Source organism: Ignavibacteriales bacterium (assembly GCA_026390795.1).
Taxonomy (GTDB): Bacteria; Bacteroidota; Ignavibacteria; order Ignavibacteriales; family Melioribacteraceae; genus Fen-1258.
Genome location: JAPLFG010000003.1, coordinates 115,343 through 173,013, shown reverse-complemented (window position 1 = coordinate 173,013; position 57,671 = coordinate 115,343). Strand labels below are relative to the sequence as shown.

General features: G+C 36.8%; 37 protein-coding genes and 1 riboswitch (2 of these 38 running past the window's edge). Of the genes, 35 read left to right on the top strand and 2 right to left on the bottom strand.

Annotation, left to right across the window (positions count from 1 at the left end; all coding sequences use genetic code 11):
* From NTX65_04230 to NTX65_04160, 15 genes are all read left to right on the top strand, one after another.
* Positions 1-340 carry the 3' portion of a GntR family transcriptional regulator gene (locus NTX65_04230; GenBank protein MCX6168524.1) on the top strand. 425 nt of this gene lie to the left of the window's left edge, so 340 of the gene's 765 nt are visible here — the last part of the coding sequence; its start codon lies beyond the left edge, outside the window; it ends in the stop codon at positions 338-340.
* Between the two features lies 1 nt (position 341).
* Entirely contained in the window at positions 342-875 is a 534-nt protein-coding gene (locus NTX65_04225; GenBank protein MCX6168523.1) for an ECF transporter S component, read from the top strand.
* 1 nt (position 876) lies between these two features.
* Positions 877-1,698 carry a hypothetical protein gene (locus NTX65_04220; protein ID MCX6168522.1) on the top strand — a complete coding sequence of 274 codons (822 nt, stop codon included), beginning with the start codon at positions 877-879 and terminating at the stop codon, positions 1,696-1,698.
* Positions 1,695-3,452, top strand: coding sequence for an energy-coupling factor transporter ATPase (locus NTX65_04215; protein MCX6168521.1), 1,758 nt, complete (start codon positions 1,695-1,697; stop codon positions 3,450-3,452). The genes NTX65_04220 and NTX65_04215 overlap by 4 nt, the downstream gene beginning before the upstream one ends.
* Positions 3,442-4,251 (top strand): energy-coupling factor transporter transmembrane component T, encoded by an 810-nt coding sequence (locus NTX65_04210; protein MCX6168520.1) that lies wholly within the window; start codon positions 3,442-3,444, stop codon positions 4,249-4,251. The genes NTX65_04215 and NTX65_04210 overlap by 11 nt, the downstream gene beginning before the upstream one ends.
* Positions 4,251-5,285, top strand: a complete 1,035-nt coding sequence (locus NTX65_04205) for an ADP-ribosylglycohydrolase family protein (protein MCX6168519.1) — start codon at positions 4,251-4,253, stop codon at positions 5,283-5,285. Before NTX65_04210 ends, NTX65_04205 begins: the two co-directional genes overlap by 1 nt.
* A gap of 33 nt (positions 5,286-5,318) precedes the next feature.
* Positions 5,319-6,986: a CehA/McbA family metallohydrolase gene (locus NTX65_04200; protein MCX6168518.1), complete on the top strand. Its 1,668-nt coding sequence runs from the start codon at positions 5,319-5,321 to the stop codon at positions 6,984-6,986.
* Positions 6,987-7,008: 22 nt separating this feature from the next.
* A complete protein-coding gene (locus tag NTX65_04195) occupies positions 7,009-8,889 on the top strand; it encodes a TonB-dependent receptor (protein MCX6168517.1) in 1,881 nt (626 codons plus the stop codon).
* A 108-nt stretch (positions 8,890-8,997) separates the two neighbouring features.
* Positions 8,998-11,211 carry a TonB-dependent receptor gene (locus NTX65_04190; protein MCX6168516.1) on the top strand — a complete coding sequence of 738 codons (2,214 nt, stop codon included), beginning with the start codon at positions 8,998-9,000 and terminating at the stop codon, positions 11,209-11,211.
* Positions 11,212-11,244: 33 nt separating this feature from the next.
* Positions 11,245-12,450: an adenosylhomocysteinase gene (locus NTX65_04185; protein MCX6168515.1), complete on the top strand. Its 1,206-nt coding sequence runs from the start codon at positions 11,245-11,247 to the stop codon at positions 12,448-12,450.
* An 18-nt stretch (positions 12,451-12,468) separates the two neighbouring features.
* Positions 12,469-13,779 carry a hypothetical protein gene (locus tag NTX65_04180; GenBank protein ID MCX6168514.1) on the top strand — a complete coding sequence of 437 codons (1,311 nt, stop codon included), beginning with the start codon at positions 12,469-12,471 and terminating at the stop codon, positions 13,777-13,779.
* Between the two features lie 4 nt (positions 13,780-13,783).
* Positions 13,784-14,809, top strand: coding sequence for an adenosine deaminase (gene add / locus NTX65_04175; protein MCX6168513.1), 1,026 nt, complete (start codon positions 13,784-13,786; stop codon positions 14,807-14,809).
* A gap of 95 nt (positions 14,810-14,904) precedes the next feature.
* Positions 14,905-15,103, top strand: a riboswitch (cobalamin riboswitch).
* Positions 15,104-15,215: 112 nt separating this feature from the next.
* Entirely contained in the window at positions 15,216-16,397 is a 1,182-nt protein-coding gene (locus tag NTX65_04170) for an ABC transporter substrate-binding protein (GenBank protein MCX6168512.1), read from the top strand.
* The gene (locus tag NTX65_04165) at positions 16,397-17,449 is read left to right on the top strand and encodes an iron ABC transporter permease (GenBank protein MCX6168511.1); all 1,053 of its coding nucleotides are present in this window, start codon (positions 16,397-16,399) and stop codon (positions 17,447-17,449) included. The genes NTX65_04170 and NTX65_04165 overlap by 1 nt, the downstream gene beginning before the upstream one ends.
* 1 nt (position 17,450) lies before the next feature.
* A complete protein-coding gene (locus NTX65_04160; protein ID MCX6168510.1) occupies positions 17,451-18,467 on the top strand; it encodes an ABC transporter ATP-binding protein in 1,017 nt (338 codons plus the stop codon).
* A gap of 608 nt (positions 18,468-19,075) precedes the next feature.
* Here the strand turns inward: NTX65_04160 and NTX65_04155 are convergent.
* Complete coding sequence (locus NTX65_04155) at positions 19,076-19,918, bottom strand: glycoside hydrolase family 16 protein (GenBank protein ID MCX6168509.1); 843 nt, start codon at positions 19,916-19,918, stop codon at positions 19,076-19,078.
* Between the two features lie 208 nt (positions 19,919-20,126).
* On the opposite strand from NTX65_04155, the gene NTX65_04150 reads away from it, so the two are divergent.
* The 20 genes from NTX65_04150 to NTX65_04055 all read left to right on the top strand — a co-directional run bounded on the left by NTX65_04150 (position 20,127) and on the right by NTX65_04055 (position 56,586).
* Positions 20,127-21,965 (top strand): peptidylprolyl isomerase, encoded by a 1,839-nt coding sequence (locus NTX65_04150; protein MCX6168508.1) that lies wholly within the window; start codon positions 20,127-20,129, stop codon positions 21,963-21,965.
* 10 nt (positions 21,966-21,975) lie between these two features.
* Positions 21,976-23,304: an extracellular solute-binding protein gene (locus NTX65_04145; GenBank protein MCX6168507.1), complete on the top strand. Its 1,329-nt coding sequence runs from the start codon at positions 21,976-21,978 to the stop codon at positions 23,302-23,304.
* A 7-nt stretch (positions 23,305-23,311) separates the two neighbouring features.
* On the top strand, positions 23,312-24,787 hold the full coding sequence (locus NTX65_04140) for an ATP-binding protein (GenBank protein MCX6168506.1): 1,476 nt from the start codon (positions 23,312-23,314) through the stop codon (positions 24,785-24,787).
* 21 nt (positions 24,788-24,808) lie between these two features.
* Positions 24,809-26,266, top strand: coding sequence for a sigma-54 dependent transcriptional regulator (locus NTX65_04135; GenBank protein MCX6168505.1), 1,458 nt, complete (start codon positions 24,809-24,811; stop codon positions 26,264-26,266).
* Between the two features lie 211 nt (positions 26,267-26,477).
* Positions 26,478-28,847 (top strand): T9SS type A sorting domain-containing protein, encoded by a 2,370-nt coding sequence (locus tag NTX65_04130; protein MCX6168504.1) that lies wholly within the window; start codon positions 26,478-26,480, stop codon positions 28,845-28,847.
* Positions 28,848-28,894: 47 nt separating this feature from the next.
* On the top strand, positions 28,895-30,196 hold the full coding sequence (locus NTX65_04125) for a glycosyl hydrolase (protein ID MCX6168503.1): 1,302 nt from the start codon (positions 28,895-28,897) through the stop codon (positions 30,194-30,196).
* A 127-nt stretch (positions 30,197-30,323) separates the two neighbouring features.
* Positions 30,324-31,946 carry a sodium/solute symporter gene (locus NTX65_04120; GenBank protein MCX6168502.1) on the top strand — a complete coding sequence of 541 codons (1,623 nt, stop codon included), beginning with the start codon at positions 30,324-30,326 and terminating at the stop codon, positions 31,944-31,946.
* Positions 31,947-32,014: 68 nt separating this feature from the next.
* A complete protein-coding gene (locus tag NTX65_04115; GenBank protein ID MCX6168501.1) occupies positions 32,015-34,672 on the top strand; it encodes a T9SS type A sorting domain-containing protein in 2,658 nt (885 codons plus the stop codon).
* Between the two features lie 94 nt (positions 34,673-34,766).
* On the top strand, positions 34,767-37,460 hold the full coding sequence (locus tag NTX65_04110) for a TonB-dependent receptor (GenBank protein MCX6168500.1): 2,694 nt from the start codon (positions 34,767-34,769) through the stop codon (positions 37,458-37,460).
* A 39-nt stretch (positions 37,461-37,499) separates the two neighbouring features.
* Positions 37,500-40,556: a hypothetical protein gene (locus tag NTX65_04105; protein ID MCX6168499.1), complete on the top strand. Its 3,057-nt coding sequence runs from the start codon at positions 37,500-37,502 to the stop codon at positions 40,554-40,556.
* Positions 40,557-40,570: 14 nt separating this feature from the next.
* Positions 40,571-41,620 (top strand): PorV/PorQ family protein, encoded by a 1,050-nt coding sequence (locus NTX65_04100; GenBank protein MCX6168498.1) that lies wholly within the window; start codon positions 40,571-40,573, stop codon positions 41,618-41,620.
* 184 nt (positions 41,621-41,804) lie between these two features.
* Positions 41,805-43,640 carry a family 16 glycosylhydrolase gene (locus tag NTX65_04095; GenBank protein ID MCX6168497.1) on the top strand — a complete coding sequence of 612 codons (1,836 nt, stop codon included), beginning with the start codon at positions 41,805-41,807 and terminating at the stop codon, positions 43,638-43,640.
* 28 nt (positions 43,641-43,668) lie between these two features.
* Positions 43,669-44,988, top strand: coding sequence for a sugar MFS transporter (locus NTX65_04090; GenBank protein MCX6168496.1), 1,320 nt, complete (start codon positions 43,669-43,671; stop codon positions 44,986-44,988).
* A gap of 2 nt (positions 44,989-44,990) precedes the next feature.
* On the top strand, positions 44,991-45,956 hold the full coding sequence (locus tag NTX65_04085) for an ROK family protein (protein ID MCX6168495.1): 966 nt from the start codon (positions 44,991-44,993) through the stop codon (positions 45,954-45,956).
* A gap of 59 nt (positions 45,957-46,015) precedes the next feature.
* Complete coding sequence (locus NTX65_04080; protein ID MCX6168494.1) at positions 46,016-47,827, top strand: glycoside hydrolase family 3 protein; 1,812 nt, start codon at positions 46,016-46,018, stop codon at positions 47,825-47,827.
* A gap of 78 nt (positions 47,828-47,905) precedes the next feature.
* Positions 47,906-50,113, top strand: a complete 2,208-nt coding sequence (locus tag NTX65_04075; protein MCX6168493.1) for a glycoside hydrolase family 3 C-terminal domain-containing protein — start codon at positions 47,906-47,908, stop codon at positions 50,111-50,113.
* Between the two features lie 11 nt (positions 50,114-50,124).
* A complete protein-coding gene (locus tag NTX65_04070; GenBank protein MCX6168492.1) occupies positions 50,125-50,886 on the top strand; it encodes a prolyl oligopeptidase family serine peptidase in 762 nt (253 codons plus the stop codon).
* Positions 50,829-52,127 carry a cellulase family glycosylhydrolase gene (locus NTX65_04065; protein MCX6168491.1) on the top strand — a complete coding sequence of 433 codons (1,299 nt, stop codon included), beginning with the start codon at positions 50,829-50,831 and terminating at the stop codon, positions 52,125-52,127. The genes NTX65_04070 and NTX65_04065 overlap by 58 nt, the downstream gene beginning before the upstream one ends.
* A gap of 32 nt (positions 52,128-52,159) precedes the next feature.
* Positions 52,160-54,649 (top strand): glycoside hydrolase family 3 C-terminal domain-containing protein, encoded by a 2,490-nt coding sequence (locus NTX65_04060; GenBank protein MCX6168490.1) that lies wholly within the window; start codon positions 52,160-52,162, stop codon positions 54,647-54,649.
* Positions 54,650-54,660: 11 nt separating this feature from the next.
* The gene (locus tag NTX65_04055; protein ID MCX6168489.1) at positions 54,661-56,586 is read left to right on the top strand and encodes a CotH kinase family protein; all 1,926 of its coding nucleotides are present in this window, start codon (positions 54,661-54,663) and stop codon (positions 56,584-56,586) included.
* Positions 56,587-56,633: 47 nt separating this feature from the next.
* Here the strand turns inward: NTX65_04055 and NTX65_04050 are convergent, their stop codons facing one another.
* On the bottom strand, positions 56,634-57,671 hold the 3' end of the coding sequence (locus tag NTX65_04050; GenBank protein ID MCX6168488.1) for a glycoside hydrolase family 3 C-terminal domain-containing protein. The gene runs 2,133 nt beyond the window's last position; 1,038 of the gene's 3,171 nt are visible here — the last part of the coding sequence; its start codon lies beyond the right edge, outside the window; it ends in the stop codon at positions 56,634-56,636.

Sequence of the window (57,671 nt, the reverse complement as noted above, 5' to 3'; positions counted from 1 at the left end):
TGCATTGCAAACATCTTATATACCGCAATTTTTTTGTCCGAAACTTCTGAAATTTGATTTATCTCAAAATTCTTTATTTGATATACTAAATGAACATTATAAAGTAACATTTGATTATTTCACAGAAAAATTGGCGTGTGTAAAAGCTGATCAATATGAAGCCGAGTTACTGAAAATTAAGAAAGGAACCCCAATATTTCTTTTAACTAGAAAAACTTTTACGAAAAACGACGAGATAATTGAAGTCGCCAGATCATTCATGCCCGGCGATCGATGTGAATTTTATTTCAAACACGGTGAAGAAGTTCGGATTGAACTTAATAACGTAGCAAAAGGGTAAAATGACAATATTAACCCCAATTCCTGAAGAAGAAATAAGTATTAATGAGAAGAAATCATTTTGGTCTTCGAAACGTATTGCAAGGATGGCAATCTTTATTGCAATGAGTGCAGTCGGTGCGATGGTAAAAGTTCCAAGTCCAACCGGAACGGTTGCCCTTGATGCGGCATTCGCATTTTTCTCCGCCATAGCTTTCGGGTGGAGAGAAGGGGCAATAGTTGCCGCACTTGGACATTTACTTACAGCGCTAACTACAGGTTTTCCACTAGGTTTTCCGATGCATTTATTTATTGCTGTACAAATGGCTGCATGGGTATCAATTTTTGCTGTAGTTTCAAAAAAGATTCATATATGGTTCGGCGCTTTCATTGGTGTAATTCTTAACGGACCCGTTTCTTCGTTACTTGTAATTCCAATTGGCGGAATTGGATTGACGGCTGCTCTAATACTACCGTTAACAATCGGTGCAATCATTAATGTATTTATAGCTGTAACGGCTTATATGATAATCAATAAAAGCAAGATGGTGGCGTAAGATGATCGAAGAAATAATTTTGAATAAATACATTCAATTGAAGGGGAAAAAAGCAGGAGATGGATTTGAAGTACGCCAGGTGCGGGATTTAGTAATTACTGAATTTACAGATGATTTCTGGATGATTGTAGCTTGTGATTCTGACGGCGGCATCGGACCAAAAAAACTTGATACTGTTTATTCTTCCGGTTATGACTTAGGTCGTTTAGGTGCCCGTGTTCCGATTATGGAAATTCTAGCTTCGGGTGCCGTTCCGATTTTAGTTGTAGATGTACTTTCAGTTGAAATGGAACCAACGGGAAAAGAAATAATCCGCGGCGTGAAAGATGAAGCAATTGACGCCGGGATGAACAGTAATATTATTATCACAGGTAGTACGGAGGATAACGTTGCAACAATTCAAACAGGAATGGGTGTTGTAATCATTGGATTGATTCAGAAGAAAGATTTTAGACCCGGCAACAGTATTGCGGGAGATTCTGTTGTCTGCATTGGTATTCCAAAATCCGCACCGGAATTTAAAGTAGTCTTTTCTGATTCTGAAATAGCTGACCCGCGTACTATTAATGAACTTGGTAAGTTAGATTTTATACATGATATACTCCCCGTCGGGTCAAAAGGAATCTCACATGAATTTGCAGAGCTGGCTAAGAGTGCGAATCTTTTTCCTAATTACAATCAGAATCTGAATGTTGATGTTTCTAAATCCGGGGGACCTTCAACTTGCTGCTTGGTTTCATTGCCTAAAAATATGATTGATGTTTTAAGAGAGAAAATTGAGAAGCCAATGTTTACAATTGGAGAATTAAGGAACCGAATATGATGAAAGCATCGCTTGATAGAGGTTCTATTCTTGTTGATATAGAAAGATATCGATATGAAGATGGTATTTCAGATACACTAAGTAAACTGAATTTTAAAGTTTCTAAAGGCGAGTTTGTCGGTCTGATGGGAAGAACCGGCGCTGGTAAAACTACTACATTGATGCTTTTAAATGGATTGATCCCTCATTTCTTTGATGGGGTTTTTGATGGAGAAGTAATTTCAAATACGATGAATACGGCAAGATACCGTGTGCAAACACTAGCGAGATTTATAGGGTTAGTAATGCAGGACCCGGAAACACAAATATTCGGAATCACAGTTGAAAAAGATGTCGCATTCGGTCCGTCAAATCTTGCTTATGGAAAAGAAAAAATTTTAGAGCTCGTTGGAAAATCATTGAAAGCTGTTGGACTACAAGGGTACGAAAACAGATTAACAACAGAACTTTCTGGCGGAGAGAAACAGCGATTAACAATTGCGGGAGTTCTTGCAATGGAGCCGGAAATACTAATTCTTGATGAACCGACTTCTGAACTAGATCCGGCGGGAAAAGTTGAAATATATAAACTGTTATCAGACCTTCGAAATGACCAACACGTTACAATACTCATTTCCGGACATGATTCTGAAGAAATGCTTCAATACACAGATAGAATTTTAGTTCTAGATAACGGATCAATTGTTTGGGAAGGCAAACCGGAAAATCTCTTTTGCAATTTCGAATTAACCGGAAAATTTGGAATTCATTCACCCGAAGCTGCCGAAATCTTCTATAAACTTAACAATGATAAAACGTTCTCGAATAATTCTATAGTTACAAATAACAAACAATTTGTTGAACATTTTTTTGAGAAATACAATTTCAACTTCGATCAAAATAAAAATATTCAAAAAGTTAAAAAGGATATTACTGTTAATTCAGTGATTGAGGCACGTGACATCTCCTTCTCATATAAGAAAGGGCAGTTGTCATTGCACAAAATAAACGTAAAGATAAATAAGGGAGAGTTTGTTGCGCTGATTGGCAAGAACGGTGCGGGAAAAACAACTTTTTCTAAACACCTTAACGGCTTGCTAAGACCAGATAGCGGACAAATCTTGATTAACGGTAGAGATATCAAGGCGATCTCGACTGCAGAGTTGAGTAAAGAAGTCGGATATGTTTTTCAAAATCCAGATCATCAAATATTTGCGGCGAATATTTGGGAAGAAATTGATTACGGTCTGAAAAATTTATTTTTGACTGAAGACGAAAGGAACAAAAGAATTCATGCGGCTTTGGAATTTGTTGGATTAGAAAAATTTAAAGATCGCCATCCGTTTACTCTTGGTAAAGGTGAAAGACAAAAATTGGCAGTTGCCACAATCCTTGCCATGGAGCCCGGAATTTTGGTAATTGATGAACCGACTACCGGTCAGGATTGGGACGGTACAAAAAGAATGATGGAGATGCTCGAAAAGCTTCATCATAGAGGTCATACAATTTTGGCGATAACACACAATATGCGGTTGGCTGCAGAATACGCAGACCGTGTAATTGTTTTTTCTGCAGGGAAAATTGTTCTTGACGGAACACCGAAAGAAGTTTTTTATCAAGAAGAAATTCTTAATTCTGTTTCAATTACGCCGCCCGATAGTGTATTAATCGGCAGTAAACTTCGTCAATTTGGTTTAAATGGTTTTCCTGTAACAGTTAACGAATTACAAAACGAATTGTCAGCAAGTATTAACGGAAAGGTAAATGTTAATTGAATATTATCCATCGGGAAGTTACATCCATAAATTAGATGTGCGAACGAAATCATTAGGTTTCTTAGCTCTCACTTTAATTTCCTTCAGTTTCTATTCACCTATTATAAATTTTTTATTGGTTCTATTATCTTGGTACATTCTTTATGTAATGAAGACACCTCTTTCAAGAGTTAAACAAATCTTGAAACCACTCATCCCAATTTTCGTAATCATGTTAGTTATCACAGGGTTTACTTATCCATCGGCAAATTTTCATTCCGATCAGAATAGGAAAATTCTTTTTACACTTTTACCCGGCGGCTCTGTACCTTTCTCAATCGGCGGATTATTGTATGGACTGACTCTCGTATTAAGAATTTTTGTGATGATTCTCGCTTCTACAATATTCACTTTCAGCACTTCAATTGAAGATATTCTGCAACTCCTCAAAAAGATAAAAGTACCGCATCAATTAGCTTTCGTGATTGCAACTGGAATTAGATTTATTCCTACAATGCAGAAAAAATCTGAAATGATACAAGAAGCCCAGAGAGCTAGAGGCGCAGAAATTGGCAAAGGTGGAATTGTAAAAAGTATTAAATCATACATACCCGTTCTTATTCCAATGATAGTTGATTCGTTGCGTATGTCGGATAACCTGGCAATCGCAATGTTAAACAGAGGATTTGGTGCAATGAAAACCACTACAGATCTTCATGAAATAAGAATGAACGGGCAAGACTATCTTATCTGCATCGGATTGATTTTACTAATTTTTGCCGCTCTTTGGGCAAGATCACTAAATATAGGAGCTTTATAATGAAAGAGTTTTTGTTAGATAAAGAAGTTATATACAAAAAAACACTCGGCTCATTGCTTGGTGTTGCCTACGGCGACGCATTCGGTATGCCCACTTCTTTGTGGAATCCGGAGATGATCCATAAATATTTTCCAGAAGGAGTTAATGAATTACTACCGGCTCCAAAGGGTCACGTAATTCATGATGGAATGTTGGCTGGACAAGTAACCGATGATACGCAACAGACATTGCTTCTTGCAGATCTGTTCATTGAAGAGAAAAAATTTTCCAGGCATGGTGTTGCAAAAAAATTACTTGATTGGGCTAAAAGTTTAAACGCATTTGAAACATTGATACTCGGACCAAGTTCTTTAAAAGCATTAAAGATGATTGATAGTGGTGTACCAGTTGAAGAAACCGGTCTAATGGGAGATACTAACGGCGCCGCAATGAAAATAGCGCCGGTAGGAATTGTGCACCCAGGAAATTATGATGCTGTAATAAGTGATGTTGCCGAAATCTGCATTCCTACTCACAATACAAATATCGCAATTGCCGGAGCTTCGGCAATTGCATGTGCAGTCGCTGCGGGAATGGCTGGGAAAGATATTAATGGATTAATAGATGCAGCTATGTATGGTGCAGAGCAAGGAATGAAATTAGGAAGACAATGGTATGGGGCTTCCATTATTAAGAGAACTGAATTAGCACTTAAAATTGTCCGTTCCGGGAAATCTGAAATTGAGATCTGGCAGGATTTATATGATTACGTAGGTGCCGGTGTCGCAATGTCTGAATCCGTTCCAACTGCGCTGGCATTGGTTGTTTATTATAGCGGTAATCCGTTGAAGACGGCATACGCTTCCGCTAACATGGGCGGCGACTGCGATACTGTAGGCGCAATTGCAGGAGGAGTAGCTGGCGCATTTTCCGGGTCGGATCTATTTCCAAATGAAATTAAAGATCAACTAAGCAGAGTAAATAATATCGATTTCGAAAAATACTCGGAAAGGTTGACAGAAATAATCGTAAGTGAAAAAGAGCAATTAGCTTAATCAAATAAAACTGTAAACAAGGAGAGAGATTGTATGATCGCGATAAAGACCAGACTTAGCATTGTTTTATTGTTTACAATTATTTTTACCATTATTTCAGCTTCTGATTTATTCCCTCAAAAAAAAGAAATACTAATTCCTAAAACCTCTCAACAAATTATTTATGGTAGGATTACAGATAAAAATGGCAAACCGTTAATTGCACAGGTACAGGCATGGCGTTATCCTTTGACAAATATAGTTATGCAGTTCGGAGATAAAAAAATCGAAGGAAGAACCGACAATTTAATTCAAATGAAATATTCTTCTGCAGACGGATATTATTCCATAAAGGTTCCAGCCGATACAATTCTACTTATCATTACTAAAGGTCCTGAATGGAATTTAGTAAAGGAGAAATTCGTAATTAAAGAAAAAGAGTTTAACGGAATCGAATATAATGCTTCTCTAAAAAAATTATACGACTTAAGCAAACTCGGATGGTTCGCAGGGGATACTCATCATCATAGTATTTATAGCGATGGGCACCAGGATCCATCGGAAATTGCACAGGCAATGAAGAGTGTCGGGTTATCATGGGGAATGCTTACTGATCATAATTCCGATACAGGGACAAAAGAATGGCTAGCAAATAAAACGAAAGAATTTATTCCAATATCAGGTTGTGAAATCTCGACAGAAGCTTCTGTTACCTCAATTGAAAACGGTTATGGGCATCTCAACCAGACTTTTATTGATAAGATGAACGCACAAAATATTTCTAATCCAAATATTTGGGCGCGAGCAATTTTTGACGATAGCAAAGATGTTCAGAATATGATTGACCTAACTCATCAGCAAAATGGATTGATCGCGGTTAATCATCCATTTCAAGCATGGGATTGGGCTGGCAGATACAAATCTTGGGGCAAAATAAAAAACTTAGATGCAATTGAGGTCTGGAACGGTGAACCGCCTCATTCATATACATATAACGACTGGGATACTGCACATACGAATATCAACACAATGGCAGTGCATGCGTGGTTCTCATACTTAAATGAAGGAAATAAAATTTCTGGAATTGCGGGTTCAGATTGCCATGATGTAACCGGTGTGACTTCTTATCCCAAAGGAGAACATTATTGGACGATTACGACTGGTAATCCAAGAACATATGCTTACTGTGGAAAACTATCCGAAGCAAATATTAAATCCGCAATTAAAAATGGAAATTTATTTCTTACTTCCAATTTTGGACCGCTTCTTTTATTTAAAGTAAACGGAAAATACCCAGGTGAGGTTATCAAAATTAGCAGTGATGGGAAAATCAAGCTCAACATTGACGTACTAGCAAATCAGAATCTGTTGAAATCGGAAGAAGGTTTAAGAATCATTTTTAACGGAAAAATTATTAAGAAATTTACTACAGATTCTTTGTACACATTCCGTGATAGTACGACAATTATTTTAGACAAGGACGGTTGGATAGTAGCCGAAGCATTCGGGCAATGGCCTATGTATTCTATTACAAACCCAATTTTTATAGATATACCACCATACGGAGATTTTATAAAGACAAAATGGGTAGATCCTATTGAAGCAACAAAGTGGAATCAATTTAGACAAAAATCTAAAATTGATCTTTTAAACGGTCCGACAAGCTGGAAAGACACTAAGGATTCAGCTATTAATATAAAAACTAAACAACAACACCACTAAACCAATGACAGGAGGTTGTACCATGAAAAGTAAGAAACTATTTCTAACTTTCTTAATAATGGCTTTTGTTTTTTGTGGATTAATATTTCCGCAAGAAACAAAAGAAGAAAGTAAGACAAACAAAGAAGTCGTCTCTGCGCAATCATTATCTAAAGAAACAAATGCAGAAGATATGGGCGAAGCACTTAAAACTATTCCCGGCGTCTATATCCGTTCCGGGCAAATTAATATTAGAGATGCAACTTCTAACAAGATTCTAATTTTAATTGACGGACAAAGAATGAACAACGCTCAAAGCGGCGGATATGATGTTACTACTATCCCGATCGATGCTATTGAGACAGTTGAAGTTTTGAGAGGAGGAAATTCAGCGCGTTATGGTTCCGATGCTATTGGCGGTGTAGTCAATTTCATTACCAAGAAAGCTAAAGAAGAATCTCATATGGACCTTGGATTAAGGGCCACTTTTGGCTCATTTAATTCACAGTTCTATAATGTTTATACTTCTAATTCGCTGAATAATTTTAATTATTATTTATCGTACAAACGTAGACAGAGTGATGGTGATTTCAAGTACACTGATTTCTATGGTTTAGAAAAAACGAGACAAAATAATTATTCCAAGGGAGACGACGGACTTTTAAAACTCGGTTACAAACTTGAAGACAATTCAAATCTTCTTTTTACCGGTCAACTTGGTCAATCTGAAACAGGGGTACCGGGTAGTGTAAAGGGATTGAAAAATTTCGCAAGTACAACTCCGAGAGCGGTTTCCTCGACTGATAATTCTTATTTTAATCTTAATTACAATACAAAAGAGATTTTCGGAAAAGCTGATCTAAATGCAAACAGTTATTATCAATATTCCAGAATCAAGTATGACGATCCCGATACATACGGCGGACCAACACATAGTGATTCAAAAGTAAATGCGTATGGATTGGAATTAACTCAAAATAATCCTTTGAGTGATTTAATTAATCTCACTTACGGTTATTCTTACCGTCATGATAACGCAAATAGTACATCGATTGGCGACAAAAATCGTAATACCCACGGTGCGCATCTTTCTGCAAATGTCGGTTTTAAAAATGTAGAATTTTATTTCAAAAATATTTCTATTATACCTGCACTTCGTTATGATGCCCCTTCGGATTTTGATAAAGTAATTAGCCCAAAAGTTAGTTTCATGTTAGCTAGTACAGACGAGTACGGTTTAAATATTGCCGCACACTGGAGTAAATCATACAGAGCCCCAACTTTTAATGATTTGTGGTGGCCGGAAGATGCTTATACTGTCGGAAATCCAAATGTAAAACCGGAAGACGGAACAACAATTGAATTGGGTTACGGTATTACTCTACCATTCATCAATACACAGATAAGAATGAATTATTTCAATAGCGACATTACAAATCAAATTATCTGGGCTCCAAGATTATCTGATGGTAAATGGACTCCTTCAAATGTTGATAAATCACTTACAAGTGGTCTTGAGTCTTATATAGGCGTGAAATTCTTTGACAGCAAATTTAAAGTTGAAGTTAACCATACCTATATGGATGCACGCGATAAAAGCGGTAAAGCAAACGACGGAAAATTACTTTTCTACCGTCCATACCATAAAGTAGATCTAAACACTGCACTTGCTATTGATATCTTTGAATTTAATATCAATTATCAGTTCCTAAGCAAACGTTTTGTAGACGCGGCTAACACGGCATCTTTACCCGATGTTAGTAGATGGAATCTGAATTTATCTGTTAATCCGAAATTATTTGATATGAAGTGGACGGCAAGGTTAGACTTTAACAATATATTTAATAAAGATTACCGTTTGAACGATGGTTATCCATTGCCGGGCAGAGAAGTAAGAATGACTATTGGATTAAGTCTACTTTAATTCATTCTTATTGATTGAAATAAACAGCAAGCAATGCACGGATGAAATATTCTGTGCATTGCTGAGTTGTAATTTACGTTTCAAAATGAAAAAAAAGATGAGGAAAAAATGAAAGCCTCAGTAATAAAAATTGTAATATTATTTTTATCCATTCTTGTTTGTAATCAGTCACTTGCGCAGAATAAAAATTCAATTTCCGGGACCGTTAAAGATGAGAAGACCGGCGAAGAATTGCTAGGAGCAAATGTTTATTTGAAAGGAACACATATCGGCAGTTCCGCAAATGAATACGGTATCTACTCAATAGCACAAGTTCCAACCGGTAAATTTACTTTGGTATGCAGTATGTTGAATTATGTCAAACAAGAACGCGAAATAACAGTTGGTGATAATGCGAATCTTAAAATCGATTTTTTACTGAAGAATGATGAAATGACTTTTTCCGAAGTTGTAGTGACAGCTACACGTAACGAGGCGCTTGTAACTTCTATTTCCGTTGCAACAGAAGTGTTAACAACTGCGAAACTTGCCGAGTCGAATGCTAAAAATGTAGGAGAAGCTCTTTCATCTATCGGAGGATCGCTGATTAAATCTTACGGAGCTTTAGGTTCACTTCAATCAATCTCGTTGCGGGGTTCAACCGATTCTCAAGTTTTAGTTCTTGTAGACGGTCAACGTTTGAACAATGCTCAGCAAGCTTCCGTAGATATGAGTACGATCCCGATCGATTTAATTGATAGAATTGAAGTTGTTAAAGGCGGTCATGCAGCACTTTATGGAAGTGATGCCGTAGGTGGTGTAATTAATATCATTACAAAATCAATGGCGAAAAAAAATCTTCTCAGCTACAACGCAAATGGCACATTCGGTACATACAACACCCGTGTTTATAATGCCTCGGTTGGTCAAGGAATTGGAAATTTCGATTACTTTGCTTCTTATAATAGAACTCAATCCGATGGTAATTTTGAATACACAAATCTGAAAGGGATTAAAACAAATCTTGTTAATGCGGATACAAAATCAGATAACATTTTTTTGAAAACCGGTTACACATTCTTTGATCATTCCCGTTTATCGGCATTTCATAAATATCGGGAATCTGATAACGGTTCACCAGGTACAACTGATTACCCGAATTTAACAGCAAGAAGTAAAATTGTAAACAATCATTCGAGTATCACTTACGAAGGATTAACTTTTGGTCCGGTTGCATTTACTCTAAATACCTACATGATGAGAAATGAATACCGTTATATAAATCCGGAAGCCTGGGGAGGGCAAGAGGAAAGCATTTACAACAGCAACGCACTCGGTGCGTTAATTCAAGTATTTACAGATCTGAACGAATTCGGTTTGCTTTCTTACGGTTATGAATTTAGGCAAGATGATCTTCAAAGCAAAAGATTAGTTGCAGAGAATGAGGTACCGTTCATTGGAAATCATCTTCGTAATGTACATAGCTTTTATTTTCAAAACGATTGGAAATATAGTTTAGATCAAGCCTGGAATTTAATAATTGTACCCGCTGTACGTCTGGATAATTATCCGGAAGCCGGCATCGGATCTCAGTTATCTCCTAAAGTCGGAATTACGTTAAGTCATAATGAAGAATGGCGTGGATCAATCAGAGGAAATATTGGCAGAGTATTCAGAGCACCAACTTATAATGATCTTTACTGGCCGGAAGATTCCTGGACTGTTGGTAATCCAAACTTAAAACCGGAGAAAGGTATTACATACGATTTTGGATTTATTGCACAATTTGTTTCTGCAGGTAGCTGGAGTATTGAAGCAACTTATTTTGCAAGTAAACTTGAGGATTTAATTTTGTGGGCTTCTACAACCGCTAAATGGACTCCGACAAATGTTGCAAACGCCAGCATTACCGGTCTGGAATCGAAAGTTACATGGCGGGGATTTGAAAATCTTATAAAAATTCAAGCATCGTATACAAATATGAGCGCTAAGGATGATAGTAAAAATCTTTCAACTTCCGGAAAATATTTAATCTATCGACCGAAAGATAAATTTGATCTCTTGCTCAATCTGAATTATGGAATCGCTTCATTAAATATTTTCTACGATTTTGTAGGAAAACGGTTTCACGATGCGGCTAACAAAATTGAAATGGACAGTTATAGTTTGATCAACGCCAATATTGGTGTCACCCCAAATCTTTTCGGAGTCAATGTTAATTTAAGGTTGGAAGCAAACAATCTTGGAGATAAGGAATTGCAATTTACTAAAGGATCACCTGTACCGGGAAGAGAAATCAGATTTTCAATTGGTATTGGCGGATCTATTACCAGCTTAAATTAAAATTTACTTTTTCTTGAACTTAGGAAATATGTTATGGAAAACGATTTTATTGTCAGAGATATTAACTTAGCTCCAAAAGGACAAATGCAAATTGATTGGGTTTCCAACTTTATGCCTGTACTGGATGGTCTATATGAGAAGTTAAAAACAACCGGGGTATTTAAAAATAAAAAAATTGCACTCTGCATTCACTTGGAAGCAAAGACTGCCTATCTCGCGTTAATAATTAAAAAGCTTGGTGCCGAAGTTTGGGTAACAAGCAGCAACTCGCTTTCGGCAAAGGATGAAGTGGCAGCGGCTCTTGCAAAAAATGGTATTCATGTCTATGCAAAACACGCAGCTACTTCTGAGGAATATTGGTCATTTCTCGAATCGATCTTGAAAAATAAAATGGATGTAACGGTTGATGACGGTGGCGACATTTGCGAGTATTTGCATGAGCATCCGGAATATGCTGAAAATATCAGAGGTATCTGTGAAGAAACAACAACAGGTGTAAACCGACTTAAAGAATTAGAAAAAGCAGGCAAACTAAAATATCCGGCAATTGCTATAAACGATGCAAAATCCAAACACCTTTTTGATAATCGTTTCGGTACCGGTCAATCAACCTGGACAGCAATCACACATTTGACCAACATGAATGTTGCGGGAAAAATAGTTGTGGTTGCGGGATATGGATGGGTTGGTAAAGGAGTTGCTGAACGTGCCGATGGAATGGGTGCTGAAGTAATCGTGACTGAGATTGATCCTTGGAAAGCACTTGAGGCAAGAATGGATGGTCACCGTGTTATGATGATGGCTGATGCGGCTCCTCTTGGAGATTTTTTTGTAACTACAACCGGATTCAGCAGTATCATCCGGATGGAACATATTTTGAAAATGAAAAATGGTGCATTCCTATCCAACGCTGGCCATTTCGATTTTGAAATAGATATTCCGGCGTTAAAAAAATCTGCGGTATCACACTCTGTTGTACGAGATGAAGTTGAAGAATATGCTCTTGATAACGGGAAGAAAGTTTACGTTCTCGCAAGAGGAGGAATTATTAATATCGCAGGAGGATTGGGACATCCGGCAGATATTATGGATATGTCATTCTCCGTTCAACTTGGTTGTTTAAATTATTTTCTTTCATCAGGTAAACTTGAACCGAAATTATATAAGGTCCCGGATGAAATTGACCGTATGGTTACTGAAGAAAAATTGAAAGCAGAAGGAATCACCATAGACAAATAATCAATAAGAGGTTTCGTTATGGATTTTTCGCGAGTAATAAGTGTATTAGCAATACCTGTTCTTATGATAATCGCATGGTCAATTTCTACGAATAGAAAAGTTGTTAACTGGCGCGTGATTATTTGGGGGCTCGCAATAGAAATGTGTTTTGCGGTTTTTATTTTTGTTCTTCCGGTAGGCGCACAAGTATTTCTTGTCGTCAATGATGTTGTCAATAGCGTCCTTGACAGCGCCACTTATGGAACGCGGTTTGTCTTTGGAAGACTTGCTTTGGGACCCGGAACAACCGCACCAAACGGGGACACATCGCTTGGTTTTATCTTTGCGTTTCAAGGATTACCGGCAATTATTTTTTTCGCGGCCTTAGTTGGTATTCTTTACTATACCGGTATCATGGGCGGAATTGTGAAAATATTCTCTAGGATTTTTTCAAAGCTAATGCGAATCAGCGGTGCGGAATCTCTTTGTGCCTCATCTTCAGTATTTGTCGGTGTTGAAGCCGGACTTATTATTAAACCATACATAAGCAAAATGACCCGTTCTGAATTAAATACAATACTCACTGCCGGTATGTCAACAATCGCATCAAGTATGCTTGCCGTATATATTATGACTTTAAAAGGATCTTTTCCAACTATTGCAGGACATCTTGTATCAGCTTCTATAATGAACATTCCGGCAGCGATTATAATGTCCAAACTTCTTTGTCCTGAAACTGAAATACCCGAGACGATTGGACAAAATGTAAAATTAAATTACAAAAAAGAGAATAGTTTATTTGAGGCAATTATTACAAATGCAAATTCCGGTGTGAAGTTGATTGTTGGAATCGGAACTCTACTGCTTGCGGTTCTTGGTTTAATGGCATTAACAGATAAAATTTTTGTTTTATTTGGAACACAAGCAAATAATTTATTTTCCATCAACATAGATTGGACATTAAAGGGACTTCTCGGTTATCTGTTTTATCCCTTCACACTTTTGATTGGTATTCCGTTTGGCGATGCTGTTCAAGCAGCAAAAATTATTGGTGAACGATTAATCTTAACTGAAGTGACGGCATTTCAGGATCTTGCACTAAATCTTGCATCTTCTGCCCCGTTGTCGCCTCGTTCTGCAGTTATGGTTACTTATGCTCTTACAGGTTTTGCTCATATCGCTTCTGTTGCAATCTATGTTGGTGGTTATATCGCGTTAGCACCGGAAAGAATGAAAGAGATGACATCATTAGGATTGCGTGCATTGTTCGGCGCAACTCTTGCGTGTCTATTAACGGCTTGCTTTGCCGGACTTTTCTTTTCTAACAATACAATATTATTAGGGCATTAGTTCTATGGGTGGTCAAATAATTCCCGAAGTGATTCGGAAAATGCCGAAAGTGGAAATTCATCTTCATCTTGAAGGTGCGTTCACTTTTGAATTTCTCTTTGGATTAATACAAAAATACGGCGGCGACAAGGAGATTAAAAATCTTCAAGATCTACGCAATAAATTTGTCTTCAAAGATTTTGCGCATTTTATCGAAACATGGTTTTGGAAAAACAAATATTTCAAGACTGCGGAAGATTTTGAAGAATCGACATATCAAACAATAAAAAACCTTTCTCATCAGAATGTAATTTATGCTGAAGTATTTTTCTCGCCCTGGGATTTTGCATCAAGCGGATTAAAACTCGAAGCTATAGCAGAAGCTACTATCTCTGGAATAAAAAGAGCGGAGAAAGATTTTCCAATTAAATGCAACTTAATCGCGGATATTGTTCGTGATCACGGTGCAGAAACTTCCTTACAAAGATTGAATCAAATTACTCCATTCCTAGGAAAGGGAATAGTTGGGATTGGATTGGGAGGAAATGAAAAAGCATTTCCCCCAATCCTTTTTAAGGATGTATTCCTGGAAGCGAAAAATAGAGGATTTAGAACAACTGTTCACGCAGGAGAAGCAGCTGGACCAGAATCTATATGGTCTGCTCTACTGGATCTAAAGGCGGAGAGGATTGGTCACGGTGTACGTGCTGAAGAAGATCCAAAGTTAATAGACTATATTATTGAGAACCAGGTTCCGCTAGAAATGTGTATCACTAGCAATCTCCAGACAAAAGTAGTTCCTTCATTGAAAGATCATCCGTTCGATGCGCTCTTTCGGAGCGGGGCAAAAGTTACACTGAACTCGGATGATCCGCCGATGTTCGGTGCAGATATTACCGACGAATTATTTCTTCTTTATAATAAATTAAATTATTCACTCGAGGATTTATTACTTCTAACGAAAAATGCTGTTGAAGTAAGTTTTCTTTCAAATTCAGAAAAGCAAAAATACTATCTCGCAATTGATGATTATTCAGCAACTCTGAAGTGAGGTTTGATTTCTCTCTTCTTGACTGATCCCGCAATCAATCATTTAATTTTTTCGATTCATGAAAAAGACTTGTGCGAAAACTGATATAGATTTATATTACAAACACAAATAATGGCCGTCAATTACATTTCTTGTAATTGAGTTAAAAGGGAATAAGGTGAAAATCCTTAACAGTACCCGCTGCTGTTAGCTTCAATAATAATGTTTACCAACCTTGGTCAATGTTCCGTATGGAATGTGAAGACTGGTAAAAGGAAGCGAGTCAGAAGACCTGCCATTATTTATTAATTCAATGCTTTCGGGTAAAAAGCTAAGGATGGTTTATGTGCCTGAATTTCTAACTTAAATCCTTCTTAATTCTTTACTCAGTTTGTTCGCATTATTTTAAAAAGTGAGTCCAAAGAAAATGATTCCATTCAAACTAATTAGACCTGTAATTCTTTTGTGCGTTCTTTGTTTTTGCGCTTCATGTACAGATAAAAAAAATTCCGACGATGCCACAAAGACAAAGTCCAATTCAAGAAGCATTTACAAAAATCAACTGAAGATTGAATACTCCAAAAGCTTTGATATCGAATATCTGGACAGTGCAAAAGTCATAACTGTGTTTACGCATGAATCCTCCCGTAAAGAATCTTTCCAATATCTTCTTGTTCCGAAAAAAGTTTCAATACCTAAAGGTTATGAAAACGCACAAGTGATAAGGACACCTATCAATTCGGCAATTGTTTTGACATCAATCTATGTCGGATTTCTGGATAAAATAAATTCAATAGATAACATCGTTGCCGTTGATAATTCAAAATATATTTATTCATCCCATGCTAGAGATTTGATTGATCGCGGAAAAATAACCGAAGTGGGTGATTCATACGAACTGAATATTGAAAAAGTTTTCAATCTTAAACCGGATTTGGTATTCACATACGGAATCGGCAATCCTTTTATTGACGGCAATCCGAAATTAATTCAGAATGGAATCCATATTGCATCAGCAACATTTCATCTGGAGAATTCTCCTCTCGCCAGGGCTGAGTGGATAAAATTTGTCGCAGCATTTTTCGATAAAGAAAAAGAAGCGAATGAAGTATTTAACGGCATCGCGGATCACTATAACAAATTAACGGAATTAACAAAAAATATATCTTTTAGACCGACGGTATTTACGGAAGCAATTTTTGGCGGCGTTTGGTACGAACCCGGGGGAAATAGTTATATGTCCAAACTTCTAAATGATGCCGGAGCTGAATATCTGTGGAAGGACAATAAATCATCCGGTAGTTTAAGACTGAATTATGAACAAGTATTTGAAGAAGCTCACGATGCCGATTTTTGGGTGAATGTTCTTTTTTGGACAAAGTTAAGTGACGCATTAAAAAATGATTCGCGCAATTCAATGTTCAAATCTTATAGGAATAAAAATATTTACAACAATAATGCATCATTAAATAAATTTGGTTTTTATGAATATTGGGAAACAGGCATTTTAAATTGTGATCTTGTCTTGAGTGATCTAATCAAAATATTTCATCCGGAACTTTTACCCGAGTATAAATTAAAATATTATAAAAAACTCTTGGATAATTAATGACCCTGCTGAGTAGAAATAAAATCACGTTCACATTTTTCTTGTTATTGCTGGGGATTTTTTTCTTCTTCGATATTCTATTAGGTTCGGTAAGAATTCCAATTATGGACGCATTTAATATTATAACCGGTTCCTCTTCAAGGAATTCAACGTGGGCAACAATTATAACAGCATTTAGAATTCCCAAAGCAATCACTGCCGTTTTAGCAGGAAGCGCTTTGTCGGTAAGCGGATTATTGATGCAAACATTTTTTAGAAACCCGCTGGCGGATCCATTTGTTCTCGGAATTAGTTCCGGCGCAAGTCTTGGAGTTGCGTTGGTGATTTTAACTGCTAATTTCTTGGGCTTAAATCTTTTTTTCTTGAGTAATATTTTTAACAAACTTAGTACTACTGTTGCCGCCGGAATTGGTGCATCGGTTATTTTGGTGTTAATTACATTTATTTCAAAAAAAATAAGCAGCAATATAACTTTGCTAATTTTCGGTTTAATGCTCGGATACATAATTGGTGCTTTTGAGAGCATTCTAAAATATTTTAGTTCGCCGGAAGCTCTGCAAGGATTTGTAATATGGGGAATGGGAAATTTTGGGAATGTAATTTGGAGTGATCTATTAATATTAATCCCTACCATTCTATTCGGTTTAACTATAGCTTTTCTTTTATCAAAATCGCTGAATCTTTTTTTACTTGGTGAAAATTATGCTGTTAGCATGGGGATGAATTTAAAAGTAATAAGATTATTGATAATAGTAATTGTTGGAATTCTTGGCGGAGTTATTACGGCATTTTGCGGTCCCATCGCTTTTATCGGAATAGCAGTCCCTCATATGACAAGAAAAATGATGAATGAATATGATCATAAAATTCTTATTCCCGCTGTAGCGTTGGTTGGCAGCAGTCTTGCGCTTTTTTGTGATATAATTTCGCAATTGATTTGGAATGATCAAACTATTCCGATCAACATTGTAACTTCTCTTGTTGGTGCACCGGTCGTGATGTGGATTATTCTTCAACAGCGAAAAATTAAACACACAATTGCAATGGATTAAAATGCCAGAACCGAATCCAATATTATTTACTAAAAATTTAGCTGTTGGATATAAAGTAAAAAAATCTAATGATTACATTCTTTTAGATGGATTAAATTTATCTGTTGAAAGAGGGGAATTGATCTGTCTACTCGGATCGAACGGATGCGGGAAATCAACATTGTTAAGAACTTTAACGGGTGTACAAAAACCGATTTTAGGCGACATATATATTGAGAACAAATCAATTAAATCATTCGAAAGACCTCAACTCGCTAAAGTTCTTAGTATTGTTTTAACAGAGAACTTAAGTGCAGATGGGATTTCTGTATTTTCTTTAGTTAGCATGGGTCGTTATCCACATAACAATTGGCTCGGTATGTTAACCGAGAACGATTTTAAAATAATCAATCATATACTGGATATAACCGGCTTGACACCATACAAGAGCAAATTATTTACAGAACTAAGTGATGGGTTCAAACAGAAAGTTATGATTGCAAGAGCTTTAGCACAGGACACACCCTTGATTTTATTGGATGAACCAACCGCTTATCTTGATATACCAACAAGAATTGAAATATTGGATCTGATCAAATCCATGACAAGACAATTTAACAAAGCGATAATTTTTTCTTCTCACGATCTTGATCTTGCTTTACAGACGGCTGATGTTATTTGGTTAATCACGAAAGACCAAAGAATTGAAGTTGATGCCCCCGAAGACCTCGTCATTAACGGTCATTTCGAGAAAGCATTCAATAAAAAAGAAGTCAAATTTTATCCTCAAAGAGGAATCTTTAAGATTGACCGAGCAACTGATACAAGAATTAATGTTAAGGGGGATCAACTTGAAGTTATCTGGACTGAACGTGCCCTTGAAAGAATTGGTATCTCTACAGAAGGAGACCAAAAGATAGCTGCAGAAATTCAAATAGAAAAAGTTAACGACAGACTTTTCTGGAATCTTGAAATAAATTCGGAATCACATCAGTTTTCTTCTATCAATGAATTGATAAAATATTTTAAAAAAATGTGAGAGCAAGATTGAATGATTAATTGTTGTTCTAATTGAGCAAATTATCGTAGAGCACATTTCAATGGTAAGATATCCCCCTCAAAGATCACGAGGAAAATTGTTTGTTAAATAATTTAAAGAACTTCGTGTTCGACCACTGACTGGCACCATTTTTAAGCTGCATTCTTAATATCTCGTCTGATATCTCCTCATATCTGTCATCTTTGTGATATCATTTGCCGGTCACTTACTGTACTTATTTTATAATTCTAATATATTCTCAAAGAGCTATCTCGTTAGATTAAAAATTGTGAAGAGTAGAATAATCACTTTTTACGTTGAAGTATCCGAGTCACTTTCAAATTGTCAAAGAGAAGAACCATCAATCCATGAGTTTGTCTTCACAAAATCTAATGGATTCCTTGACAATAAATATTTTGTTTCATGAATATTTAAGGAATGATTTATAAAAGCAGATCTTGAAGAAAGAGTTCACTTTCATAAACTAATGCACAGCTATGTAAGCAATTTGTCGAATGATGAAACTCTAATTATTGTAATAAGAGATCTCATTGGACATGCAAATATTAGTACTACTCAAATTACAGATAAAGTCTTGAGTTGGAGCTCTATTCCGTTTTTTTATAAACTCTAACGTATTCCACTTCCATTCTTTGTGGAAAAATATTATTGTCAATTCCTTGTGTACCACCCCAAGTACCGCCAATTGCAAGATTTAATATCAAATGAAAATCTTTGAAGAAAGGCCAGTATTGCCATCCTTTATTTTCATTGTTAACAACAAAATAAAGTGTGCCGTCAACATAAGTTTTAATTTCATTTGCAGACCATTCTAATATATAATTATGGAATGCCGTCGAACAATCATCAACTTTCATTGTCCCAGTTTTTTGATTTCCGTTTGTCCAGACATATTTGTTACAGTGAGTTGATCCGTGAATAACGCCTTGGTCATACCCTACGTGTTCCATAATATCAATCTCACCGTTATCCGGCCAACTGCCGTTGCCAAGGTTCCATACAGTTGGTAGCATCCAGATTGCAGGCCATGTTCCTTTTCCTGCAGGAAGTTTAGCGCGAATTTCAAATCGCCCGTATGTCCAATCACCACGATTTTTTGTTACAATTCGAGCAGAAGAGTAAAGGCTATTGTTATAGTTATCCAACCTTGCTTCAATAATAAGTTTACCATTTTCAACTCTGGAATTTTCAGATCTATTTGCGAAATACGCTTGAGCTTCATTGTTAACCCAGCCGGGAGCTGCGACATCATAGCCCCATTTCTTTGGATCGGGTAAACCTGTATAATTAAATTCATCAGACCAAACTAAGTTCCATCCAGGAATTTCAGTAGAATCTTTTTCATTAGAAGGTTCGGAGGATTGCGATTTACAACTTGTGGAAAAAAATGTCAGAAAAATTATACTTGAAGATAATATCCTACTATTCATGGAAACCTCATAAAAAAAATAGAAAGAAGAATTGCACGAGAAAATTACATAAATTTTATTCGATTCTACAAGTGGTTGGAAAAATGTGGTATAATAGTGCAAGTAAAAAAGTTAGTCCGAGATATTGATAAATTTTTAGCAACAGTTGTTAAATTTATTTTTTCGTTATTTTGTTCTTAGTTATTAATAAACGTGTGAAAATAAAATTATGCGTTCTATACAGATTCTAACTTTTCTCTTAATATCCTTTGTGGGAATGTCCAATCTCTTTTCACAATCTTCAAGTGAGATTGTGGCTAAAGCAGGTGACGTTACCATTACTAAAAAAGAATACAAAAAACGATATGAGTTTGTACCGCATGTTCGAACAGATAATGCTTTTGATTCAACATCTTTCAAAAAGAATTTCTTACACACACTAATTGCGGAAAAATTATTAGCACAAGCCGCTACTATAGAAGGAATAGATCGATTACAAAATTTCCGTGCAACAATGGAAAATTTGACGAATGTCTATCTCAGAGATGCTTTATATAAAAAAGAAGTTCTTGATAAAATAACTTTACCCGATTCGGCAATTATAAAAGGACGAATCCGGATGAGGAGAAGTGTTCGAACCAAATTCATCTTTTCTCAGGATAAGAAAGAAATTGAAAAAATCTATTCTGAAATTGGATTGGGTGCATCATTCGATTCAATTCTTACAACACGACCGGAAAAGTTAGAGCAGAAAGAAGCCGCTGAAGTTACTTTCGGTACAATGAATGAAAAAATGGAAAATGCAATTTATAAGATTGATGTCGGGCAAATCACTTCTCCTATAGAACTCCGAGAAGGTTGGTACATCTGTAAAATATATTCCATCACGACAAAAATGGAACTGGATGAAAGCGACAAATCAAAAATTGAAAAAGTAATCAAATCGCGAAGTGAAGATAAAATCTACCAGGCATTTCACAAGCAATTTTTTAAGGGAATTGTAATTAATGCAGATCGTCCAAAAGTAGAAAAACTGTATAATGTAATTATGAGCTATCTAAATGAAAATAAAATGAGAATTGTTAAGGATAAGGGAGGCAAGTATAAAATCGGCGAAATAGATATTCCTCAAATCAAAAATTCATTTGATTCGAAAGAATTGAATGAAATAATTATCAAATTTCCGAAAGATCCTATCACATTATCTAAGATGTTTGATTATCTGGCGTTTCAAGATTTTGAATTTTACTCGATTGATTCAGCTCAAATTAAAAACCGCTTGAATTCTTACATCAGTTCTTATATTCAAAACGAAATGCTCGCGCGGGAAGCAAAAAAACGCGGATACGATAAATTACCTGAAGTCGCTTCTGAATTGAAAATGTGGAGAGAATATTACCTGGCTCATGAGATGATGAAAAAGGTTTATAAAGATATATCAGTAACCGATGATGAAGCTTACAATTTTTTTGTGAAAGCAAATCAGGTAATTCTGCAACCGGACGAATTTAATATTGCTGAGATTAACACAAATGATCTGAGCACTATCGAAACAGTACTAAACGAATTAGATATGGGGATAGACTTCAAATTCCTGGCAAAAAAATATGCATCGAACGATTCTTTAAAAGCTCAGGAAGGCATATCGGGATTTTTTAAGGAATCCGAAAAAGGTGAAATAGGAAAAGCAGTTTCCCGGATGAAAATTGGAGAAATATATGGACCAATTAAATCTCCAGAGGGATACTCGCTCATCAAATTATTAGAAAAAAGAGAAGGCAAAAAAGAGAAAGTAGCAACATTCGAGGAAGCCAAAGAAGACGTAAAAAATATTTTGAAAACCGAGAAGATGTATCAGAACCTCGATGAAACTACAGCAAAGCTTGCGGCATCATACGGAGTAAAGATTAACGACGCAGCATTGAACTCGATAAAAGTCTCTTCCATTAATATGATTGTTCTGCGGAGATTTGGTTTTGGTGGTCAACTTCTGGCTGTACCATTCACACCAAACTTCTCAAGCTGGTTCAAAAAATTTGAGCAATTGAAAAAAAAGAATATTCTATAATTCAAATCTTATGTTGAAAATTAAGACCAATATTAAAAGATTTTATATTTCAATTGCAGCAATTACTTTTCTTGTAATTACTGTATTGGTAGTTATGTTTTTGTACAGCGATTATTTCAAGGTAAGTAATGGAGAAGTCAAGAAAATATATTTCGTTGATAATATTTCTCAAAGTCATAAACTGATAATAGCTCACTTTAACGAATTGAATAAAGGGAAAATTGAGGTTATACCTATTGATCTACCATTCGAGAAATTCAGTACAAATGAAAGGAAAGAACTTCTTATCCGTTATCTTAGAAGCGGCAGCGATCGCTTGGATCTCTTTTCGGTTGATCAAATCTGGGTGCCGCGTTTTGCAAAATGGACTGAACCGTTAAGCAAATATTTTCCGGAATCACAGCGGAAACTGATAGTCGATCAGGCAATGAAAACATGTTATTATGAAAATGAACTTGTGGCAATGCCTTTATATTTCGATATTGGAATTTTGTATTACAACAGCTTGCTTCTCAAAAAACTTCCGGATTATAATGCAGTTAGGAACGAACTTGATAATTTTATAACATGGGATAGATTCATTACAATTGGTCAAAAGTTAAAATCTTATGGACATCCTATTTATGTCTATCCGGCAGATGATTATGAAGGATTAATGTGCAGTTTTGTTGAGATGCTGGAATCCCAGAATGAAAAATTGTTCGTCAACGACACTGTTAGCTTGAATACGAAGGCAGCTGAAAACGCACTTCAACTTTTGGTTGACCTTGAAAAAACTTATAAACTTTCGCCAAAAGAAATTACAGACTTTCGTGAAACAGAGAGCTATTTTCATTTCGTGAATAATCAGGATGTTTTTCTAAGAGGGTGGCCGGGATTTTATGAATGGTACAGAAAAAATGTGAAGAATCAGGATGTTTCGAATATCTATGAAAAAGCGCCGATGCCTCATTTTAAGGAAGGTAGACCGGCAAGTATTATCGGTGGCTGGAATTTGATGATGTCTAAATATTCGACAAAGAAAAACGAAGTGATAGAGTTTGTAAAATTTCTGTTAAGTAATGAAGAGCAGAAAATATTCTACGAAGTTGGCGGATACTTGCCAATTCGAAAAACCATGTATTCGGATACTGTATTTCTAGAAACTCATTCGGAATTGAAATTTTACAATAAAATTCTAAAGAGCGGCGTTCACAGACCATTTTCTGAGAAGTATACGAAATGTTCCGATATAATTGCATCATACTTAAATTTAGCAATCCAAAACAAAATTGGTGTGAAGGAAGCGCTTGGTAAAGCCCAGCGAATTATTAACTCCGGTGATGTATTCATAAAATAATAGTTAAATGAAAAACCAATTATTTGAAAATCTTAAAAAATATCACTTTGAGTTTAGGCACTTAACCGTGCTTTTTATAGGACTGATAATTTTTCAGCTTGTTCTCGCCTATGTGCATAAAGCATCACTTCATAACTTTGTTGAGAACACACAGGAGTGGTTTCAAAAACATTCCGCAGAGAGATTTGCAAATCTGAGTACTACAACACTCGAACTTTTATTGGAAACCTCGAAGTTAAACACACCTGTAGATGAAACAGATAAACGCAGGATTATTCAATTCTTTGACATTATCCTAAATCAGCAAGTCCTTCAGCAAAATGTTGAAGAGATTTGTCTGCTTGTAAATGATGGTAAAAAAGTTCGTGCGATTGACGACGGGCGCGTTCTATTTTCGTTTATCTTCAATCAGAAGATCGATTTACCTGATGCGACAAATCGCCACAGACAGGCTATTAAGCTATATGACAGCGTTAAAACTGAACTCATCAAGAGTGAACAAATAATTAATATATTAAGTGATAAGCAAACTTATCACATATTTGTTCCCTTTGTTCCCAGCGGCGAATTTATTGGCGCACTTTATATGCGTAATACTGCCGATGTTTCCTTCATACAGCGCGAAATTGTTTCTAACTATGAAGAGACATCTTTAATTTATTCGGCGCTTTTTCTTCTCGGCTTATTAACCATGTATTATATCTCAACTTATACTGTAAAAGAGCGAGACGAAACTCAAAAATTATTATTGGAAGAACATGAAAATAGAATTAAACAGGTGATTGAACATGAGAAAGAAGCTATGTTCACAAAACGTATCTATCATACACACCATAAAGCCGAAAAGGTAATGGGTTTTATTAAAGATGATCTCAGAATGCTCTCGCCTGAAAATATTAACGAAATTCAGTATCGAGTTTCCCGTTACTCCAATTTTATTTCTCGAGTAATTTATGATATGAAATGGTACGATCCACCGGTTCAAACAATTCGAAATTCGTCATTCAGAACAGACCTGAATGAAGTAATCCATTTCATTGTAGAAAATATTTTTAACAGGACAGCTAGAAAATCGGGTGCATTTGAAATTAACCTGAATCTGGATAAAAGAATTCCACCGCTCGGTATAAATGAATTTGTTGTTTGGGAGGTAATCGAACCACTACTTCAAAATAGCATTGATCATGGAGGCGACGTTGAGTTGATTATTCATGTAGAAACAAAGTATGATCCGCAAACCAACTCTTCAGCTCTTCTAATTTCCGATAACGGTCCAGGAATTCTTCCGGAGCTTATGGAGCAGGATGAATTTGGCATCAAAAAATTATTTCTTGAAAACGTTTCAACAAAAACAACAGGACAATCATCCGGATATGGTTGTTATATTGCCTATGAAATTTCTAAACAAAGATGCGGCTGGAGTATTGACGTTGAAAACCTTGAAAACTTTGGATGCAAATTCACAATTGGAATTCCACACTAAGTTTTATTGGAGAAGAAAATAATGCCTGATAATCAAATAAAAGTTCTGTTGATTGAGGATGAAGACTTTGATGTACGAAGAGTTGAAAATACAATCAAACCCTTTGAGAATAGAATTAAAATAATGGATGTAGTCTCTGATGGTCGTTCTGCTATTGAACTGCTTGAATTAAAAAAAAATTTTTATGATGTAGTAATTATGGATTTTCAAATAGCAGGAGGATTGCGCGGAGCTCATCTTATAAAAAAAATAAAGGATTGTGATTCAGCCCTTCAAATTATTGTTATAACAAAGATGACCACTAATATTACTGATTATGAATTTGCAAATAATCTAATTGAAGCGGGTGCATTCTGGTACTGTACGAAATATCCCGGAGATATTGAACAATATATTTATCAGCCCACAGATTTTATAATGAGCATTATCAATGCTTATGAGAGAAAAAAGCTTATCAAGGAAAAACAGAAATCAAATCAAAAACTTCATAAAAATGTTGAAGATATACTTTCAAGCAAGAAAATAATCGGTGTTTCTTCCTCTATAAAGGAATTAAACGGACAGATTGCAAAATATTCAAATAGTAATGCTCCAATTTTAATTACCGGATCTTCAGGAACCGGAAAAGAATTGGTAGCTTACAATATACATTACCTTAGTCCTCGTAAATATGAAAATTTTGTTCCAATCAATTGTGGAGGTATTCCCGATCAGTTAATTGAAAGCGAATTGTTCGGTTACGAGAAAGGAGCATTTACAGGTGCGGAAAAAAGTAAACCCGGACTTTTTGAGATGGCTAATCACGGTACGATTTTTCTTGATGAAATTTCCGAATTGCCGCTATCCGCTCAGGTAAAACTCTTGCGGGTTCTACAGGAAGGAGAGGTTGAGAAAATTGGGCGTACTGAAAAAATAAAAGTTGATGTCCGAGTGATTTCTGCAACAAATAGAAATCTTGAAGATGAAGTTCGCGATAAAAAATTCCGAGAGGATCTATTCTATAGGTTGAATGTTGTGCCTATTCATGTACCGTCATTACGTGAAAGGAAAGAAGATATCCATTATTTGGTAGACTATTTCATGAATGAGTATTCTGTTGATATGGGTAAAGAGATGCCAGTCATATCAGAAGAAGCAATGAAACTTCTTATAAATTTTGAATGGCAAGGAAATGTGCGCGAATTAAAGAACCTGATTCAGCGTTTACTCTTCTATGATGAAAAAATTGTAACTACTCAATTAATTCAAACTGCATTGGGTAAACGTACATCTCTCAATGAAAATCACTTTACTAATGACGGAATGAATTTCAATCTGCCTGAAGGACTTCAGCCGCTGAAACATATGGAGAAGATTTTCAGAGAAAAATATTTCAAGTATATTCGATTACAATCGGAGTCTGATGCCGATGCAGCCAAAAAACTTGGACTCGCTCCGCCCAACTATTATAGAATGTGTAAAGAGCTTAAATTGAAATAACCGTAAAAATTATATCACTAAACTTTTTTATAGATAGAGCATATCTGGGTACGTTATTAAAATCATAACGGACCATTATCAATCTAATAAGTAATTTTAATATAGAACTTCATATTATTCTTATACTTTCCAATTTCGCACAAATTTCAATTTATTTCCTGGTACCCTTTTTGAAAAATAAGTTTGTCATCTTTATCCCCAAAAGGATTTTATGCGGCGATCAATAATTACAATCATTGTTATTCTCTTACGACTGATTTTAATCGGTAGTGGAATTACATTGGCACAAACAGCCACATTGGAACCAACTTTGAGTTTAGTGGATATGGAAGGCGGTGTTCATGGCACAAATGATTTATTCATTCCGTTTCAAAATGGATTTCCGGTTCCGACTTTCGAAAAACAATCAAGGACCATGATCAATCTTGCCGGTGACTGGAAGAAACAAAGATTTGCTGCAAATGATAATATTTCTATGGCGAAGCGTGATGCTGCCGGTTTGGCTAACATTGTAACTGAAGCCGCAAACCGCCAACTTTCAAATTACGACGATTCATCATGGGAAATAAAAACACTTCCGGGTGTAGAAAACAAGATGAATATATTTCCGAAACCTCCAGAATTTTATACAGACGGAATCTGGTATAGAAAGACATTTAATGTTGATACTGCAAATGCAGGTAAATTTATAAAACTGATTTTTTATTCGGTGAATTACATCTGCGATGTCTGGATTAATGATCAATATATTGGTTATCATGAAGGCGGTTATACTCCATTTGCATTTGATGTGTCATCTGTACTCAATTATGGCGGGACAAATACGATTGCTGTACGTGTAGATAATATCGCGTGGAACACACGTAATGACATTGTCCCATATACACAATGCGATTGGTTCAACTATTCCGGAATTATTCATGATGTTTATCTTGAAATCGCTGATCCAATTTCAATTCTAAGGACAAATATTGTCCCGAAAGATCTTGATGGAAATATTGTGACTACTGTTATTCTTAATAACAAAGGAACTGCTAAAAATGTTTATGTGAATTTCAAGGTTTATGAAGCGACTGTAAATGAAAATAATATTAAATCTGAATTTGCCAAAGATATCATTGGGAACGAAATTGCTTTGAATGGAATAGCCAGTTCACTTACAAAACTTAATGAGAATGGTGCCACAGTTGTACGTTTCTATCATCAGCTTCTAAATCCAAAGTTATGGTCAATGAAATCACCAAACCTTTACGTAATGAAGGTTACACTTACAAATAGTTCTACTGATACGACAGTGATTGATGAATATTACACCCAATTTGGAATAAGAACAGTTGGAACCAATCAAGGTAAATTTACGCTTAATGACAAAGTAATGTTCCTACCCGGAGTTGCCCGCCATGAAGAGCATCCGCTTTATGGAAGAAGTGTTCCAAAGGAAATCATTTTTTCTGATCTTAATACAATAAAAGGATTGAACGCTATCTATCTTCGCACTGCACATTATCCTAACCATCCTTATACTTATCTGATTGCAGACAGAGTAGGCCTTGCAGTAATGGAAGAGATACCAGTGTGGCAATTCGATACACCGGAATCTTTCAGTATTCAAAACAATTTGCGCCACATTCATCAGCAGATGTTCAGAGAAATGGTCTTCAAAGATTATAACAGACCATCTGTAATAATGTGGAGTACATCGAATGAATGTAAGGAAGAAACCGGAAGATTGGTTTATAATAATGCAATTAATTATGATCACGAAACATTTTATAATGACGGAAGATTACTTACTCAATCGGCTGCTGCCGACAGGCCGGGACCAAGCGATCCCACAATGCTGCCTCTAGATGTTGCCGGATGGACACTCTATTATGGTATCTTCTACCCACAAGGTGGAGGTGGAAGTTACTTTGGTCCAACTTATTCATTTTTGAATAATGCGAAGATTGCTAATCCGAATAAACCATTAATTGCAACTGAATTTGGTTACTGGTCATCGGAAAACGGATCATCAACTGCGGAACAGTCAAATGTATTGACGCAGACTTTCAATGCATTCAAACTTCATGCTCCTTATGATATTAATGGCAATCCAATTCCAAGCGGATTTCTTATGGGAACAACCTGGTGGTGTGCGTTTGATTGGTACCAGTACAAGTCGAACGGTTATCAAACGATGGGTTTGATCTCGATGGATCGTTTAACCGAAAAACCGGTTGCGGCAAATTTAAGAAGTACATACCTTCCGTATGCAACTAAAGATGGTTTGATTGTAAGTGTTGAAGAAAACCAAACAGAAAGACTACCTACTGAATTTTGTTTGGAACAGAACTACCCTAATCCATTTAATCCCAGTACTGTTATCAGTTATCAGTTGGCATCAGATAGTTATGTTACGCTAATCGTTTACGATCTCCTCGGAAGAAAAGTTGCTACACTTGTTGATGCTAAACAATCGGCTGGGAATTATAATTCTCAATTCTCAATTCTTAATTCTCAATTATCCAGCAATGTATATTTCTATAGATTACAAGCCGGTAAATTTGTTTCTACAAAGAAAATGGTTTTTATTAAATGATATTCAACAACAATTGTTGAATTCTTTCTAATTCAGGTAGAGAAAAAATGTCCCTTTCACATATCAGAAATTTTTTCATAATTAATTTTTCATTGGCAACTTTTCTATTTGCACAAATTCCAATTCCGGCTACTGGTTGTTATCATGCAGCATTTACCGGGGACAATAGCCAGCAGCAATTTGAGACTTTGGCGAAAAAAAATATTGCTATCGAAATGTTTTTCATGGGATGGCCTTTAAATCCTTCATTACCCGATTTCCCAATAACGAAGTGTAATGAGATCAGTAGTAACGGGGCAGTACCTCATATAACATGGATGTGTCAAGTGAGCGGTTTTCCATATCCTCTTGATGGAATAATAGAAGGGAATTACGATAGTTATATAAGAGGTTATGCCGATCAGGTGAGAAATTGGGGAAAGCCACTCTTCATTCGTCTTGGTCACGAGATGAACGGAGATTGGTATACCTACGGTGGCGCCAAAAACGGGAGCGGAACATTAAACGGTTTCGGAGATCCAGGCAAAGCGGATGGTCCTGAAAGATTTATTGCTGCATACAAACGTGTTCATGATCTATTTAAAAGCGAAGGTGTTACAAATGTTGCCTGGATTTGGTGCCCTAATAATGGAAGTGCACCCAATGCCGCATGGAATGAGCCTGAAGAATATTATCCCGGCGATGATTACGTTGATTGGATTGGCTTTGATGGATATAATTTTGGTAAATCACAAACATGGTCGAACTGGGTACAATTCAAGGATATCTATACGGCGCTCTACAATAAGTTTGATAGTTATAAAAAACCATTGATGATTGGAGAATTTGCTTCAGTAGAAGGAAGCGGAACGGCAGATAAAGCAGAGTGGATTAAACAAGCATACTATCTGAATCTAAGATTCAATTTTCCTCATATCAAAGCTGTTACATGGTTTCATGTTGCAAAAACGGAAGGAACGGTTTGGACTGATTGGCGAATCAACTCATCAGATGCCGCACTTAAAGCCTATCAAGATTACATTGCTGACCCGTATTTCTTATCCACTATATCAGCAACTAATGTTGATGAAGATAATCAATTACCAACAGAATTTATCCTTAAACAAAATTATCCCAATCCATTCAATCCAAGTACAAATGTTCAATATTCTATTTCAGAGCCAAGTCATGTAACATTGAAAATTTATGATCTACTCGGAAGGGAAGTAATGCAACTTGTAAACAAGTACCAAGACCCAGGAAATTACACCGTTAATTTTAATGCATCTAAACTGTCAACTGGAATTTATATCTATACACTTTCATCTGGAATCCATTCTAAAAGTAAAAAGTTAATGCTGCTTAAATAGACTTATTAGATTAATAACCACGGATTATCAAATTAATAATTGATCATTCAAATCATCTCTAATATCATAACAATTCAGAAGAAATTCTCAATTCATTAACGGTACTATTTTTGTTTAATGAATATTTATGAATAACCCCATTAGCATTTACGATAATCTAATAATTCTAATTTACTTTGTTGCCGTTCTTGGGATTGGACTATACTTGCGCAATAGAGATAAAAACTTAACAGACTATTTTTTAGCAGGTAGAAATCTAAGTTGGTTTGTAGTTGGTATATCACTTTTTGCAACTAACATTTCAAGTGAACATTTAATAGGACTGGCAGGGCAGGGTGCATCACGAGGATTGGCAGTAGCTCAATTTGAGCTGATTGCGATTTTTCTTTTAATACTTCTTGGATGGTTCATTGCACCTATTTATAAAAGAGCAGGTATTCTTACTACACCAGAATTTTTAGAAAAAAGATTTGATGCTTCTAGCAGAAAACTTTTCTCTGGACTTTCAATCCTTACTTACTTTATAACCAAGTTATTAGTAACACTATTTGCAAGCGGAATTCTTTTCAACAAAATATTCGGACTAAGCTTTTTTTCCTCTGCTGTTATTATTGTTCTTCTTACAGGAATCTATTCTTTAGTCGGCGGTTTCTCTGCTGTTGTACGTACTCAAGTATTTCAAGGAATTGTTTTGATCGTGGGCGCATTTGTATTAACAATATTTAGTTTTTACGAAGTTGGTGGACTTGCAGGACTACGCGAAAGACTGCCAAGCGAACATTTTCAAATGTTCAAACCAATGAGCGATCCCGACTTCCCATGGACCGGGATTATTTTTGGTGCTCCAATAATTGCTTTCTGGTATTGGTGTGCAGATCAATACATAGTGCAACGAGTTCTGGGTGCAAAAAGTATTAATGATGCTCGTACCGGAACAATTGTAGCTTCATTTCTAAAGATTTTACCAATCTTTATACTAGTTATGCCCGGTTTAATTGCTTTTGCACTCTATCCTGATATAAAAGGAGACGAAGCTTATCCACAGCTCCTAGCAAGTAATATTCTACCTATTGGAATTAAGGGACTGGTCATAGCGGGTTTTTTATCTGCAGTTATGTCCTCTCTGTCAGCGGCCTTTAATAGCATAGCTGCACTCTACACAATTGATTTTTATAAGCCAAAACATCCTGAGGCATCGGACAGAACTTTAGTATTGGTAGGAAGAATGGCAACCATTACAACTGTAGGTGTATTAATTCTGCTCGTTCCGTTTGTCAAGATTGTCAATTCGCATATTTACATTTTTTTACAAAGCACTCAAGCGTTTATTAGTGCACCAATTACAGCCGTATTTATATTAGGATTGACACTAAAGAAAATCAACGCTAAGAGTGCTTTTATCTCACTAATTGCGGGTGAATTTCTTGGTGTTTCCAGATTTTTAATTGAATTTTTGAATAAGTCGGAGATGATCAGTAATCCGTTTTTAGTCGCCTATGCGCAAATAAATTACTTACACTTTACAATATTTTTATTCTTAGCAACCTCGTTATTCTTAATCTCCCTCAGTTATATCTTCAATCAAGGTGAAGAATTAAATTCCTCAAAAATCAATTTTCTTTTTGGTCACAAATATAATGCTATGGAAGTGACTCGCGGTGTAGCAATTATTCCTCATGCAAGAGTTAATATAGTTCTATCAGGTTTGATAATAATCTTGACGCTGAGTTTGTGGTATCTTTTTGTATAAAATAATAAACACTCTCAATAAGTAGTTCTAAATAAATAAATGAGGCACCTAACAAAAGGAGAAGTACTATGAAAAAACTTCTAACACTCGTTTTATTTCTGCTCATCGTTGGATCATCATACGCTCAAAAGTATGTTTTTCAACCATGTGATAATTCGGTTTCAAGCGGCTGGTGGGACCAAGACCCTACACATTTTTACAATAATCAAGGTTCAGCAGTAGCCAAAATGGATTTATCCGATTACACTGCTGATAAGAAAAACGGCACTGCATCATTAAAAGTTGATTACAACGTTGGTGCCGGTGACGGATGGGGCGGATACTGTGTGCGCGTAGTTGTTAAACCAACGGCGCAAATTTATAACCTATCTACTGCCACAAAATTTACATTCTGGTACAAAGTTCTTACACCTATTGTTCTTTCTACACCAGGTGCAACCTATATGGAATTTAAGTTGTGCGATATTCAGGACGGTAAAGAAGACCGGTTTCTTCGTCAACTACCGATCGATTTGGCTGATGCTTCAGGTACCTGGAAGCAGGCTACGGTCGATTTGAATTTTGGTACAGACCCGACTTTATCATGGTCACCTCAGGAACAGAGTGGTGATGGCGAATTACAACTTGATAAAATCAATGGCATGGAGATGTCAGTAGTTTACATCGTTCCTGGCGGTCCAACAAATAGTCCAACTGCAGCCGGTTCTATTCTTTTTGATGATTTTGCAGTTACTGGCGACGCTTATGCCCCACCAATCCTATCGTTTGCTAATATGGCTTCTCAATTTGGGCTCGACGATATGGGTTGGGCTGGTGACGGTAAAGGTGCATTAACTTTATCAGATGAAGCAACAGATAAAGTTGAAGGCACCGCCGGTTCATTAAAATTTGATTACACCTGTTTTGCATCACAGGATTGGGGCGGCTTTGTTGCATTCGATATTCCTGTAACAGCCCCGGAAAAATTTGTTGAGAGAACTTACTTATCATTATTTATAAAAAATTTGAAAGCTGTAACTACTACTGTTCCCAAAAGAGCTGTTATGAGAATATTTCTTTTTGAAAAGAGTAATGGAACGGATGAAGAACAATGGATTACCAAAGTTCCTATCGATTTAACTCAAGTTTCTGATTGGACAAGATATGATTTACCATTAAAACAGATGACTTATAGTACTGATGGTGATCAGTATCCACCAACAGGTGGATGGGGTTTAAATCCGAACGGCGCTAAGGGAGACCAAACTTTCAATCCAGATAAGATGACAAAAATCAGAATTGAAGTCTTAGGGGTTGGAGTTGGACCTGATGCAGGAGTAAAAGGGGAAAAACTAATTGGAACGATGTTGCTCGGAATGATGCAACAATCCGGTTTCCAAATATTTGATATAGTTGCTCCTCTTGCACCTTCTGTTGCAATTGTCCCGGGTACTTTTTCAAATCTTGTAACATGGACTGATTTAACCGATGAAACGACAGAAAAATATAATGTTTATGCTAGCAAATCTTTCATCACTAATATTAATGCGCCCGGAGTTGAGGTTGTTGCATTTGATGTACCGAGAGGGACACAGGTAATTGAGCATCTTTTGAGATCTCCAAAGACCGACAGAAGCAGCACAGTTTATTATGCAGTTAATGCGGTTGATAAAGCAGGTAACATCGGTGCGGTTTCAAGCACAAGTTCTGTGGAAAATATGGCCAAAGGCATTCCTACAATACCAATCCTAACGGTTCCGAATTGGACTGCTGACGGCGATTTGAAAGAATGGACTAACTCCGGTGTTACGCCATTCAAATTATTCCCCGAGAATGGTTCAGCACATATAATGACAGGATTTACAGTTACGAATAATGCAGATTGTTCTGCAGATATGTATTTAGCGATGGACAATACATACCTCTATTTCGCAGCTAATGTTAATGACGATATTGTTTATGCCGATGATAATCAATATATGTCTACCGGTTATAATTGGGCGCTGGATGCTGTTGATATAGAAATTGGTCTATATAATCAGGAAGCTAAACAACATACCTCATATAAACATGGAACAAAACCAGATTACCATTTTAGATTTAATAAAGTAAGAGCCCGTAGCGATGAAACCGGAAAAGATTCACTGTTATTACCGGGTGTAAACTATTATTGGCAGGAAAAATTCCCCTCAGGTTATGTTGTTGAAGCAAGACTTAAAATAAGCGATATAGCAGCATTAAGAAGATCACCGGCAGGCACTCTGGATTCAATCTATGTTAAAGAGGGTTACAAGATTCCGCTCGATTTTGTTGTAGGTGATAATGACGGTAAAAATGGTACAGATTTAGCCGGTAATCGCGAAGGTCAAATAAGCTGGTCACCTTTTAATAATGATAACGGATGGAATAATCCTTCAAAACTAATGTACACTTGGCTAGGAAATTCGGACCAAATTACAACAGACATAGAAGTAGAATTGCCATTTAGTTATTCATTGGACCAGAACTACCCAAATCCTTTCAATCCAACAACACAGATTAAATACTCTATCGCAAAGGCTGGTATCGTAACTTTAAAAATTTACGATATTCTTGGTCGTCAGGTTGCAGATCTGGTAAACAAATATCAGGATGCAGGTAAATATTCAATTGACTTCAACGCATCACGTCTCGCTTCTGGAGTTTATGTTTACAGAATTGAAAGCAGCTCATTTACAAGTGTTAAAAAGATGATGTTGATTAAGTAATCAAAGTCAATTTTGGGGCACCAGAATCTATGGTGCCCCATTTGTTCTATAACTTAAATTTTTCAAGGGATAGATTATGTGCAGGATTAATATAATGGAGAGAATCAAGTTGTCGGGAAGTGTATTACAACTGAGCTTTGTACTGTTGTTATTTGCTTCTTCATTTATTAATGCGGGTACTACTGGAAAGCTTGCAGGCAAAGTGATTGATTCCGAGACCAAAGAACCGGTAATTGGTGCAACGGTTCTTATCAACGGCACAAACTATGGTGCAGTGGCGGACCTCGATGGATATTATTATATCAACAACATTTCGCCCGGTGTCTACACAGTCGTTGTTTCATCGATAGGTTATCACAAAGTTACCATTCAAAAAATTTCAATAAGAATTGATCAGACTACTCGTCTAGATGTTGATCTAACACCCGCATCAATCAATCTTGGTGAAATTGTTATTCAGGCAAAACAACCAATGGTCACAAAAGATTTAACTTCATCAACAGCAATCGTTTCAGCAGAAGAAATAAAATTGATGCCAGTCGAAAATTTGAATCAAGTTGTAAACCTCCAAGCCGGCGTTGTAAACGGTCACTTTAGAGGAGGACGTTCCGGTGAAGTTTCTTATCTGGTTGATGGTGTAACAGTAACTGATGTTTTCAACGGCGGTATGTCGGTAGAAGTTGAAAACTCCTCTATTCGAGAGATGGAAGTTATAAGCGGTACATTTAATGCCGAGTATGGTCAGGCTATGGCCGGCATTGTCAATATTGTTACGAAGGATGGTGCCTCAAAATACGAAGGATCTGCTTCGGCTTATGTGGGCAACTACTTTACAACTCACACAGACATCTTTCAAAATGTAAATAAACCTAATCTAAATGGTCCAAGAGATTTTCAATTAACCTTGAGTGGACCGACACAAGTCTTAAATAATTTGACATTCTTTCTTACGGGCAGATATTATCATGACGATGGTTATGAGTATGGACAAAGATATTATAATGTTTATGATGATAGACCGACTTTTCCAATAGCAGGGAATAATACTGTATGGATTGATCATGGTACAGGCGATAGCGCTTTTGTTCCAATGAATCCATACGAAAAAAAATCTTTTAACGGAAAATTGACTTATAATTTTAACAGATGGAAATTCAGTTATAGTATTTTTTGGGATGATAACTGGAGTAAGGGATACAACCATGCTTACAAATGGACTCCCGATGCAATAAAAAATAATTATCGCACAAATACAATTCATAGTTTCCAAATTTCATGGTTACCATCTCAAAGTACATACGCAACATTAAAGCTCTCATCGAACAATCATAAGTTCTGGGGCTATTTATATGAAGATGAATACGATCCTCGTTACGTTGAACCCAATCAGGGTACACCAATTACGGGTTATACATTTAATCAAGGCGGTAATGAGAGTGATAGATACAATAGATATACACAAAGCTACATTGGACAGATTTCATTGGAATCGCAGTTGACTAAAGAGCATAAAGTTAAGTTTGGTGCAGAAGCAAGACTTCATACAATCTTTAATAGTTGGAAAACAATACGGAATATGACAGAAGGACAAATTGACTCTACCGGTAATGCAATTTTTACCCTAGGTTATAGTAATCCTGACACAAAATATAATCAGAGTTACACAAGATACCCATTCGAAATCTCAGCATTCATTCAGGATAAAATGGAATATGATATAATGATTATTAATGCCGGCGTCAGATTCGATTATTTCAGTTCAAACACAGACTTACCGGTTGACTTACGCAATCCGTTGAATAATCAAAATTTTGCCAATGCCTTTGTGAAGAGAGATGCACAATCAGAATATCAGATAAGTCCTCGTCTCGGAGTTTCATTCCCGATGTCTGATAGAGGAGCAATTCATTTTTCATACGGGCATTTTTTCCAGATTCCGAGTTTTGAAAACTTATATAGTAATTATGCTTATTTAATTGATCAAACTTCATCTCTTTCTTCCAGTGTCGGAAATCCGGAATTGAAATCCCAGAAAACTGTGAAGTATGAATTAGGGCTTCAACAAGTAATCTTTCCGGAAGTCTCCGTTGATGTATCTCTTTACTACAGCGATATTCGAAATCTGCTTGGTATGCAAATTCTTACAACATACGAAGGATTTACATATGCACGATTCATTAATAGAGATTATGGCAATGTTAAAGGAGTAATCATAACTCTAGATAAAAGATTTGCGGATTTCTTTAGTGCCAAGATAGATTATACATATCAGGTAGCATCTGGAAATGCATCGGATCCGATGGTTGAATTCTATAATAATCAAGCTAATCCTCCGGTTGAATCAAACAAAAAAGTGGTTCCACTGGATTGGGATCAGACACATACAGTTAATGCAACTGTAACTATCGGAGATCCATCGGATTGGACTGCAGGAATAATATTCAGTTATGGTTCAGGTGCGCCATATACAGAAGATCCCAGATATTCTCAAGGATTACGTTTTGAAAATAATGGAAGAAAACCGAATACAATGAATGTTGACCTAAGAGCAAATAAACAGTTCAAGATTTTTGGTTTTGATGTAAGCGCATTTGTACTTGTTTATAATCTGTTCGATATCAAAAATGAATATGGAGTATCAAGTACGACTGGTAGAGCAGGAGTAGATCTCAATACGAAATTTGCAGCACCAATTATCGGAAGAAATACTATTGAGCAGTATTTAAAAAATCCGGGAGACTACTCTTCGCCAAGAAGAATCAACATCGGTTTCAATGTTAATTTCTAATCCTATGCACTGAGCTATTTTTAGAAAATGGAGTTTAGAATGAAAAGAAATATTTTATGGTTGTCCGTATTCTTTCTTGTGGCGGATATCTCCTTGGCTCAAACCCAGGAACAGATATTGAAATATCGTGCAGAGCCATATGGAGACAAAACTTATAGAAAAAAAGGTGTGATGGATGGAAACCTTGTTCGTACTCTTTTCTCAAACGACGGGCAGGTAGGTACATGGCCGGATAGACCTTCAGGTGAATGGCCGAAAGGAACTGGAGAAATGTATCTTGACGGATGTACACCAGTAATTTCCTCTGCAATACTCGCCCCCGGTAATAAACAAATTGTTCATCCTGCACAAACATCATATAGAGAAGAAGTTGATTTTGATCCAGTAACCGGCGACTTATGGGTTATGGAGCCGATTCCAGGTTATGCAAGATCAGGATCGGAACAACCTGCTATGAGTACAAGACCATTATCCTGGCCGGAACAGTGGCCACGCTCACTTCCAAATGTGGATGCTAATTGGGATGGATATTGGTTTGGATATTTTGGTCGTGGTGTTATGAATGCTGATCTTGAAGTTTTCTATACGATGGACGATTCGAAGGACAAAGAATTTAACCGTGTCCCATATTCATATTTTCCACTTGCATCAGACCACAACAGAGGCGGTTTAGGATTGAGAACCGAAGTTCGCGGATTCCAGTGGTCACATGTACTTGCCGAAGATATTATCTTTTTCCATTATGATATTGTTAATCTCTCGGATGTATCGTTAGATACAACTTACTTTGGATTTTATTGTGATACAGGTGTTGGAGGTGTAAATGACAACGGAGATGACGACGCTTCTTATAATACAAAACTTGATCTTGCATACGCATTCGATCATGATGGAAAATCTCCGGATTTTGTGGGAAAAACCGGATACGTCGGTTATGCATTTTTAGAAAGTCCCGGTAACGCTACCGATGGAATTGACAATGATGAAGATGGATTAGTAGATGAGAGTCGTGATAACGGTATAGATGATAACCACAACTGGGTTCCATTCACAGATTCTAACCACAATGGTAAATGGGATCCGGGAGAACCTTTAAATGATGATCTTGGAAAAGACGGAGTGGGTCCAGATGATCCTCAATACAACGGACCGGATGATGGTGAGGGGGATGGTAAACCAACTGATGGCGAATCAAATTTTGATAGAACGGATAAAGATGAATCTGATCAAATCGGTTTGACAAGTTTGGTAATAGAAAGATTATCTAACAAAGGACCAAACGCTATATGGCCAAAGAATGATGAAGTGATCTGGAGAAAAATGAATTACAATAGTTTTGATACATCATTAACAAATTCTAACATCCAAATTCTGTTTGGTTCAGGCCCTTTTCCATTAAAGATATACAAGCGCGAACGATTTTCTGTAGCATTAGTATTTGGTGTTGATTATGATGATATGGTATTTAACAAAGAGACAGTTCAATCAATCTATAATGCGAATTATAATTTCTCTCAGCCGCCTTTGAAACCTACTTTAACTGCAATTGCAGGGAATAAAAAAGTATTTCTTTATTGGAATGATTACGCCGAAAAGTCTTTTGATCGATTTTTGCGAAGAAAAGATTTTGAAGGCTACTTGCTTTATAGAAGTCAGGAGCCTGAGTTTAATGATATTAAATTGATTACTGACTCCAAGGGTGAACCTAAGTATTGGAAACCTATCGCACAGTTTGATATGAAAGATGGTATTAAAGGACCTGACCCTATTGGAATTAACGGCGCTCATTTTTGGAGGGGGAATGAGACTGGTCTTCAACATTCTTTTGTTGATTCAACCGTTACTAATGGAAGTACATATTATTATGCATTAGTTGCTTATGACCAGGGGGATCCAGCTTATGGTACAAAAGGATTGATTCCCAGTGAGACAACTAAAATTATCTCACAAGATTTTTCAGGCCAGATAAAATTTATAGATATAAATTGTGCGGTTGTAAAACCAAATGCGCCTGCTTCAGGTTATCAACCTCCTCAAGTCTCCGGTGACTTAACCAGAGTTACTTTAGGGCTTGGTTCAGGTAAGATGGATTTGATTGTTCTTAATCCGAATGAAGTAAAAGAAGGCGCAACCTATAAACTTAATTTTACAGCCGCTGGAAATGTACCAACATATAAAACAACCGGTTATTCTCTTAACCGCTCATTTAATGGAACAAATGAAGTTATTTTTGCAAATGTTGACTCTTCTAATTTTGGCGCTGGAAAATACAGTGCACCGTTTGATGGTCTAATACTTTCTGTAAGCAACGATACACTTGGTGTTGTAAAAGAAAAAGGATGGTTGAAGGGTTACAGTAACGTCGATATGATCGTAGCTCCTGATAAAAGTTCACCGACAAGAAATATCGCTTGGCCATCAGATTATGAAATTGAATGGCTGCCCGAGGGTCAGACAATTACAACTCCTTTTACAAAAAAACCTGTTCCATTTAAAGTCCGCAATGCTTCCAGAGGAGAAGAAATTCAAGCTGAGTACTTTGACAATAATGCAGATGGTCAATTCAGTTTGGGCGATGACATTGTAATTATCGAGTATGTGGGAACTCAATTCAAATTGACTTGGAGAATATTATACAGAATTCCATCGGCACCACAGTTTGCTACCCCCAAACCGGGAGATATTTTCAAGTTCGTCACGACCAGGCCTTTTACGACCGGAGATTATTTTCAATTCTCTACTAAAGGTGCAAGAGTTGAAGCAGACAGTGCAAAAAATTCTCTAAGTAAAATTGCAGTCGTTCCTAATCCATATATCAGCGCCAATGCCTGGGAAAAGAGGAATCTAGTTCAAACCGGACGCGGTGAAAGAAGAATTGATTTCATTCATCTTCCAACAATGTGTACTATTAGAATTTACACTGTTACAGGTGCATTAATAAAGACACTTCAAAAAGAAGGCGGTTCGGAAGACGGAACAATATCTTGGAATCTTATAACGGAAGACGGAATGGATTTATCATACGGACTCTATATTTATCATGTTGATGCACTGGAACTAGGTCAATACATCGGCAAATTTGCGGTAATTAAATAGTGATGGAGCGAGATATGAAAAGAATAAAAATAAATTTAGTATTTCTATTTTTGACGGCGGTTCAAAGTTTGGTGATTTTTTCTAGTCTTACCGCACAAAATTTCGTTTCAGATGTTTCCAAGAAAGGAACCACTGCCGCACAATTCCTTTCAATTAATCAAGGTGCTAGAGCTTCCGGAATGGGGAGTGCATATGTAGCGGTTTCTGATGACCCTACTGCAATTTATTGGAATCCTGCAGGTCTCGCAAAAGTACCGGGTGGCGCCGTGGTATTCGACCATTCAAATTGGATTGCGGATATAAATTATAATTATGTAGCTGCTTCTTACAATGTAGGAACTTATGGAACACTTGGCATCAGTTTTCTATCATCTAATGTTGAAGATATGAAAGTCAGAACCATTGCAGATCCGGAAGGTACTGGAGAAATGTTCAGTGTTTCTGATGTTATGTTCAGTGTTGCGTATGCAATTAATTTGACAGATAATTTTGCGATTGGTTTCAACCCTAAATTCATAAGTCAAAAAATATGGAAAACAACAGCAACCGCATTTGCTGTTGATATGGGTGTTCAATACATCACTCCTTTTGATGGGATAGTGCTTGCTATGTCTATATCTAACTTCGGAACAAAAATGAAATTGGAGGGAAATTCTGCTCTTGTACTTTATGATCCGGACAAAAATTCAACCGGTAATAATGATCGAATCCCGGCATACCTGCAAACAGATGAATGGGAACTACCTTTAAACTTTAGAGTCGGAATTTCTTATAGACCAATTAACACGCAAATGCACAAATTCTTAGTTGCGATTGATGCGATGCATCCAAGTGATAATTATGAAAGCATTAATGTAGGCGGTGAGTACACATTCAATGATATGTTCTTTTTGAGAGCTGGTTATAAATCTCTCTTCTTAAAAGATTCCGAAGAGTCATATACATTCGGAGCGGGAGTTCAACAGCGGTTTATAGGAAATGTTGCGATGAAGGTTGATTACTCTTATGGAGATTTTGGAAGATTAAAAAATGTTCAAAAATTTTCATTTAGTATAACTTTCTAAGAATCAGAAAATTGTTCTATTTCATATGGTGCCTCCATATGATTCAGCCGCGGGGTGAGCAAACTATCTCACCCCGTGTGTTATAAAGAAACTCTATTGTGGATTCATTTAATTCCAATAATCGGATTGAAATGCAAGATCTAAAACTTTGCAGAAGATAAATCTTTTCTACGGACAGCATTAATTGAAAACAAAAATTATTATAACGGCAATCTTCTTTTTTTCCCTTCAAATATTTTCCTCTGCTCAGGTAGTTCTACGAGGTGCCGAGTATAGAACCAAAGATTCTTTTATGTACGGAAGATTCGAAGCAAGCATCAAAGCTCCTGGTAAAGAAGGAATGCTTACCTCTCTGTTTACGTATTTTGATGGATTGCCGGGAGATGACTGGGCTTCATCAAAATGGAACGAAGTTGATATCGAAATAATGGGACGCTACAACAACGATGTACAATTCAATACAATTACTGCCGGAGCTGCAAATCATGTGCGTCATCAATATGTTAATTTTAATCCGGCACTAGATTATCACACTTACGCGTTTGAATGGACACCGGAATACATTGCATGGTTTATAGACGGAACTGAAGTCTACAGGCAGACGGGAGACCATGTCAAAACCGTAACTAGGGCGCAAAAACTGATGATGAATATCTGGTGCCCGATCTATACAAACTGGGCTGGCGTCTGGAACGATGCTCTTCTTCCCGGATTCGGCTTTTATGATTGGGCGGCTTATTACAAATATTCACCAGGCACTGGTAATTATGGAACAGGAAACAATTTCACTCTTGATTGGAAAGATGAATTCAATTCATTCGATGATACAAGATGGGAAAAGGGGGATCATGGATTCAATGGAAATAAAAGCAGTTTCATCCCTGATAATATTGTATTTGCTGAAGGAAAATTAATTCTCTGTCTGACTGACAAATCAACTCCCGGTTATGTTGATAATATAAAGCCCACAATGTTGAATGTAAGAGCTGATTCCGAATCTAAAATAGAAATATTTTTTTCTGAAAAGATAGAAAAAACAAGTGCAGAGACAATAGGAAATTATATTATTCCAGGCTTTACAGTTAACAACGCAGCTCTCTTGCCGGATAAAAGAACAATTGAACTTCAAGTGAACGGTTTGGATTTGAATTCACACCCAAATTTAATTGTATCTGGTATTAGAGACTTAGCTGTACCCGTTAACATATCAGACTTGCATCTTCGCCCAATCCTGATTACAAAAAAATTTACTTTACCCCTGAAGATTAATGTAGGCGGAAATGTTTATAAAGATTTTATCGCCGATAACGAATTCATAACCGATACTTCCAATTATGGTTTCATGGAAGGAACGAAAGGCGGACCTTTTGCAAATGAAATAAACAACACTCTTGATGATCAGATTTATCAAACCGAAATTAATGGATTAGCAAAGTATATTCTGCGGATACCAAATGGTAAGTATAAAATAAAACTTCTGTTAGCCGAAAATTATTATAACTCCCCAGGTAAAAGAGTTTTTGATATTTATATTCAAGGCAATCTTGTTATCAACGGATTGGATATTTTTAAAGAAGCAGGTTCGAAAGCGGCAGTAGAAAAAATTATTGAAGATGTTGAAGTGAAAGACTATCTAATTGATATTCATTTTGCTGCGCAGATTGAAAGACCGCTTCTCAACGGAATAATAATTGAATCACTCGAAGCATCTGATGTCAAGACTGGGGCAAATATTCCTAATGAATTCAAACTCGAACAGAATTATCCAAACCCTTTCAATCCGGGTACATCAATAAGCTATCGTCTTCCAAATTCCAGTTTTGTCTCGTTGAAAGTATTTGATTCTCTTGGATCTGAAATTGCGGTTCTTGTAAATGAAGAACAAGCATCCGGAAATTACAAGGTGGATTTCAATGCAAATTTTAAAAATAACGGTAAAAAATTTTCAAGCGGAGTTTACTTCTATTCTTTACAGACAGATAATTATTTTCTAACAAAAAAAATGTTGCTGCTGAAATAATATTGATATAACCAATAAGGAGAATTAGATGGCTTCCTCAATACCAACTAAGTCTGATGCAAAAGCTGTTAATGGTGGGCAAAATTACAACTTCGCGCTAACAGTTCTTACATCGTTATTTTTTATGTGGGGATTTATTACGTGTCTGAATGATATTTTGATCCCTCATCTAAAAGCTGTCTTCACTTTAAATTATACACAAGTGATGTTGATTCAATTCAGTTTTTTTACTGCTTATGCAATTGTATCTCTGCCGGCAGGAATTCTTGTAGAAAAAATTGGTTATAAAAACGGAATAGTAATTGGTTTAATAACAGCTGGTATTGGCTGTTTATTGTTTTATCCATCAGCAAGTATGCAGTCTTATGCTATGTTTTTAGGTGCGTTATTTGTTCTAGCTGGTGGTATCACAATACTTCAGGTTGCAGCTAATCCTTACGTTGCAATTCTTGGTAAACCCGAAACTGCGTCCAGTAGGTTAAATCTTACTCAAGCATTCAATTCGCTTGGAACTACAATCGCACCATACTTTGGTTCATTGATAATTCTTTCTTTAGCAGTGAAGACAGTTGAAGATTTTAAAACAATGAACGCCGATCAAATTACTGCTTATAAATTAGCAGAGTCCGGTGCAGTTCAAGTTCCTTATCTTGGATTAGCAGCAGCATTGTTTGTGATTGCTGCAATCTTTGCCGTAATCAAGTTACCAAAAGTTGAAGCGTCCGATATTCTGGCAAGCGGTGATGATGGTGTGAATTACCATGATATGCACAAAAGTGCATGGGGTTATAAACATTTGGTACTTGGTGCAATTGGAATTTTTGTTTACGTCGGCGGCGAAGTTTCTATCGGAAGTTTTCTTGTTAACTATATCGGTCAACCTTTCATTGCCGGGTTAAAAGAATCCGATGCGGGTAAGTTTGTATCCTTCTATTGGGGTGGGGCTATGATTGGTAGATTCATCGGTTCTGCTGTTCAGAGAAAAATTAATCCCGGAAAAGTTCTTGCTTTTAATGCTTTAGTTGCCGGAATTCTAGTGATTATTTCGATGCTGACTTTTGGTCAGGTTGCAATGTGGGCCATTCTTTTAGTTGGACTTTTTAATTCCATAATGTTCCCGACAATCTTTACACTTGCAATTGATGGACTTGGCAAACATACCGGCCAAGCTTCTGGAATTCTTTGTACAGCAATTGTCGGTGGTGCTATTCTTCCGGTTGTTCAAGGTTTCTTTGCGGATAATATCGGAATCCATCATGCGTTTTTTATCCCTGTATTATGTTATGTGTACATTGCTTATTACGGACTCAAGGGACATAAACCGTCTTACATTATTGCAAAGGCTTAGCCATGAAGAAAAAAGTTGCCATCGGAATTGATGTCGGAGGCACTAATACTGTATTTGGTTTTGTTGATGAAGTGGGTGAGTGTATTTACGAAGCATCAATCTTAACTCATGCGGATCAGAATGCAGATCAATTGTTTAGCAGATTGTTTAAGAAAATAGATGATGATTTTAAAAAATATTCTGATGCTTATGAATTAGTTGGGATCGGAATCGGTGCACCAAACGCAAATTATTATAAAGGTACTGTTGAACTTCCCCCAAATTTGAATTGGGGAGTAGTAAATGTTTTAGATATAATAAAAAAATATTCTCCGCTACCTTCTGCAATTACAAACGATGCAAACGCGGCTGCAATTGGAGAGATGATTTTCGGTGCAGCAAAAGGAATGAAAGATTTTATTGTTATAACTCTTGGCACCGGGTTAGGCAGCGGAATTGTAGTTAACGGTCAATTGGTCTATGGAGCCGACGGGTTTGCAGGAGAGATTGGCCACACGATTGTTGATCCTAATGGACGGGAGTGCGGTTGCGGAAGAAAAGGATGTCTGGAAACTTATGCATCTGCTTCTGGTATCCGGAGGACGATTTTTGAATTAATCTGCATCACGAATATTCCGAGTGAGTTAAGGGATATGAGTTTTAATCAACTTACGGCAAAAGATATTGCAGATGCGGCAAACCGCGGAGATAAACTTGCTCTTGCCGCTTTTGACTACACTGCTAAAATTCTTGGTCTCAAACTTGCGGATTCCGTTGCGTATCTAAGTCCCGAGGCAATAATTCTTTTTGGTGGTCTGGCTCTCGCCGGTGATTTAATTTTTGTACCAACCAAGCGATACATGGAAGAATTCATTCTGAACATTTTCAAAAACAAAGTTAAACTTCTGCCTTCTTTATTACCTGGAGCTCACGCCGCTATTCTTGGTGCCAGTGCATTAATCTGGAATGAATTAAATAAAACAAATTGATAATATCTTATTGAAAAATTCCGTTACAATATTGTTGAATTAATCTTTTAAGGACAGATATGAAAAAGAATATCCATTTCCTCGTAATTTTTTTCTTTGTGGGAGTAATTTTGACTAACGCACAAACCGATAAGGAAAAAGCCATTGAAAAAAAAGCTAATACACTTCTTTCTCAAATGACACTCGATGAAAAGATCGGTCAGATGACACAAGTTGATTATGACGCGATCAAAAAAAATGTGAATGACATTGTTAAATATTCTCTTGGATCTATTTTATGCGGAGGTAATTCTGAGCCTGAAGATATTACAGCAAAAGGCTGGGCAGATCTTTACGATAAATTTCAAAACATAGCTTTAACAAATCGTTTGAAAATTCCAATCATTTGGGGAATTGATGCGGTGCATGGGCATAACAATGTTGACGGCGCAACTATCTTTCCGCACAATGTTGGATTAGGAGCTACACGTAATCCAAAACTTATCGAGCAGGTTGCTGCCGTTACAGCCGCTGAAATTAAAGGAACTGGAATGCAATGGGATTTTGCTCCTTGCGTTGCTGTGGCCCGAAATGAAAGATGGGGAAGAACTTATGAAAGTTACGGTGAGGAACCGGATTTGGTTAAAACGTTAGGCGCAGCTTATGTTAAAGGAATGCAGGGAAAGAATCTTTCGGATAAAAATTCGGTGCTTGCCTGCATTAAACATTTTGTCGGTGATGGCGGAACTACAAATGGAAAAGATCAGGGCAACACAGAAGTTGATGAAGCAACTCTCCGTAAAATTCATATGCAAGGTTATGTTGAAGCAATTAGAGCGGGTGCTAAATCAATTATGGTTTCATACAGCAGCTGGAACGGTGAAAAAATGCACGGTCAAAAATATTTGCTAACCGATGTATTGAAAGGCGAACTTGGTTTTAATGGATTTTTGGTCTCCGATTGGCAGGGCATCGATCAACTCGGCAAAGATTACAAGAACGATATTGAAAAATCTATTAATGCCGGTCTTGATATGATCATGATTCCCAACGCTCCTGGACAAAATAACAACTACGTTGAATTCATTACATTCTTGAAAGAACTTGTAAATGAAAACAAAGTACCAATTAGCAGAATTGATGACGCCGTTAAAAGAATATTAAAAGTAAAATTTGAACTGGGGCTTTTTGAAAACGCATTCACGGATAAAAATCTTACTGCGTTAGTTGGTTCAAAGGAACATAGAGAAGTTGCACGTGATGCGGTTCGAAAGTCTCTTGTACTACTAAAGAACGAAAATAATATTCTCCCGCTCTCAAAAGATTTGAAACACATCCACGTAACAGGAAAGAGCGCCGACGATATTGGCAATCAATGCGGCGGCTGGACTATCATTTGGCAAAGCAAGAGCGGAAATATTATATCCGGCGGTACAACAATTTTGCAGGCAATTAAAAATACAGTCTCTAGCAGCACAAAAGTCACAACATCTACTGATGGCTCCGGTGCAGAATATGCTGATGTTTGTATTGTAGTTATTGGAGAAACTCCTTATGCTGAAATGTTAGGCGACCGTGAGGATTTAAGTCTTGCTAAAGAAGATGTTGATACAATCGAAAAAGCAAAAGCATCGGGAGTCCCGGTAGTTGTAATTCTTCTTTCAGGAAGACCGATGCTGATTGAATCGGCATTAAATAAAAGTAAAGCGTTTATAGCCGCATGGCTGCCGGGAACAGAAGGTCAGGGTTTAGCAGATATTCTCTTTGGTGATTTTAAACCGGTAGGAAAATTGCCTCACTCATGGCCCAAAAACATGAAACAGATTCCAATAAATGTTGGTGATGCAAATTACGATCCGTTGTTCGCTTATGGATTTGGATTAACATATTAGTAATAAACGTTTTGAAAAAAATTAAATCAGACGGCAAAATAAATTCAGAAATATTTTAGCAAAACACCGAGGACTAACATGAAGAATATTATCATTTTCTTTTTGATATGCACAATTTCATTTGCACAGAAAAAAACGATCGAACAGCGCATTGATTCGGTTCTTACGTTAATGACTCTTGATGAAAAAGTTGGTCAGCTTGTTCAGTATAGTGGTGGCTGGGCAACCGGAACACAGACCGAAAAACCATCCGAAGGAAGCGATGCATTAATTCTTAAAGGCAAAGTCGGTTCATTTCTTAATATTTTCGGTGCAGAAGCAACGAAGAAAATGCAGAAGATTGCTGTTGAACAATCACGTTTAAAAATCCCTTTGATTTTCGGTCTTGACGTAATACATGGATTTCGAACAACATTTCCAGTTCCTCTTGCAGAAGCAAGCAGTTGGAATCCTGTGCTTGTTGAGAAATCTGCTCGCTGGCAAGCAATTGAAGCATCATCGGCAGGAGTTCATTGGACATTCAACCCGATGGTTGATATCGCGCGCGATCCGCGGTGGGGAAGAATTATGGAAGGAAGCGGTGAGGATCCATACCTTGGTTCAATGATGGCTGTTGCACGTGTGAAAGGATACCAGGGAAAAGATCTTTCGGATGCTAATACTATCGCAGCATGCATTAAACATTTTGCCGGTTACGGAGGAGCAGAAGGCGGACGCGATTACAATACCGTTGATTTTTCAGAAAGAACTTTCAGAGAAATTTATTTGCGTCCATTTAAAGCGGCAGTTGAAGCAGGTGCTGCTACATTGATGGCTTCGTTCAATGAAATCGGAGGTGTCCCTTCATCCTCTAATAAATTTCTTCTTACAAAAATTTTACGGAACGAATGGAAATTTGACGGCTTTGTTGTAAGTGATTGGAATTCGATTGGAGAATTGATCCCACACGGAGTTGCTCGAGATTTAAAACAAGCCGGGGAACTTGCAATAAATGCCGGTCTTGATATGGATATGGAATCAAATTCTTATTACACCAATCTTGCCGATTTAGTCAAAGAAGGTAAAGTCTCAAAGAAAGTTTTAGATGAAAGTGTACGAAGAGTACTAAGAATTAAATTCCGTCTCGGTTTATTCGACGATCCATACAAATATTGTGATGTAGAACGTGAAAAAAAATCGATAATGAGCAAAGAAATTGTTCAGGCAACTTTGGAATCAGCACGTGAATCGATAGTGCTTCTTAAAAATGAAAATAATCTTCTTCCTCTTAGAAAAGATTTGAAGAAAATTGCAGTTGTAGGTCCTCTTGCAAATTCAAAAGATGATCCGCTCGGCGGATGGGATCAGCAGGGAAATACAAATAATGTTGTTACGGTTTTGGAAGGGATCAAAAATAAATTAGGAAATGTTGCAGAGATCAGTTTTGAAGAGGGATGTACAATTGAAGGAAAAGAGAAAGGCGGTTTCAGCAAAGCTGTCGATCTGGTTAAATCGTCCGATGTAGCAATTGTAGTTATCGGTGAAAGTAGAAACATGACAGCCGAAGCAAGTTCTCGCGCTAAATTGGATCTGCCTGGTGTTCAGCAGAGTTTCGTTGAAGAAATTCAAAAAACCGGCAAACCGATCGTTGTCGTGCTTATGAATGGAAGACCATTGACGATTACCTGGATTCAGCAAAATATTTCTGCAGTAGTTGAATCTTGGTATCTTGGAATCCAGGCGGGTAATGCAATTGCAGATGTGCTCTTCGGTGATTACAATCCGAGCGGAAAACTTCCTGTAACATTCCCGCGTTATGTAGGTCAGATTCCAATTTACTATAACCACAAAAATACAGGCCGTCCGTACGATCCGAAGAATCACTTCACATCATACTATATGGATTTGGAAAACACTCCTCTTTATCCATTCGGTTTCGGTTTAAGTTACACTACATTTGCTTATTCCGATATTACTTTGAGTAAAAACAAAATTAAGAAAAGCGAATCGATCACGGTGTCAGTCAACATTAGAAACAGCGGTACAAGAGATGGTGAAGAAGTTGTTCAACTTTATATTCGTGATTTGGTGGGAAGTGTAACCCGCCCTGTTAAAGAGTTAAAAGATTTCACAAAAATATTCTTGAGAGCCGGTGAGTCGAAAAAAGTTGAATTCACACTTACTCCTGAGAAACTGAAATTCTATGATATCAATATGAATTTTGTTGTTGAGCCGGGAGATTTCAAAGTATTTGTTGGCACCAACTCGGATGATGTAAAAGAAGCTTCCTTCTCGGTTATTCAATAGGAGATGAAAAAATGAAAGCGAGAGTATTTTTATTCCTTACGGGTTATTTGATGCTGCTTGTCGGTTGTTCACTCGATATAGTTAAAGAGAGTGGCGTTAAAAAGCAGGAAGAAAAAAGTTTGAATACAAATTTTGAACAGCAGGTAAGTATCAATTACCTCCTTTATCTGCCGAAAGATTATAACGGAAAAGACAAATTTCCATTGATGATGTTCTTGCACGGAAGCGGCGAGCGAGGTAAAAATCTTGAACTAGTTAAAAAAAATGGACCGCCCAAACTTATAGAGCAGGGAAAAGATTTTCCGTTTATAATCATATCGCCGCAATGCCCCGAGGGAGTCCGCTGGAAAACAAATACTCTAGTCGCTCTGCTCGATGAAATTATTAAGAACTATAACATTGATGAAAACAGAATTTACATTACCGGTTTGAGTATGGGAGGATACGGAACGTGGAAATTGGCAAATGAAATTCCTGAGCGACTTGCCGCTATAATGCCCATCTGTGGCTGGGGCGATTCATGGACGATTTGTGAGATTGGTGATCTTCCTGTCTGGGCATTCCATGGTGCAAAAGACAATGTTGTGCCGGTGCAGAGGGATCAGGAACTTGTCGATGCACTTAAAGCATGTAAGGGTAATGCAAAACTAACAATCTATCCGGAAGCTTATCACGACTCTTGGACTCAAACATATGATAATCCTGAAGTTTATGAATGGCTGTTGAAACAAACGAAAGATCAAAGAAAAAGATTGAACTCGAATTGGTTCTAATAATAGTTAAGGAGAGACCGGTGAAAAAGATTTTTGTATTCCTATCTCTATCAATAATTATCGGAGTGAGTTTATTTGCCCAGCCAAAGCGATTTATTAAATGCGAAGGCAAAAATTTTGTTGATGCAGGCGGGAAAATCTTTTTACCGAAGGGGATAAACCTCGGCAACTGGCTCAATCCGGAAGGGTATATGTTTCGGTTCGAAAATGTGAGCTCTTTCCGGTTGATCGATAATACATTCAAAGAACTTCTCGGTGCTGATGAAACAAGAAAATTCTGGAAAACTTTTCGTGATAATTACATAACGAGGGAGGATATTCATTTTATAAAAAGTACCGGATTGAATCACATACGCGTTCCGTTCAATTTCAAATTATTTCTTGTAGAAGATCATCCCGAAATTTTTCTAGAAGAGGGATTCAAACGCCTGGATGATGTAATTAAATGGTGCCGAGAAGAGAATCTGTATGTTCTAGTAGATCTGCATGCAGCGCCGGGTGGACAGACAGGTGATAATATTGATGATAGCTGGAGTTATCCATTCCTTTTTGAAAGTGGAGAAGCGCAGCAGACAACTATTGCTCTCTGGAAAAAACTTGCCTCGAGATACAAGAGTGAAAAAATAATTTTAGGTTATGATTTATTGAATGAGCCGATTCCTCATTTCTACGAGAACAAAGAGGAATTAAACAAATTGCTTGAACCGTTTTATAAAAAACTAACAGCTGCAATTCGAAGTGTAGATAAAAATCATATAATCTTTCTCGGCGGCTCGCAATGGAATACTAATTTCAAAGTATTCGGAGTTCCTTTTGATAAAAATCTAGCTTATACATTTCACAAATACTGGATGCCAACCGAGCAGAAGGAAATTCAGGAGTATGTTGATTACAGTAATAAATACAATGTCCCAACGTATCTGGGTGAATCCGGTGAGAATGAAGATGCCTGGATTGATTCATTTAGAAAACTTTTAGAAAAGAATGAAATAGGCTGGTGCTTCTGGCCCTATAAAAAGATGGATTCAACGCGCGGAATATCATCCTTCATGCAAACAGAAGAATGGAAACAGATAGTCAAATATGCTGAAGCCCCTAAGAAAAATTTTGAGGAAGTCCGCAAGGCAAAACCTTCGCGCGAAGTTGTAAAAAAAGCATTTAGTGATTTGCTGGAAAATATCAAATTCAAAAATTGTTCTATCAATTCGGGATATCTAAGCGCATTAGGAATGAATCGTTAAATCAAAATCTTAGCAAAGCAAAAGGAGAAGTTATGAAAATATCTTTGTTATCATTGATTATACTATTCGCGTCCATTGTGTCTGCGCAGGAGAATATTCCATATAAAAATCCAAAATTGAATCTTGAAGTACGGGTGGATGATTTACTGCAGAGAATGACGCTGGAAGAAAAAATCGATCTCCTCGGCGGAACCGGATTTGCCACTAAGCCTAACGAACGTCTTGGCATTCCGGAACTTAGAATGTCTGATGGTCCGGTCGGAGTTCGATGGAATCCGTCAACTGCTTTCCCTGCTTCAGTTGCCATGGCGGCTACATGGGATCCGGATTTAGTTAATGAAATCGGAAGTTCAATTGGACGCGAAACCCGAGGTAAGGGGCGGCACGTAATTCTTGGACCGTGTGTAAACATTGCTCGCTTACCAATGGGCGGAAGAAATTTTGAAAGCTTTGGCGAAGATCCTTTCTTAACATCACGTATGGCAGTTTCTTATATCAAAGGTGTACAGAAAGAAAATGTTGCGGCAACAATTAAACACTTTGCTGTTAACAATCAAGAACATGAAAGAGGATGGATAGATGTACTTGTAAGCGAACGCGCACTAAATGAAATTTATCTTCCTTCATTTAAAGCTGCGGTTACTGAAGCAGACGTTCTCTGCGTAATGAGTTCATACAATAAAGTTAATATGCATTATGCAAGCGAAAATGATTATCTGCTTATCGACAAATTGAAAAAAGAATGGGGATTTAAAGGATTAGTGATGAGCGATTGGGGTGCGGTTCATTCATCAATTCCAACAGCGAAGGGAGGACTTGATCTTGAAATGCCTACCGGAGAATTCCTGAATCAGAAAACATTGCTTAATGAAATTAAGAGTGGAAATATTTCCCTCTCTGCAATTGACGATAAAGTGAAAAGAATTCTGGGTGTAATTTATAAACTTGGTTTGTTCGATAATCCGGAATGGAAAGAAAATCCTTCTCTTGTAAACAGTTCAGAAAACCGGAAAGCCGCATATGAAACTTCTCTTGCATCAATCGTTCTACTCAAGAACGATCAAAACATTTTACCTCTTCAACAAGATGAAATTAATACAATTGCCGTAATTGGACCGGGGGCGCAAATTCCAAGAACTGGCGGAGGCGGAAGCGCATATGTGACTCCTATCGATCCCGTTTCCCCGCTTGATGCTTTGAAGAAAAAACTTTCCGACAAAATTAAAATTGAATTTGCGCAGGGAGTGAATCTTGAAGGTGATACCGATGGAATTGAAACAAAATATTTATTTACAGATCAATCTCAAAAGCAAAACGGATTGAACGGCGAATACTTCTCCAATATTGATTTAAGCGGAACTCCTATTCTAAAAAGGATTGATCAAAGAATTAATTTCCAGTGGGATGAAAAAAGTCCGGCAGAAAATATCGGGGAAGATAATTTTTCGGTGAGATGGACCGGTTATATTAAAGCCCCAAAGACAGGTGATTTTGTTCTTAGTACTTCAACAGATGATGGTGCGCGTCTATACTTTGAAGACAAACTTGTTATAAACGATTGGAATGATCATTCGGTTGAAACTAGAGCTTATACAACTCATTTAGAAGAAGGAAAGCTTTACAAAATCAAGATGGAATATTATGAAAGAGGCGGCGGAGCTATTGCAGTATTAGGTTGGACAACACAGGGTAATGAATTGCTGAATGCGGCCATCGAAGCTGCAAGGAAAGCAGATCAAGTTCTTTTATTTGTCGGTACATCGTACCAAATTGAAACCGAAGGAAAGGACAGAGATAATTTATTTCTTCCCGGTGAACAAGATGAACTGATCTCCAAAGTTGCAGAAGTAAATAAAAATGTTGTTGTTGTTTTAACTACCGGTGCACCAGTATTAATGGATAAATGGATTAACAAAGTGAACGGCGTTTTAGAAATGTGGTTTGGCGGAAGTGAAGGCGGAAACGCAATTGCAGAAGTTGTTCTTGGTAACTATAACCCATCAGGAAAATTGCCGGTAACATTTCCTAAGCGTTGGGAAGATTGTTCGGCATTCGGAACTTACAAAGCATTTCCAGCACGTACATATTATGCAGATGATATTTATGTAGGGTACCGTCATTTTGATAAAAATAATCTTGAACCGCTATTTCCGTTTGGGTATGGATTATCCTACACAACTTTTGAATATTCAAATATTAATGTAACATCGGACGGAAATGATTTTACCATTTCATTCGACTTGAAGAACACCGGGACTATTGCCGGTGCTGAGGTAGCACAGTTGTATATTGAAGAGAAAGAACCAAAGGTTGACCGTCCTCTAAAAGAGCTGAAGGCATTTACAAAAGTAAAATTAAATCCAGGCGAGTTGAAAAAAATAACTCTATCTGTTTCAAAAAATGCATTAGCTTATTTTGATGGACAAATGCAATCATGGCAAGTTGAATCTGGTAGTTATCAGTTTCTTATTGGCGGTTCCTCAAGAGATATAAGATTAAAAACGGAAGTTGTTATTAATTAAGTAGTGAATGTATGTCATACAAAATTTTTTTCATCATATTATTGTTTGTTTTTAATCCCAAGAAAGATTTTAGTCAAGTAACATTCACATCATCTAACCTCCCGATTGTAGTAATAAATACTCACGGTCAAGATATTCCTGATGACCCAAAGATAACTGCAGATATGGGTATTATTGATAACGGACCTGGATTAAGAAATAATATCACCGATCCTTTCAACGTTTACAATGGAAAAATAGGAATTGAGATTCGAGGTCACAGTTCACAAATGTTTCCCAAGAAACAATACGGAATTGAATTGCGAGATAATTCAGATAACGATATAAAAGCATCACTTCTTGGATTTCCCGAAGAGAGCGATTTTGTGTTGAATGCATCTTATACGGATAAAACTTTTCTGCGTAATGTCATTGCATACAAACTCTCGAACGATCTCGGCAGATATGCTTCACGTACTCATTTTTGCGAGGTTGTTCTAAATGGAGTATATATTGGCATCTATATACTTCAGGAAAAAATCAAGCGTGATAAGAATCGTGTTAATATAAAAAAAATGAGTAACACAGATATAACCGGCGATGCTGTTACGGGCGGTTATATAGTCAAGATAGATCGAGTTGATCCGGGAGATAAATATTGGACCTCTGCATACCCATCAATTTATGGAAGCACAAAATCTCCCGTCACTTATATTCATGAATATCCAAAGGCTGACGATATAGTACCGGCTCAACAAAATTATATTAAGGATTATATAAATAGATTTGAGACGATTATGTATTCGGGCGGTTACAGGGATCCATTTGCAGGCTATTATAATCTTGTTGATATAGATTCTTTCGTGGATTTCTATTTGATTAATGAGTTCTCTAAAAATACAGATGCATATCGGCTCAGTGCCTTTCTATATAAAAACCGGGATAGCGAAGGAGGCAAGTTAGTTATGGGTCCAATTTGGGATTATGATATTTCATTTGGATTAGCTGATTATGATGACGGTTTTAATCCTGCTGGTTGGCAAGCTTATAAACATTACGATGGTCTCTGGAGCAGTCCTTTTTGGACAACAAACTTGATGATCGATCCGGTATTTAAAAACAAACTTGCAAAAAGGTGGAATGAAGTTAAGTATAAAACTTTCAGCATCAGTTCGCTCACTAATTTTATAGAAGAAAATGTTGTACTAACAGTGGAAGCCCGCACACGGAATTTTTCGAAATGGAAAGATCTTTTTAATCCGGCAGTTTATACTTGGCCGAATCAGAATCATTTTACTAACTACGAAGATGAAGTCGCTTACTTAAAGAGCTGGATAAGTGAGCGTACAACCTGGCTCAACAATAATATCTCAGCAAATTATTCCGATGTTGAATGGCTTGCAACGGATCTTTCAAAAGTGAATTTTGAAATCGGTAAAATGATAAAAATTCCTCTCTCCAGCTTTATTAAAAGTAAGATGAATGTTACCTCAATCAATTTTCAAACGCTTGATATAAATTGCAGACCGGAAGTAAAGGGTGATACTCTTTCCATTACAGTTTTGAAGGCGGGCAGCTATTTAATGAAAGGTGTTGGTATGCAAGCATTCGATATTGTTTCTATTTCTCCCGATTACAAAATAGAAGTTACGCCAACTTCGGTAGATGATATGAACTGGGAAATTCCGGAATGCTTCAAATTATTCCAGAATTATCCAAATCCGTTTAATCCTGAAACGGTTATAAGTTATCAACTGCCGGTTACAACGCTGGTTATTCTAAAAGTTTACGATCTGCTTGGTCGTGATGTTGTAACACTTGTGAATGAACTTCAATCGGCCGGTTTGCATAATATCCAATTTTCAAGTCGAGAAAGTAATCTGCCAAGCGGTGTGTATTATTACAAATTAAATACGGGGAAATTTTCTCAATCGAAAAAGATGATATTAGTGAAGTGATTCAAGATTAGGAATGGTGCTCTCAGAACAACATCCTTAAAAATAAATTATCTGACTAAGACCATCTTTTTTACCAAAGTAAATCCTTCGGCGCTCATACGGTAGAAATAAATTCCGCTGCTAACCGGACTACCACTTGAATTGTTGCCATTCCAAACCAAATTGTACTTACCAGCATTCCGGAAAGAGTTCTCTAGAATGTTTACTAACTGTCCTAGGGAATTGTAAATCTCAATTTTAACGTTGCTTGACTTTGGCAAAGTGTATTCAATCTTTGTAGAAGGATTGAAAGGATTCGGATAGTTGTTGCTCAAACTGAAATTAAATGGAAGGTTTTCCTCTTTATCATTTACTGCAGAGGTAATATTATTGAATACTTCAATTTCAAATAGGGAATAGCCCCATTGTGTATCACGCTTAATACCAAGGATGCGCAGGTAACGTGCATCACCTTGAAGGCTGCTCATCTTTTCAAATCCGCCGTTTCCGTTTGTTTGAGCAAAAATTGTTTTCCAATCAGAATTGTTATTTGTATTGGAAGTCTGAACCAAGTATTCTTTTCCATATGCAGTTTCCCAGATTAACTGTATCTCATTAAATTGAACTGGAATTCCGAAATCTATGGTTATCCATTGCTGGTCTGTGGGTTGCGAAGACCAACGAGTGCTGAGATTCCCATCAACCGCTTTACTTCCTTCTAATCCTGTTCCTTCGATAGATGAAACTGTAACTGTTTTATTCAAAGCGAGATTTACAGGCGGTGCATTATAAATTTTAAATGAAACACTTTTTTTATTATTCGTTTCTATCATTTCATTGATTGCATTTTTATCATCTACATATGCTTCGATTGTATTGGTACCAGGTTTGCCTGCAATCCAATAATTGATGTTATTGTCACCGACATTTCCGCAAACAAGCGACATTCCACCTTTGGAGATTGAATCTTGTAATGCAACAGAACGGCTCACAAATTTTCCGTCAACGCTGAAACTCACTTCATGAAACACTGACTTGGGAGAAGGACCGGTTCCTCGATTAACGATTGTTGCGAGAAAAATTACCTTATCTCCTTCAAGAGGAAA

Bases quoted from the DNA above. Each gene is read 5' to 3' on its own strand.
- NTX65_04155 (MCX6168509.1), bottom strand. From the start codon at position 19,918: ATGAATAGTAGGATATTATCTTCAAGTATAATTTTTCTGACATTTTTT.
- NTX65_04115 (MCX6168501.1), top strand. From the start codon at position 32,015: ATGAAAAAACTTCTAACACTCGTTTTATTTCTGCTCATCGTTGGATCA.
- NTX65_04150 (MCX6168508.1), top strand. From the start codon at position 20,127: ATGCGTTCTATACAGATTCTAACTTTTCTCTTAATATCCTTTGTGGGA.
- NTX65_04200 (MCX6168518.1), top strand. From the start codon at position 5,319: ATGATCGCGATAAAGACCAGACTTAGCATTGTTTTATTGTTTACAATT.
- NTX65_04075 (MCX6168493.1), top strand. From the start codon at position 47,906: ATGAAGAATATTATCATTTTCTTTTTGATATGCACAATTTCATTTGCA.
- NTX65_04165 (MCX6168511.1), top strand. From the start codon at position 16,397: ATGACCCTGCTGAGTAGAAATAAAATCACGTTCACATTTTTCTTGTTA.
- NTX65_04105 (MCX6168499.1), top strand. From the start codon at position 37,500: ATGAAAAGAAATATTTTATGGTTGTCCGTATTCTTTCTTGTGGCGGAT.
- NTX65_04125 (MCX6168503.1), top strand. From the start codon at position 28,895: ATGTCCCTTTCACATATCAGAAATTTTTTCATAATTAATTTTTCATTG.
- NTX65_04130 (MCX6168504.1), top strand. From the start codon at position 26,478: ATGCGGCGATCAATAATTACAATCATTGTTATTCTCTTACGACTGATT.
- NTX65_04055 (MCX6168489.1), top strand. From the start codon at position 54,661: ATGTCATACAAAATTTTTTTCATCATATTATTGTTTGTTTTTAATCCC.
- NTX65_04060 (MCX6168490.1), top strand. From the start codon at position 52,160: ATGAAAATATCTTTGTTATCATTGATTATACTATTCGCGTCCATTGTG.
- NTX65_04180 (MCX6168514.1), top strand. From the start codon at position 12,469: ATGGATTTTTCGCGAGTAATAAGTGTATTAGCAATACCTGTTCTTATG.
- NTX65_04120 (MCX6168502.1), top strand. From the start codon at position 30,324: ATGAATAACCCCATTAGCATTTACGATAATCTAATAATTCTAATTTAC.
- NTX65_04110 (MCX6168500.1), top strand. From the start codon at position 34,767: ATGGAGAGAATCAAGTTGTCGGGAAGTGTATTACAACTGAGCTTTGTA.
- NTX65_04080 (MCX6168494.1), top strand. From the start codon at position 46,016: ATGAAAAAGAATATCCATTTCCTCGTAATTTTTTTCTTTGTGGGAGTA.
- NTX65_04140 (MCX6168506.1), top strand. From the start codon at position 23,312: ATGAAAAACCAATTATTTGAAAATCTTAAAAAATATCACTTTGAGTTT.
- NTX65_04135 (MCX6168505.1), top strand. From the start codon at position 24,809: ATGCCTGATAATCAAATAAAAGTTCTGTTGATTGAGGATGAAGACTTT.
- NTX65_04100 (MCX6168498.1), top strand. From the start codon at position 40,571: ATGAAAAGAATAAAAATAAATTTAGTATTTCTATTTTTGACGGCGGTT.
- NTX65_04145 (MCX6168507.1), top strand. From the start codon at position 21,976: ATGTTGAAAATTAAGACCAATATTAAAAGATTTTATATTTCAATTGCA.
- NTX65_04225 (MCX6168523.1), top strand. From the start codon at position 342: ATGACAATATTAACCCCAATTCCTGAAGAAGAAATAAGTATTAATGAG.
- NTX65_04160 (MCX6168510.1), top strand. From the start codon at position 17,451: ATGCCAGAACCGAATCCAATATTATTTACTAAAAATTTAGCTGTTGGA.
- NTX65_04195 (MCX6168517.1), top strand. From the start codon at position 7,009: ATGAAAAGTAAGAAACTATTTCTAACTTTCTTAATAATGGCTTTTGTT.
- NTX65_04190 (MCX6168516.1), top strand. From the start codon at position 8,998: ATGAAAGCCTCAGTAATAAAAATTGTAATATTATTTTTATCCATTCTT.
- NTX65_04215 (MCX6168521.1), top strand. From the start codon at position 1,695: ATGATGAAAGCATCGCTTGATAGAGGTTCTATTCTTGTTGATATAGAA.
- NTX65_04170 (MCX6168512.1), top strand. From the start codon at position 15,216: ATGATTCCATTCAAACTAATTAGACCTGTAATTCTTTTGTGCGTTCTT.
- add (MCX6168513.1), top strand. From the start codon at position 13,784: ATGGGTGGTCAAATAATTCCCGAAGTGATTCGGAAAATGCCGAAAGTG.
- NTX65_04090 (MCX6168496.1), top strand. From the start codon at position 43,669: ATGGCTTCCTCAATACCAACTAAGTCTGATGCAAAAGCTGTTAATGGT.
- NTX65_04185 (MCX6168515.1), top strand. From the start codon at position 11,245: ATGGAAAACGATTTTATTGTCAGAGATATTAACTTAGCTCCAAAAGGA.
- NTX65_04205 (MCX6168519.1), top strand. From the start codon at position 4,251: ATGAAAGAGTTTTTGTTAGATAAAGAAGTTATATACAAAAAAACACTC.
- NTX65_04085 (MCX6168495.1), top strand. From the start codon at position 44,991: ATGAAGAAAAAAGTTGCCATCGGAATTGATGTCGGAGGCACTAATACT.
- NTX65_04210 (MCX6168520.1), top strand. From the start codon at position 3,442: ATGTTAATTGAATATTATCCATCGGGAAGTTACATCCATAAATTAGAT.
- NTX65_04070 (MCX6168492.1), top strand. From the start codon at position 50,125: ATGAAAGCGAGAGTATTTTTATTCCTTACGGGTTATTTGATGCTGCTT.
- NTX65_04065 (MCX6168491.1), top strand. From the start codon at position 50,829: ATGGCTGTTGAAACAAACGAAAGATCAAAGAAAAAGATTGAACTCGAA.
- NTX65_04220 (MCX6168522.1), top strand. From the start codon at position 877: ATGATCGAAGAAATAATTTTGAATAAATACATTCAATTGAAGGGGAAA.